The 57671-nt window shown below is 52.7% G+C and carries 50 protein-coding genes (2 of these 50 running past the window's edge); 11 read left to right on the plus strand and 39 right to left on the minus strand.

The annotated features are described in order from the left end of the window. The 4 genes from mmuM to BQ7382_RS05510 form a co-directional block, all read right to left on the minus strand. Nucleotides 1-37 carry the 5' end (the start) of a homocysteine S-methyltransferase gene (mmuM, locus tag BQ7382_RS05495; protein WP_077391101.1) on the minus strand. Its footprint begins 962 nt before the window's first position, so only the first 37 of its 999 coding nucleotides appear in the window; its start codon is at nt 35-37; the stop codon falls past the left edge of the window. 48 nt (nt 38-85) lie between these two features. Beyond that, complete coding sequence (locus tag BQ7382_RS05500; protein WP_077391102.1) at nt 86-1498, minus strand: alanine/glycine:cation symporter family protein; 1413 nt, start codon at nt 1496-1498, stop codon at nt 86-88. A 99-nt stretch (nt 1499-1597) separates the two neighbouring features. After that, nucleotides 1598-2626 (minus strand): branched-chain amino acid aminotransferase, encoded by a 1029-nt coding sequence (locus BQ7382_RS05505; RefSeq protein ID WP_077391103.1) that lies wholly within the window; start codon nt 2624-2626, stop codon nt 1598-1600. Nucleotides 2627-2861: 235 nt separating this feature from the next. Continuing rightward, entirely contained in the window at nt 2862-3269 is a 408-nt protein-coding gene (locus tag BQ7382_RS05510; protein ID WP_077391104.1) for an RrF2 family transcriptional regulator, read from the minus strand. A gap of 280 nt (nt 3270-3549) precedes the next feature. Between BQ7382_RS05510 and BQ7382_RS05515 the strand changes: the two genes are divergently transcribed. Further along, nucleotides 3550-4797, plus strand: coding sequence for an MFS transporter (locus BQ7382_RS05515; RefSeq protein WP_077391105.1), 1248 nt, complete (start codon nt 3550-3552; stop codon nt 4795-4797). Between the two features lie 229 nt (nt 4798-5026). Here the strand turns inward: BQ7382_RS05515 and tnpA (BQ7382_RS05520) are convergent, their stop codons facing one another. The 8 genes from tnpA (BQ7382_RS05520) to BQ7382_RS05555 form a co-directional block, all read right to left on the minus strand. Continuing rightward, nucleotides 5027-5512, minus strand: coding sequence for an IS200/IS605 family transposase (gene tnpA / locus BQ7382_RS05520; RefSeq protein ID WP_077390623.1), 486 nt, complete (start codon nt 5510-5512; stop codon nt 5027-5029). Between the two features lie 267 nt (nt 5513-5779). After that, nucleotides 5780-6265 carry an IS200/IS605 family transposase gene (gene tnpA, locus BQ7382_RS05525; protein WP_077390623.1) on the minus strand — a complete coding sequence of 162 codons (486 nt, stop codon included), beginning with the start codon at nt 6263-6265 and terminating at the stop codon, nt 5780-5782. A 217-nt stretch (nt 6266-6482) separates the two neighbouring features. Further along, nucleotides 6483-6836, minus strand: a complete 354-nt coding sequence (locus BQ7382_RS05530) for a hypothetical protein (RefSeq protein WP_077391106.1) — start codon at nt 6834-6836, stop codon at nt 6483-6485. Next, the gene (locus BQ7382_RS05535) at nt 6833-7243 is read right to left on the minus strand and encodes a hypothetical protein (RefSeq protein ID WP_077391107.1); all 411 of its coding nucleotides are present in this window, start codon (nt 7241-7243) and stop codon (nt 6833-6835) included. Before BQ7382_RS05535 ends, BQ7382_RS05530 begins: the two co-directional genes overlap by 4 nt. Nucleotides 7244-7298: 55 nt before the next feature. Continuing rightward, entirely contained in the window at nt 7299-7970 is a 672-nt protein-coding gene (gene hypB / locus BQ7382_RS05540) for a hydrogenase nickel incorporation protein HypB (protein ID WP_077391238.1), read from the minus strand. Nucleotides 7971-7988: 18 nt separating this feature from the next. Then, on the minus strand, nt 7989-8345 hold the full coding sequence (locus BQ7382_RS05545) for a hydrogenase maturation nickel metallochaperone HypA (RefSeq protein ID WP_077391108.1): 357 nt from the start codon (nt 8343-8345) through the stop codon (nt 7989-7991). A 20-nt stretch (nt 8346-8365) separates the two neighbouring features. Further along, nucleotides 8366-11170, minus strand: a complete 2805-nt coding sequence (locus BQ7382_RS05550; RefSeq protein ID WP_235847955.1) for an FAD-dependent oxidoreductase — start codon at nt 11168-11170, stop codon at nt 8366-8368. 252 nt (nt 11171-11422) lie between these two features. After that, nucleotides 11423-12151 (minus strand): FadR/GntR family transcriptional regulator, encoded by a 729-nt coding sequence (locus tag BQ7382_RS05555; protein WP_077391109.1) that lies wholly within the window; start codon nt 12149-12151, stop codon nt 11423-11425. A 217-nt stretch (nt 12152-12368) separates the two neighbouring features. On the opposite strand from BQ7382_RS05555, the gene BQ7382_RS05560 reads away from it, so the two are divergent. Then, entirely contained in the window at nt 12369-13226 is an 858-nt protein-coding gene (locus BQ7382_RS05560) for a hydrolase (RefSeq protein WP_328587313.1), read from the plus strand. Nucleotides 13227-13354: 128 nt separating this feature from the next. Here the strand turns inward: BQ7382_RS05560 and BQ7382_RS05565 are convergent, their stop codons facing one another. From BQ7382_RS05565 to BQ7382_RS05595, 7 genes are all read right to left on the minus strand, one after another. Beyond that, on the minus strand, nt 13355-16141 hold the full coding sequence (locus BQ7382_RS05565) for a M64 family metallopeptidase (RefSeq protein ID WP_077391110.1): 2787 nt from the start codon (nt 16139-16141) through the stop codon (nt 13355-13357). A 416-nt stretch (nt 16142-16557) separates the two neighbouring features. Continuing rightward, a complete protein-coding gene (locus tag BQ7382_RS05570; protein WP_077391111.1) occupies nt 16558-18018 on the minus strand; it encodes a sodium-dependent transporter in 1461 nt (486 codons plus the stop codon). Nucleotides 18019-18311: 293 nt separating this feature from the next. After that, complete coding sequence (gene sfsA, locus BQ7382_RS05575) at nt 18312-18983, minus strand: DNA/RNA nuclease SfsA (protein WP_077391112.1); 672 nt, start codon at nt 18981-18983, stop codon at nt 18312-18314. Nucleotides 18984-19009: 26 nt separating this feature from the next. Next, the gene (locus tag BQ7382_RS05580; protein WP_077391113.1) at nt 19010-19849 is read right to left on the minus strand and encodes a deoxyribonuclease IV; all 840 of its coding nucleotides are present in this window, start codon (nt 19847-19849) and stop codon (nt 19010-19012) included. After that, nucleotides 19846-20550: an A24 family peptidase gene (locus tag BQ7382_RS05585; RefSeq protein ID WP_077391114.1), complete on the minus strand. Its 705-nt coding sequence runs from the start codon at nt 20548-20550 to the stop codon at nt 19846-19848. Before BQ7382_RS05585 ends, BQ7382_RS05580 begins: the two co-directional genes overlap by 4 nt. An 11-nt stretch (nt 20551-20561) precedes the next feature. Beyond that, the gene (locus BQ7382_RS05590) at nt 20562-21890 is read right to left on the minus strand and encodes an acetyl-CoA hydrolase/transferase family protein (RefSeq protein ID WP_077391115.1); all 1329 of its coding nucleotides are present in this window, start codon (nt 21888-21890) and stop codon (nt 20562-20564) included. Nucleotides 21891-21955: 65 nt separating this feature from the next. Beyond that, the gene (locus tag BQ7382_RS05595; protein ID WP_077391116.1) at nt 21956-23089 is read right to left on the minus strand and encodes a THUMP domain-containing class I SAM-dependent RNA methyltransferase; all 1134 of its coding nucleotides are present in this window, start codon (nt 23087-23089) and stop codon (nt 21956-21958) included. Between the two features lie 306 nt (nt 23090-23395). Here BQ7382_RS05595 and BQ7382_RS05600 point away from each other — a divergent pair, with 306 nt between their 5' ends. Together BQ7382_RS05600 and BQ7382_RS05605 are read left to right on the plus strand one after the other, a co-directional pair. Beyond that, the gene (locus BQ7382_RS05600) at nt 23396-23938 is read left to right on the plus strand and encodes an NADH peroxidase (protein ID WP_077391117.1); all 543 of its coding nucleotides are present in this window, start codon (nt 23396-23398) and stop codon (nt 23936-23938) included. 146 nt (nt 23939-24084) lie between these two features. Then, the gene (locus BQ7382_RS05605) at nt 24085-24519 is read left to right on the plus strand and encodes a metal-dependent transcriptional regulator (protein WP_077391118.1); all 435 of its coding nucleotides are present in this window, start codon (nt 24085-24087) and stop codon (nt 24517-24519) included. A gap of 149 nt (nt 24520-24668) precedes the next feature. On the opposite strand, the gene BQ7382_RS05610 is transcribed toward BQ7382_RS05605, so the two are convergent. Beyond that, entirely contained in the window at nt 24669-25100 is a 432-nt protein-coding gene (locus BQ7382_RS05610) for an Hsp20/alpha crystallin family protein (RefSeq protein ID WP_077391119.1), read from the minus strand. 347 nt (nt 25101-25447) lie between these two features. Here BQ7382_RS05610 and BQ7382_RS05615 point away from each other — a divergent pair, with 347 nt between their 5' ends. Next, nucleotides 25448-26065 carry a helix-turn-helix domain-containing protein gene (locus tag BQ7382_RS05615; protein ID WP_077391120.1) on the plus strand — a complete coding sequence of 206 codons (618 nt, stop codon included), beginning with the start codon at nt 25448-25450 and terminating at the stop codon, nt 26063-26065. A 40-nt stretch (nt 26066-26105) separates the two neighbouring features. On the opposite strand, the gene BQ7382_RS05620 is transcribed toward BQ7382_RS05615, so the two are convergent. The 8 genes from BQ7382_RS05620 to BQ7382_RS05655 form a co-directional block, all read right to left on the minus strand. Further along, a complete protein-coding gene (locus tag BQ7382_RS05620; RefSeq protein WP_077391121.1) occupies nt 26106-27506 on the minus strand; it encodes an alanine/glycine:cation symporter family protein in 1401 nt (466 codons plus the stop codon). 368 nt (nt 27507-27874) lie between these two features. Beyond that, nucleotides 27875-28360 carry an IS200/IS605 family transposase gene (gene tnpA, locus BQ7382_RS05625; RefSeq protein ID WP_077390623.1) on the minus strand — a complete coding sequence of 162 codons (486 nt, stop codon included), beginning with the start codon at nt 28358-28360 and terminating at the stop codon, nt 27875-27877. 276 nt (nt 28361-28636) lie between these two features. Further along, a complete protein-coding gene (gene tnpA / locus BQ7382_RS05630; RefSeq protein WP_077390623.1) occupies nt 28637-29122 on the minus strand; it encodes an IS200/IS605 family transposase in 486 nt (161 codons plus the stop codon). A gap of 187 nt (nt 29123-29309) precedes the next feature. Further along, nucleotides 29310-31910, minus strand: coding sequence for a histidine kinase N-terminal 7TM domain-containing diguanylate cyclase/phosphohydrolase (locus BQ7382_RS05635; protein WP_077391122.1), 2601 nt, complete (start codon nt 31908-31910; stop codon nt 29310-29312). A 4-nt stretch (nt 31911-31914) separates the two neighbouring features. Further along, complete coding sequence (locus tag BQ7382_RS05640) at nt 31915-33555, minus strand: GH3 domain-containing protein (protein ID WP_235847956.1); 1641 nt, start codon at nt 33553-33555, stop codon at nt 31915-31917. After that, the gene (locus BQ7382_RS05645; protein WP_144082088.1) at nt 33555-34112 is read right to left on the minus strand and encodes a hypothetical protein; all 558 of its coding nucleotides are present in this window, start codon (nt 34110-34112) and stop codon (nt 33555-33557) included. The genes BQ7382_RS05640 and BQ7382_RS05645 overlap by 1 nt, the downstream gene beginning before the upstream one ends. A gap of 201 nt (nt 34113-34313) precedes the next feature. After that, complete coding sequence (locus BQ7382_RS05650; protein ID WP_077391124.1) at nt 34314-35627, minus strand: sodium-dependent transporter; 1314 nt, start codon at nt 35625-35627, stop codon at nt 34314-34316. A 46-nt stretch (nt 35628-35673) separates the two neighbouring features. Continuing rightward, nucleotides 35674-37005, minus strand: coding sequence for a Glu/Leu/Phe/Val dehydrogenase family protein (locus BQ7382_RS05655; RefSeq protein WP_077391125.1), 1332 nt, complete (start codon nt 37003-37005; stop codon nt 35674-35676). Nucleotides 37006-37224: 219 nt separating this feature from the next. On the opposite strand from BQ7382_RS05655, the gene BQ7382_RS05660 reads away from it, so the two are divergent. After that, nucleotides 37225-37899 (plus strand): GntR family transcriptional regulator, encoded by a 675-nt coding sequence (locus BQ7382_RS05660; protein WP_077391126.1) that lies wholly within the window; start codon nt 37225-37227, stop codon nt 37897-37899. Between the two features lie 39 nt (nt 37900-37938). Here the strand turns inward: BQ7382_RS05660 and BQ7382_RS05665 are convergent, their stop codons facing one another. Continuing rightward, nucleotides 37939-38409, minus strand: a complete 471-nt coding sequence (locus tag BQ7382_RS05665; protein ID WP_077391127.1) for a prolyl-tRNA synthetase associated domain-containing protein — start codon at nt 38407-38409, stop codon at nt 37939-37941. A 201-nt stretch (nt 38410-38610) separates the two neighbouring features. On the opposite strand from BQ7382_RS05665, the gene BQ7382_RS05670 reads away from it, so the two are divergent. The 3 genes from BQ7382_RS05670 to BQ7382_RS05680 all read left to right on the plus strand — a co-directional run bounded on the left by BQ7382_RS05670 (nt 38611) and on the right by BQ7382_RS05680 (nt 41741). Next, complete coding sequence (locus tag BQ7382_RS05670) at nt 38611-40986, plus strand: helix-hairpin-helix domain-containing protein (protein WP_077391128.1); 2376 nt, start codon at nt 38611-38613, stop codon at nt 40984-40986. Nucleotides 40987-41041: 55 nt separating this feature from the next. Beyond that, on the plus strand, nt 41042-41413 hold the full coding sequence (locus tag BQ7382_RS05675; RefSeq protein ID WP_077391129.1) for a DUF4180 domain-containing protein: 372 nt from the start codon (nt 41042-41044) through the stop codon (nt 41411-41413). 61 nt (nt 41414-41474) lie between these two features. After that, complete coding sequence (locus BQ7382_RS05680; protein ID WP_159437237.1) at nt 41475-41741, plus strand: AzlC family ABC transporter permease; 267 nt, start codon at nt 41475-41477, stop codon at nt 41739-41741. 32 nt (nt 41742-41773) lie between these two features. Here the strand turns inward: BQ7382_RS05680 and BQ7382_RS05685 are convergent, their stop codons facing one another. The 5 genes from BQ7382_RS05685 to mltG form a co-directional block, all read right to left on the minus strand. Then, nucleotides 41774-42484, minus strand: coding sequence for an MBL fold metallo-hydrolase (locus tag BQ7382_RS05685; RefSeq protein WP_077391131.1), 711 nt, complete (start codon nt 42482-42484; stop codon nt 41774-41776). Continuing rightward, nucleotides 42481-42864 carry a VOC family protein gene (locus BQ7382_RS05690; protein WP_077391132.1) on the minus strand — a complete coding sequence of 128 codons (384 nt, stop codon included), beginning with the start codon at nt 42862-42864 and terminating at the stop codon, nt 42481-42483. The genes BQ7382_RS05685 and BQ7382_RS05690 overlap by 4 nt, the downstream gene beginning before the upstream one ends. Before the next feature lie 2 nt (nt 42865-42866). Further along, the gene (locus tag BQ7382_RS05695) at nt 42867-43424 is read right to left on the minus strand and encodes a GNAT family N-acetyltransferase (RefSeq protein ID WP_077391133.1); all 558 of its coding nucleotides are present in this window, start codon (nt 43422-43424) and stop codon (nt 42867-42869) included. 140 nt (nt 43425-43564) lie between these two features. Then, a complete protein-coding gene (locus BQ7382_RS05700) occupies nt 43565-45877 on the minus strand; it encodes a peptidase U32 family protein (protein ID WP_077391134.1) in 2313 nt (770 codons plus the stop codon). A gap of 51 nt (nt 45878-45928) precedes the next feature. Then, the gene (gene mltG, locus BQ7382_RS05705) at nt 45929-46966 is read right to left on the minus strand and encodes an endolytic transglycosylase MltG (protein ID WP_077391135.1); all 1038 of its coding nucleotides are present in this window, start codon (nt 46964-46966) and stop codon (nt 45929-45931) included. A 297-nt stretch (nt 46967-47263) separates the two neighbouring features. Here mltG and buk point away from each other — a divergent pair, with 297 nt between their 5' ends. Beyond that, a complete protein-coding gene (gene buk, locus BQ7382_RS05710; RefSeq protein WP_077391136.1) occupies nt 47264-48322 on the plus strand; it encodes a butyrate kinase in 1059 nt (352 codons plus the stop codon). 191 nt (nt 48323-48513) lie between these two features. Here the strand turns inward: buk and BQ7382_RS05715 are convergent, their stop codons facing one another. The 5 genes from BQ7382_RS05715 to BQ7382_RS05735 all read right to left on the minus strand — a co-directional run bounded on the left by BQ7382_RS05715 (nt 48514) and on the right by BQ7382_RS05735 (nt 57102). Next, nucleotides 48514-49044, minus strand: a complete 531-nt coding sequence (locus BQ7382_RS05715; RefSeq protein WP_159437238.1) for a rhodanese-like domain-containing protein — start codon at nt 49042-49044, stop codon at nt 48514-48516. Between the two features lie 217 nt (nt 49045-49261). Beyond that, the gene (locus BQ7382_RS05720) at nt 49262-49552 is read right to left on the minus strand and encodes a hypothetical protein (RefSeq protein ID WP_077391138.1); all 291 of its coding nucleotides are present in this window, start codon (nt 49550-49552) and stop codon (nt 49262-49264) included. A gap of 163 nt (nt 49553-49715) precedes the next feature. Next, nucleotides 49716-53177 (minus strand): pyruvate carboxylase, encoded by a 3462-nt coding sequence (locus BQ7382_RS05725; protein ID WP_077391139.1) that lies wholly within the window; start codon nt 53175-53177, stop codon nt 49716-49718. A 114-nt stretch (nt 53178-53291) separates the two neighbouring features. Beyond that, a complete protein-coding gene (typA, locus tag BQ7382_RS05730; RefSeq protein WP_077391140.1) occupies nt 53292-55166 on the minus strand; it encodes a translational GTPase TypA in 1875 nt (624 codons plus the stop codon). A gap of 100 nt (nt 55167-55266) precedes the next feature. Then, a complete protein-coding gene (locus BQ7382_RS05735) occupies nt 55267-57102 on the minus strand; it encodes a DUF2207 family protein (RefSeq protein ID WP_159437239.1) in 1836 nt (611 codons plus the stop codon). A 310-nt stretch (nt 57103-57412) separates the two neighbouring features. Between BQ7382_RS05735 and BQ7382_RS05740 the strand changes: the two genes are divergently transcribed. Further along, nucleotides 57413-57671, plus strand: partial view of a deoxycytidylate deaminase gene (locus BQ7382_RS05740; protein WP_077391142.1) — the 5' portion only. The gene runs 224 nt beyond the window's last position; only the first 259 of its 483 coding nucleotides appear in the window; it begins with the start codon at nt 57413-57415; its stop codon lies beyond the right edge, outside the window.

A 57671-nucleotide genomic window follows, 5' to 3' on the forward strand; every position in this document is an offset into this window, starting at 1 on the left:
CTGTCTCACTGAGAAGATTCTGTATTTTTCCAGCCATTATGGTCACTCCTTTATTCTCTACATTCTCATCATTCTCTTAACGCCATCACTCTTCCACCGGATACACCACCGGCGCCACTTCCTCCCCGGCCTCCTTCGCCGGCAGGAACCTGTACCAGAAGTCTCTGAAAAGCCTCATGATCTCCTTCTGCTTCAGTGCGATGAACAGCACTGTTATTATCACGTAGCATCCGGTAAGGATATCGGTCATGGCCCAGAGCTGAGCTGCCTCGATGTTGTATAAGACCACACAAGGGATCATGTAGTATATCATGTAGATCTTCGTGGCCACCTTGTTGACACCGGTATCCCCGAAAACGTAGTTAACGGATTTTTCGCAGCTGTAGTACATGCCGATTATAGTCGTCCAGGCAAAAACGGTTATTGCGAGTGCCAGGAACCAGCCTCCGATCCTGCCGTAGCTCACGGTGAACGCCACGGTGGTCAGGGAAGCGGAATCCACGCCCGGATAGTCGGTGTAGACATTCGTGAGTATCAGTGACAGGGCCGTCACCGAGCAGACCACGATCGTGTCCAGAAAGACCTCTCCCCAGCCCCAGGACGACTGGCGCACGGGGTGATCGGTCTTCGCGCTGGCGTGGGCGATCATGCCGTATCCCGTCCCCGCATCGTTGGAATACAGGCCGCGGGCAACTCCGTATCTGATGGCGTCGCGCACCGTTGCACCCGCAAAGCCGCCGACCCCCGCCATCGGAGTGAAAGCGCTTTTTACGATGAGCCAGAAGACTTCCGGCACCTGGGTGATGTGTGTGAGCAGGATCCCGACACCGCCGAGGATGTAGAGCAGTGCCATGAAAGGTACCACCTTTTCCATGATCCCCGAGATCCGCTTGAGCCCGCCGAATATGGTTATGAAGCAGGTGACCCCCAGGACCGAGACGGCGATCTTCGGATCCAGATCAAAGGCCTGCTTCAGGGCGCCGGTGACGGACTCCGTCTGCACGCTGCAGGTCCACGGACCCAGGACGAAGCAGCAGATGGCGAGGATGAAAGCCCCTTTTTTCCAACCCAGGGCGTTCCGCATGACGAAGGACCTGTCGCACAGGAACTCGTCCATGGACTTCTTGTAGCGGACGCGATAGCGCTGACCAAGGATGATCTCGCAGGCTTTTATGGACATCCCGAAAAGTCCGGAGACCCACATCCAGAAGACCGCCCCCGGGCCTCCGGCTACTATGGCCGTAGCCACGCCCCCGATGTTGCCGACGCCGATGGTGTTCGCCATCGCTGTGCATGCCGCGGCGAAGCCCGACACGGTGCCGGCGCCCTCGCCCTTCCTGAACATCTTTCCATAAGTCTGCCGGAAGTGATACGGTATCCTGCGGAAGTTGTACATGAACCGGAACCTTATTGAAAGGAAGATACCGAGGCCCAGTATCAGCACCGTCATCCAGGTGCCCCACATGAAATTGGAAAAAGCTGTTAAAAAGTCTGTCATTTCGTCCTCTTAAGTCTCGAGTTTAAAAAAACGGCAGGAACCGCAAGGCTCCCACCGTGCAACTGTATTTTCTTTGAAAAGGGAATACGGATATGGCGTTTATTTATCCACGTCTACTACCCAGCCTTCAGGGCCTTCGATCTTGCCCATCTGGATGTCTACCAGGGTCTGTCTCAGCTTCATGAGGACAGGGCCGCCCTCTTCCATTCCGGTTGGAACTTCCAGGGTCTTGCCGTGGTCGTCGATCCTTCCCACAGGGGAGATGACTGCCGCGGTGCCGCACACGCCGACCTCGGCGAAATCAGGCAGCTCTTCCTTGTAGACCTCTCTCTGCTCCACTTCCATGCCCAGCATGTGCTCTGCGATGTACAGCAGGGATCTTCTGGTGATGGACGGAAGGATGGAATCCGACTTCGGAGTGACCAGCTTGCCGTCCTTCGTAACGAGAAGGATGTTAGCTCCGCCGGTCTCCTCCAGCTTGGTCCTTGTGCCCGGATCCAGGAAGAAGTTCTCGCTGTAGCCTTCCTTGTGCGCCTCCATAAGAGGATACATGGACATGGCGTAGTTCAGTCCGGCCTTGATGTGGCCTGTCCCTCTAGGAGCCGCTCTGTCGTAATCTGCGAATCTTACAACGATAGGCTTCACGCCGCCCTTGAAGTAGTTGCCTACAGGCATGGCGATGACTCTGAACATGAATTCAGATGCAGGCTCAACGGCGATCTCCGGGTTCATTCCGAACATGTATGGTCTCAGGTAGAGAGAACATCCCGTTCCGTACGGTCCGATCCAGTCCCTGTTCATCCTTGCAACGTCCTTGCACGCCTGAACAAAGCGATCCTTAGGGAAAGGAGCCATCATCATCCTCTCTGCGGAGTTGTACATTCTCTCGGCGTTCATGTCAGGGCGGAATACCACGGTCCTTCCGTCGACTGTCTCGTAGGCCTTAAGTCCCTCGAAGACCTGCTGGCAGTACTGGAGGACCTGAGCGCACTCGTTCAGAGTCACGTTAGGATCGGTGCTCATCTGGCCGCTGTCCCACTGTCCATCCTTATAACATGAAACAAATCTGTAGTCTGTCGGCTGGTATGCAAAAGGCATGTTGTCCCAGTCCAAGTTTTTCTTAGCCATATCCATATCTCCTTTTGTTATTATCAACAAAATTATTATTTGTTTTTATTGTCTAATCATAAACTCAATATTGCATTCCGTCAATAGCTATTAAGTTTCATAGCACAAAAAAACAGGACAAAATATAGAACAATCCACATTTCGTCCTGTTCGACATTATTCTACAGATCATCTTCGGACATTACTGCCCCGATCCGCCGCACCGGTCCGCGGACCGGATACTCTTTTTTCCAGATCAGTCCTCGTCATCGGCCAGAATGTCGGAGAGAGGTTTGCTCATCTCCTCCTTCAGGACAGCCTGGATCCTCCTCAGCTCCCTGTTGATCTTGCACTGCTTGTCCTTGGTGTTGTTAAGACATACGTGGTCTTCCTTGAGGCACATGTTCACGTACGGATCCTTCTCCATGACTACAAAAATGTCATACAGCGTTATATCGCTCAGACTCCGCGTCAGCATGTACCCGCCGGCATTGCCGCGCACGCTCTTGAGCAAGCCTCCCTGCTCAAGCTTTCTGGCCACCTTGTAGGCGATCGGCGCGGTGATGTGCTCGTCACCTACTATGCTGCTGATGCTGGTCGGTTTTTCTTCAGACATGTTCCTTATCAGCCTGAATGCATAATCAGTCTCTCTGTTAATAAGCATAAATCCTCGTTCACTCCTTCGTAAAAATAGGTATCGTTCAGCTTTCCGGAGGTTCGTTTCCTGAGGATCCCTGATCGAAACACGGGTAAGTCCACAGCTCAAACTGCTTCTCTATCTGTAAAAACTATACCCTAGCGATTGAGTAATATCAATTCCAATTCCACTAAAAACATAGAGTTTGAAAAAAAGCACATTTCCATGTTTTTGCACGAAAATTAATACTGTTTTTACATTTACTAATGTAGAATAGCAATATGGTATTTGAGGGGAGAAATTGAAAATGAAAAGAAAATTTACGAAGCTCGAGCGCAACTGGGTGCTCTACGACGTAGGTAATTCAGCCTTTACAATGATGGTGTCCACACTCATCCCGATCTACTTCGACGCCCTGGCTGGCGCAGGCGGCCTAAGTTCCGCAGACTATCTGGCCTACTGGGGATACGCGATCTCCATTTCCACACTTCTGGTGGTCTTCATCGGTCCGGTGTTCGGCACGATCTCAGACAATCGCGGCTTCAAAAAGCCCGTCTTCCTGACCTCCGTCATCTTCGGAGTGATCTGCTGCTTTTTCCTGGGCCTCCCGAAGAGCTGGCTGATGTTCCTGGTGCTCTTCGCCATCGCCCGGACGGCCTACAGCTCCAGCCTTGTTTTTTACGACTCTATGCTCATCGACGTCACCACCGAGGAACGCATGGACCGCATCTCCTCCAGCGGCTATGCCTGGGGCTACATCGGTAGCTGCATCCCGTTCATCGCATGTCTCGTGCTGGTGCTCAAGGCCGGCTCCCTGGGGCTTTCCTCTGAAAGGGCCATGGCCATCGCCTTCGTCATCACGGGCCTTTGGTGGCTCGTGTCAACCATCCCGCTGCTCAGGACATACGAGCAGAAGAACTACGTGGAAAAGGTGGAGCATCCTTTTTCCGAGAGTTTCCGGCGCATCGGCAGGACGATAATGAACGCCCGCAAAGAAAAGAAGGTCTTCATCTTCCTGCTTTCCTTCTTCTTCTACATCGACGGTGTCTACACGATCATCGACATGGCCACGGCATATGGCAAGGCCCTGGGGCTGAACAGCACCGGCCTTCTCCTGGCCCTGCTCCTCACCCAGTTCGTGGCTTTCCCGTGCGCCATCCTGTTCGGCGTTCTGTCCCAGAAACACAATGTAGAAAAGCTGATTCTCGTATGTATCCTCTCATACCTGGGCATCTCCATCTTCGCCTTCTTCCTGGCTCACCAGTGGCAGTTCTGGATGCTGGCGGTGTGGGTCGGAATGTTCCAGGGCGGCATTCAGGCGCTGTCCAGATCCTACTTCACTAAAATAGTCCCGAGCGACCAGACCGGGGAGTTCTTCGGGCTCTATGACATCTGCGGAAAAGGCGCCGCCATCCTCGGCACCACCATCGTCAGCGTCGTGTCCCAGTTCACCGGCAGCGTTAACAAGGGCGTCGGAATGATATCCATAATGTTCGTATTGGGTATTTTCCTGTTCATAAAGGCCTCGAAGACGCCGGGAAGAAACAGCAGATAATACAGTAGATCACGTATCCGATATCAAGGCCGACTTCCCATGCACGGGGATCCGGCCTTTTATATTGCTTCGCATCTCGTTGTCCCACACGACGAATCATAACCACCAGTTGAACTGGTGGTTTGTCCTTGCCCTAAAAGGGCCTGTTACTTGCAGGCGTCTTAAGACGCACCGAAATAGACTGCCAACCGCATCTCTATTTTCCGGCTGCGCCTAAGGGCGCTTTTTATTATGCCTTCGTATTCTTGCTACCCGTGAACGGGTCTATGTACTCCTTCAATGTTAATTGATCATTTGCGATATCTTCTTGCAGTTGGTTTCGTATGTATTCTGCGATTGCCTTTTTGTTTCTGCCAACTGTATCGACATAATAGCCACGGCACCAGAAATGCCTGTTCCCATACCGATATTTCATATTCGCATGTCTGTCGAATATCATCAGTGAGCTTTTTCCCTTCAGATATCCCATCACTTGCGATACGCTGTATTTTGGCGGAATTGATATCAGCATGTGTACATGATCAGGGCACAACTCCGCTTCTATTATTTCTATGCCTTTCTGATCACACAACTGCCTAAGTATCTTGCCAATATCCTCTTTTATTTTTCCGTAGATAATTTGTCTCCTGTACTTCGGCGCAAACACTACGTGATACTGACACCGCCACTTCGAATGTGTTAAACTATTGATGTCGGTTTTGGTAATATTACCCATCGATTTATTCCTCCTTTGTTACATGAGTGCGGTTGGAAGCCTCATTCATGATATCACAGGAGGTTTTTTCTTGAAGCTAAAGCTTCTTACTCCACCGGCTTAGCCGGTGGTTTTTTTACACTAAAGATCACAANTCATAACCACCAGTTGAACTGGTGGTTTGTCCTTGCCCTAAAAGGGCCTGTTACTTGCAGGCGTCTTAAGACGCACCGAAATAGACTGCCAACCGCATCTCTATTTTCCGGCTGCGCCTAAGGGCGCTTTTTATTATGCCTTCGTATTCTTGCTACCCGTGAACGGGTCTATGTACTCCTTCAATGTTAATTGATCATTTGCGATATCTTCTTGCAGTTGGTTTCGTATGTATTCTGCGATTGCCTTTTTGTTTCTGCCAACTGTATCGACATAATAGCCACGGCACCAGAAATGCCTGTTCCCATACCGATATTTCATATTCGCATGTCTGTCGAATATCATCAGTGAGCTTTTTCCCTTCAGATATCCCATCACTTGCGATACGCTGTATTTTGGCGGAATTGATATCAGCATGTGTACATGATCAGGGCACAACTCCGCTTCTATTATTTCTATGCCTTTCTGATCACACAACTGCCTAAGTATCTTGCCAATATCCTCTTTTATTTTTCCGTAGATAATTTGTCTCCTGTACTTCGGCGCAAACACTACGTGATACTGACACCGCCACTTCGAATGTGTTAAACTATTGATGTCGGTTTTGGTAATATTACCCATCGATTTATTCCTCCTTTGTTACATGAGTGCGGTTGGAAGCCTCATTCATGATATCACAGGAGGTTTTTTCTTGAAGCTAAAGCTTCTTACTCCACCGGCTTAGCCGGTGGTTTTTTTACACTAAAGATCACAAAAAACGACAACGGCCGGCGGATATCCGCCGGCCATCGTCTTCAAATCAATTCTTTCACTGTAATATCAGCCAGGTCACCGGACCTTAGCGGCCTTCGCCGTGTGCACGATCTCTGCGGCCGCGCGTGCTGTCCTTCGTCAGCATCCCGGCGATCACTCCCTTAGGATCGAGGATCAGCAGCCTCACCACCCAGATCACCAATCCGAGCGCGACCACCGAGAGCCCGAGGAACGCATCGTTGAGCATGTCGGCAGGCGCCGGCGTGAAGTAGGCGGATCTGAGCTCCATGTATTCCACCACAGCGTCCACGAGCCACATCAAGGATGCGCCCCAGTACATCCAGCAGAGGATGCCGGTCTTCATCTTGTCATCGGGCATCCCCCTGTACCATCCGGCGGTGCTTATCACCGCCGCGAAAACCGTGATCAGCAGAGTCATAATATCTCTTTCCCCTCTTCTAGCTTTTTAACGCTCCTGTCGGCCAGCTTGCACATCGCAGCCCACACAAGGGTGACGATCACCGCCATACCAATGCCTGTAGTCGCCATCTCCCTGAGCATGACGCTTGTGGTCTCAGGCGTTGCGGCAGCCGTCAGGAACGGGAACCACGGCTCCACCTCTCCGTGCCATACGTGCTCAAAGGCCAGGAGCACGGAACCTCCGATCAGCAGGCGTGTGAGCCAGCGGAGCTTTTTGGAAAAAGGAATTTTACACTCTGCGGACTCGTGCGACACGGCCGCATCCCCTGCACTATCAAGCTTCAGCTCCTTTTCCTTTTTGCTCTGTGCCTTCTCTATAACCTTTACCACAACGGCCTCTGCCGCAGGTACTACAAAACATGCCATATCTTTTCCTCCTCGATCGTCTGATCGCAATTACTTCTCGGGATAACTTCCGGTATCAGCGGCCATTCCACTGGTCGACCTGCTCTCTGAGCCAGGATTCCCAGGCTTCGAATCCCTCGCCGGTCTTGGCGGATACAGGGAAGATCTGGATCTCCGGGTTTCTTTCCCGGGCAAACTCTTCGACCTTCTTCATGTCGAAATCGAAGTAAGGCAGGACATCTATCTTGTTGATGATCATTGCCTGGCACACCTGGAACATCAGAGGATATTTCAGCGGCTTGTCATGGCCTTCAGGGACCGACAGGATCGCCACATTTTTAACAGCACCTGTGTCGAACTCCGCCGGGCACACGAGATTCCCAACATTTTCCAGAACCACCAGGTCAAGCTCAGAAGCCCCGATCTCATCCAGGCCCTGTCTGGTCATCCCCGCATCCAGGTGGCACATTCCTCCCGTGTGGAGCTGAATGCTGGACACTCCCGTGTCTGCAATTGTTCTTGCATCCACGTCTCCGTCGATGTCGGCCTCCATCACTCCGATGGAATAGGAATCTTTAAGGTCCTTGATGGTCCTGCACAATGTGGTCGTTTTGCCGCTTCCCGGGGAAGACATCAGGTTCATAAGAAACGTCCTGTCTTCCTTGAGCTGCCGTCTTACCTTTTCGGCCTCCTGGTCATTGCTTGCGAACACGCTTTCCTTCAGTTCTATAACTCTTACGTTTTTCATCACCATCTACCTCGATCATTAACTTTCGCTGTCTGAGATCTCGATCTCATCGATTATGAACTCATTGCCCTGAAGGAGCCATGTGTTGGAACTGCCGCACTTCGGGCAGGTCTTGCCATGGGGGATGGCGTCGTAATCCTCTCCGCAGTCATCACAATGGTTGATGGCATGAACCGTGAGGACTTTCAGCTCGGCATTTTTCATCATGCTTTCCTTCTTGACAGCCCATTTCCAGCAGTCTTTAAGGTAACTCGGAATGACCGTAGATACCTGTCCGATGAGAAGTGTTACAGAGTCGATCTGGTCTGCCTTATTCTCTATGGCCACTTCCCTGGCTCTGTCTATTACGTTGAAAACCACTCCCAGCTCATGCATACTTGTTACCCCCTCGGTCATTACCTGTGGAATTTCACCTTAATGGCCTGCTTCAGCCCGTTCTTGATAGCCAGCTTCTTGGAATCCTCACATTTTTCCATTCTGGAGCAGTTCGGATTCTCTCTGTACAGGTGGATGGCATCGAAGGCGCATCTGGTCGTGCAAACTCCGCAACCCAGGCATCTGTTGGTATCTACGATGGAAGCTCCGCAGCCGAGGCATCTCGCCGTTTCCTTCTTGATCTGCTCTTCTGTGAATCCCGTCCTGTCGTCTCTGAACGTTCTCCTGAGGGCGTCATTGTAGCCAGGTCTCTGGCGAGGTGTATTGTCGAAGGTATCCCCATCGACCTTGATGTCCTTCTTATCCAGCTCGATGAACTCTCTCCTGTCTCTTCCGATGGTCAGGGTCGTGTGAGGCCTTACGTATCTGTGGATAGATACAGCGCCTTCCTTGCCTGCGGCAATCGCGTCAATGACGAACTTCTGTCCGGTCACCGCATCTCCGCCGGCGAATACTCCGTCCTCAGCAGTCTCGCAGGTCAAAGGATCTACGATGACAGTTCCGTTCCTGTTGAACTCGGCCTTCGTTCCCTTCAGCATGTCCTTCCACTGGATCTTCTGACCGATGCAATACAGGACGACATCTGCGTCTGCCACGATCTCCTGGCTTTTGTCGAACTTAGGATCGAAGCGTCCTTCTTCGTTCTTTACAGAGAGGCATTTAACGAACTTGATGGCCTTGCACTTTCCGTCTTCCTTGACGATCTCGGTCTGGCCCCATCCTGCGTGGATGGTAACTCCGTCTCTCTCTGTCTCTCCTCTGTCTTCAGGACCGCAAGGCATATCTTCATAGGACTCGAGGCAGTACATGTCGACGCTATCTGCACCACACCTTACAGCTGCCCTGGCCACGTCACAGCCGATATTTCCTCCGCCGATGACGACTACTCTCCCCTTGAGCGTGCCTGTTCCGTCCAGATTCACCTTCCTGATGAAGTCGATGCCGGCCTGTACGCCTTCTGCATCGTCTCCAGGGATGCCCAGCTTTCCGCCGGACTGGAGGCCGATGGCAAGGTAAAACGCCTTGAATCCCTGTTCCTTCAGCTCAGGAATGGTCACGTCCGTTCCGACCTCGATGCCGCAGCGGAACTCCACTCCCAGCTCCTTGAGGATGTCTATCTCTGCCTGAACTACGTCCTTTTCAAGACGGAAGTTAGGGATGCCGTTCATCATCATTCCGCCGACTCTGGATTCCTTCTCGAATACCACCGGATGGTATCCAGTTACCGCCAGGTAGTAAGCACAGGAAAGTCCTGCAGGACCTCCGCCAATGATGGCGATCTTCTCGTCGAACTCGCCGTATACCTTCGGAACGATTTTTTCCGGGATGAACCTCGTCGCCGCATCCAGATCCTTCTGAGCGATGAAGCGCTTCACCTCGTCTATGGCAACCGCCTCGTCGATGGTGCCCCTGGTGCAGGCATCCTCGCATCTCCTGTTGCAGACTCTGCCGCATACAGCAGGGAAAGGGTTCTCTCTCTTGATCAGCTCGAGGGCCTCTGTATATTTTCCCTGGGCCGCCAGCTTCAGATATCCCTGTACGGCGATGTGGGCAGGACATGCGGTCTTGCACGGTGATGTGCCCGTGTCATAGCAGTTGATCCTGTTGGTGTTCCTGTAGTCGTAGTCCCATTTGTCCTTGCCCCACTTCTCCAGTGAAGGAAGGGATCTCATAGGATACTTCACTTCCGATCCGTCTTCTCTGCACAGCTTCTGTCCAAGTTTCACGGCTCCCGCCGGACATTTCTCCACGCATCGGCCGCAGGCAACGCATTTTTCTTTGTCTACTCTTGCTACATAGGCAGATCTGGAAAGGTTCGGCGTGTTGAACAGCTGAGATGATCTGAGTCCGTAGCAGACGTTGCTGTTGCAGTTGCAGATGGCGAAAATCTTTTCCTCGCCGTCGATATTTGTGATCTGATGGACGAAGCCGTTCTTCTCGGCCTTCTCGATTATGCGGAGAGCCTCCTCCTTTGTGACATAAGTGCCGCCCTTGTCCTGCTCTACCACGTAGTCGGCCAGGTCACCGAGAGCTATACACCAGTTTTCAGGATCGTCCCCGCAGTTGTCGTCATAAGTGCTCCTCGACATCCTGCACGAGCAAGGGCTGGCGGCATACTTTCCTTCGTATTTATCGAGCCAGTACGAAATGTGCTCCACGGACACCGACTCGTTCTCCATGTCGATGGCCTTTTCCACCGGGATCACGTGCATCCCGATGCCGCCGCCCCCTTCAGGTACCATGTGGGAGATAGGTCCCAGGGCCACCCTTGCCATCTGCTCGAAGAAACTGCCCATTTCAGGATGTTCCTGCATAAGAGCGTGGTTCATGTTCGTGAACTCGCCGACGCCCGGGATCAGCACAGGAAGGTTCCACCTCTTCTCGTGATCAGGATTCTTGCCATCGAGATTTTCCCAGTTGTACTCCAGAAGTCCCGTCCACGTCATGTGATCCAGCATCTTCTTCAGGTCTTCGTCGTTCTTTCCCGAAAGCTGTTTAAGCTGCTCGAAGGTCTTTGGGATCCTCACTCCCATCTTGCAGGCGAGTTCTGCTTCCTCATCTGTTGCTATCGCAGCCAGGCCCCAGTATTCATAGTCCTCCTTGGTGATCGGTGACAATCCCAGATGTTTCTTCACATCGTTGGTAAGCAGCTTTGCCAGCTTTGCTACAGGCTGCCTGATCGGTCCGTCATCGTTGACAAAATCAGGGACTTTTTTCATCATGCCCTCGTACTGCCGGTTTTTCTCTTCAGTTGCTCTGTCCATAGCACTCTCCATTTCAACAGATTTTTCAAATTACGTTAGAAAAATCACATTCATAAATACAGATGCACATCCGACTAGTCATATCTGAAGCATAATCGAGGCTAAAATTGTTTTCAATCGAACACACGAAAAATAAAGCCGTATTTTCCAGTTATTTCGTTGATTCTGATTTAATCAGAGAGTTGATAATAAAAAAACGAGCGGCATCACATTTCGCTATATGCCGCCCTCCTATACGAATAGCGCAAGGCGCTATTCACTTTTTTCATTTTCCATCTCCATGCCCTGCCGGAAAAGCTCTTCTCCTCTCCTGTATGCCTCCATGGCGCCATCAGTGTCACCGTCGTCTATGAGCCGGGTGAATTTCTTCAGCACATTGACAGCCCTGTCCATCCCGCAGAGCTTGATCCACTCGACCCACAGCGGTATGGATACATCATGAAAAGCGTTGTAGATCATCGGAAGTACTATGTCTCCGCTGAGGACCGCCACCTTCCTGTGATATCTGAAGAGCATCTCAGCGTATTCCTCTATCGTGCTGTCCCCCTCCACCATCCTCTTCAGGATGTCATCTGCGATCCTGTCCAGCACCGCGATATCCTCGTCGGTGTGGTTCTCCGCCAGCAGCTGTATGGATTTGCTCTCAATGGCCTCTCTGAAGATCAGGATAGACTTGATGATCTTTATGTCCAACTCGTTCCCCTGGGACCTGAGGATCGTGACCAGCGTATCCAGGTTTCCTGTCTCGTAATAATCCGCCACTTCGATCTTCTGCCGCGGGGTGATCTTGAGGAAGCCCTTCTTTTCCAGAGACTTCATACCCATGTTCACGGCGCTCTTGCTGATACCCGTATATTTCGCCAGCTCGCTCTCCGACGGCAGCCTCGTCCCCGGGCTGAGCTCCCCGGATAGTATCATCTCCAGGATCTGATCCTCAAACATCTGAGAGACCGTGACACTGCGAATAGACTGAAACTCCATTTCCGCCCTCCCATCCTCTCGGAAGTCCTAAAACTAACTCTTTCTGACCAATTGACAGTATTCTAACATATATGGATGTAAAGTTCCCGGTCATAATGCACTGTGATCTTTTTTTCATCTTCATAAATATTGACCATCGTTCATAAATGGTGTTAGAATCTGACCGCAAAAAAAGTAATTTCATTCATTTGGATCATGGTGATCCGGAGGACGTGTGATGGAAAAGGAAATCGAAATGGAAAAAGAGAGGGATACCCATGTCGCTGCTCCTTCGGGAGAGAGTCAGGGTATTGATCCCGCTCCAGTTGTAAACACAGTTGGCACGGCTTCGCCGATGCCCCAGGATCCGGCCGAAGAGGCGTCTGCCGCCGCCGGTCAGAATGGACAGGGTCCGAAGGCCGATGAGCTGTACGACCGGGAGATGGTCCCCGAATTCACCAGCAGGCTCCGGCACAACCTGGTGCGCATGCCCAAGGCCATCTATTCCGCCAGCGGCATCATCATAAACGGCCGGCGCATCAAGAGCCTGATCTTCACCACTGATATAGCCATAATTCGTAACTGCGATGCCGACGCGGTGCTGGCGGTATACCCTTTCACCCCTCAGCCTACGATAAGCGGTGCCATAATCCGCAGCTCCTACATCCCGGTCTTCTGCGGGGTCGGCGGCGGCACCACCAAGGGCCTCCGCACGGTTGGTCTCGCAAAGGACGTGGAATCCCAGGGAGCCATGGGAGTGGTCCTGAATGCGCCTATCTCGAATCTCAACCTGCGAAGCGTAGCGCTGTCAGTCGACATTCCTGTGATAGTAACGGTCACGAAGGCCTCGACGGACATCGATGCCCGCCTGAGGGCCGGGGCTTCTATCATCAACGTGGCAGGTGGTGCCAACACCATCGAGATAGTGAAGAAGATAAGGAAGGAAAACAAGAAGGTCCCTATCATAGCCACTGGCGGAAAGACGGAGGAATCAATAGCCGCTACCATCGCGGCGGGTGCAAACGCCATCAGCTTCACGCCGCCTTCCACTAAGGAGCTCTTCTCCGCCACCATGGAGAAATACAGAGAACCGTAAACATTCAAGTCAGATCACTTTTTTCCGCAAAAAAACTCCGGAAGACTGCCAACCGAGGCAGACTCCTCCGGAGTTTTATTGTGGTCACGGTGTTGCGTCAGTCCGCGACCGTCATCTCATTAAGTTCACTATCCGTTTCTGCGGATCCTGTTCCTCCTGCGGATCATCCCGGCGCAGGCCGCTGCCGCGCAGATCAGCACGGCGGCGTAGATCATCAGGCGTCCTTCGTCGCCGGTCCTCACGCCTTTTACGGTAACCGTCTTAGTGGTCTTCGTGGTCTTCACCGTGGTAGTACCGCTGCCGTTGCCGCCAGTGCTTTCAGCCGGCTGGATGGTGTATGTCGTCCATCCTCTTGCCGGAGGTATGTAATACGTAGTATTTGCGTCTACTACGACCTCAGAGTAATTCTGTCCGTCCGGCGGCAGGATCTCGGCTCTCACGTGATACGTGCCGGCTTCGGAAGGTGCCGAATCCAGCTTCTCTCCCACCTGGCCGTTGTTATCGCTGTAGTACGTGAGGATCAGCCTCACCTTGTCCTGAGGCACTTCCTTATCGCCCACATATACGTGGAAATAAGGAGCCAAGTCATAGGAGGTGCCGTTCTCCACGAATTTCTCATCGTAGGCCCTGCTGACGATGGTGGCGTAATGTCCGCCCCACCACTCCATATAGATGTTGTTCAGCAGTGCCAGGCGCTGTGCGGCCTTTTCCTCGTCTGTCGTGGCCTGGTAGTCGGCGGTCTTCCCGGTGAGCTTGTTCAGCAGGACTCTGGAAGCGTATTTCTTGCTGTTCTCGCCCTTGCCGACGTAGATCACTCTTCCGTCCTCCGCCCCCTCCTTCACGCTGTCGTCATTTACTATGACGATCACGTTCTTGTAGTAGGCGGTGACCACCTTTCCGCCGATGTACTTGGCCGCATCTGTCGCCTGGGTGTTCGGCACGACCTTGCTGAGGCTGTCCCTGGTGAGCTGGAAGTACGTATCCCTCGCTCCCACGCCTTCGAGGCCGATCCCCGACTCGTTAGATTCTGCTTCCACCGTGGTGAAATCGAAGTATACCTTCGCCTCCTTGTAAGGCTCCGTGCTCAGGATGTAGTCAGTGTATTCCTTCGCCAGCTCCTCGAATTCATCCTGCTGATCCGCGGTGAAACCCTCTCCCGTTATCACGATCTGCTTGTTGTTGTAGTAGGAAGCAGCGCCCCAATAGGTATTCGGATCGTCGTTGTTCATGAGCTGCGTAGTCTTGAAACTGATCTGGAAATCCCTGGCCTTCTCTCCTATGATGTCTCCTGTTTCCTTGTCATAGGCGGTCGCCGTTACCGTGTATTTGCCCGGCTTCGTCGGGGCCTGATCGCTGTCGTAGCTCTCTGTGGCGCTGTCGGTATACGGGATCTTTCCTGTAAAATGCAGCTTCGCTGTATATTCTTTGTCATAGTTTACGGCTATGCTCACGTCCTCAGGCTGCCCGTCGTACACCTTATCCTCAGCGGTGACTGTGACGATGTCTGCAGGCCCGATGGTGTAAGTTCCGGTCTGAGTCGCCGCGTCGTAAGTGTCGTTTCCGGAAAAAGCAGCCGTTACGGTATATGTGCCCTGCTTTGACGGGATGCCGTCGACGGTGTTGCCGTTGGAGTCCTTGTAGGTCAGCTTGAGGGCGCTCCCCAGCTTGTCCCCCGTGGTCTCGTTTTTCCCCTTTCGGATGATGAAGTACTGGCTCATATCCGTTCCGGCATCAGATTCGTGGAACTCATCTGCGTATGTCTGGAAAAACAGCTTCGTGACGTTGCTCTTCTGACTTATGCTCTTCCTCAGCTCTTCCTTGCACACCTCGCAGAATCCGTATTCTTTTCCGAGGTACTGCATCTTGCAGCTCTGGCTCGGGTGATACCAGCCGTCGCCTCCGTCGGTGTACTCGTACACACCTACACCGTTTTTCCCGACGAACCTGGACCACTTCACCTTGGCCGGATCCGACTCCTGAGTCATGTTCGGCTTGGTCTCATCGGCATAGCTTGCACCGGCCCAGTACTCGTCTGCCAGGCCTCCGACCGTGTGTCCCATCTCGTGCATCATGATCTCACGGGCTTTGCTGTTGAGGGATGCAACGCAGATGTCACCACCACTGCCGCCGTAAACGTCTGAGTTGACGATCATCATGCTGAAGTCGGCGTCAGGAAGGTACTTCTGCTGAAGGGTCTTCACCAGCTGTACTCCCTCGCTGTCGTCCTCGAGGCCCAGAAGCCTCTGCATCCCGTACAGCCAGTACCTGGTGCCAAAGAACGTGTCTGTGGTGTCGGCGTCAGCCTCTTCCTTTGTCTGCGCCTTTGCGCCCTTTGCTCCGCTGTCCTTTGATGCGGTCCCCAGAGCGTAGATCTTGATCTCATCCTTGAACTCGTCATATGGAGATGTCTCCATGATATAATCCGCCGTGTTCGTGGCTTCTTTGTAAAAGTCCGTCTGCTGGCTGCTGGTGAAGCCGTCTCCGAAAATGAGTAGCACAAATGCGTCATCATCTGGAAGTGAGGAGTTGCCGTACACCAGCTTCAGCTCTCCTATGTCGCTCTCATCGTAGTCCGCGGTCCCACCGTTCTTAGCAGCGGTGCCGGTATTGTCCTCAGTCCCGCTGCCAGAAACATCCTGACCTGTGGTCTCTTCGTCTGTTGTGCTCGCGGTCGTACCGCTCTTGTCGGAGCTTGAGCTGCCGGAAACGCCAGAGCCTGAAGTTGCAGCGGTGCCGGAGCTTCCAGATCCGCTCGATCCGGACTGATCAGTCCCGCTCTGTTCAGTCTGGCTCGAAGTCTGAGAGCTCTCGTCTGCAAAGGCACTGATCGTGCCCAGCGAAGGAAGGCTCAGGATCACCGCAAGGGCCACCGCCATGATGACTGCTATCGGCCTTCTGCCTCTTCTATTTCTCATCTCGGTCCCTCCTTCTTGTTCCTGTAAATCCATGCCTTATCCATCGTTTACCTCCTTTCGATGAATTTATTTATAGAAACAAAAAACGTGTCAGTTTTGATTCGCCATGATGATAAATATTCTGTTTTAATTGGATTTTATGCGGTGGATTTGGTGATGTCAATTGGAGATGTTTGATTTGTAGAGATTTTTTTATGACTCTGAGGCGTGATTATGGTGGTTATGTGTGTCGGTATGATTGTAAGTGACAACAATTTATTGACTTAATAAGGTGTATTTTGTGTATCGTATACGCACCGCTGTGAGCTGATATAATGATTTCCAGTAACACTGAAAGATGCCGCCACATTTTTATTCAAGTGCAGCGACATCTGTTCTGAACTGTGACATTTTTTGCGGCATAAAGATTCGCCTGACTATGCAAGGCCAAGGGCTACATCTACGCCGAAGGCGTGCGCCATGATGATGATGGCGATGATCGGGTCGATGATTCCCATGGTGACCTTGTCGAATGTGCTGATCGACTTACCTCCGCCCTTCATGAGTTCTTTTTCCAGGCTGTTGTAGCCCCATACCCTGGTGGCGAATACAGCCGTCAGGAATGTGCCAAGAGGAAGAAGCACATACCCGGTAAACGTGTCCACCCAGTTGTATATGTTGTAGTATACCAGGCCTTCACTGGCGTAAATCCAAGGTATCCTTATTCCGCTGAGCAGTCCGCTCCCCTGTGAAAGCGAGCAGAAGATCCCACCGATGTACAGGACTATCCCCACCGCGACGCAGGCCTTCGTGTGAGAGATATGGACTTTTTCCGAAAGGGTCCTGGCAGGTATCTCCACAAATGTAAAGGCAGACGAGAGGACCGCAAACAGTACGGCCAGGAAAAACATACCGCCTATAATATTGCCTCCCGGCAGCTTGGCAAAGATGGTGGTCATGGCCTCGAAGATCAGAGAAGGTCCGGATGTCATTTTAGATCCCGATCCAACGACCGCAGGGATTATTGCAAACCCCGCAAGGACTGCGACAAAAGTATCAAAGAAGGATATCTGAGCCGCATCTGCCCTTAGGTCATGGTCGTCTCCGACACTGGCACCGAGAGTGGTGAAAATAGCCCAGCCGATGCCTACAGAAAAGAGGACCTGCATGCATGCGTCAGCAAACGTCCCGAAGTTCAACTTGTCCATGGATGGAACAAAGTAAAACTTCAGACCCAGCAGCGGATCATCTGATGTCATGAAAGCCCAGACACCGCATACTGCCAGGAGGACCATCAGAGCCGGCATCATGAATTTGCAAAACGACTCCACCTTGCCCGTCAGCCCCTTTGTCAGAACGAAAACCGTAAATGTCAGTATGATAGCCCCGTAGATCAGCGGTTCCAGAGGCCGCGAGATGAAGTTGAAGTAATATGCCGCTTTGTCCGTTCCAAAGTCGGCGCCGGTGAAGAACGCTACCGTATATTTCAGGATGTATCCGCTTACTATCATGTAATAGAAGCATATCATGACCGTGCAGAGCACGTTGATGACTCCTACGAACTTCCATTTGGAGTTTATTTTTCCAAAGGCGTCCACAGGGTTAGACCTGCCGTGACGGCCTATAGCCGATTCAATGGCCACCTGAGGTCTCGCCAGCAGAACCGCGACGATCAGGTACATCACCAGGAACGTACCTCCACCGTCGCCGTATACCAGATACGGGAACTTCCATATGTTTCCCAGTCCTACAGCAGCACCAGCTGCGACCATGATATATCCTATCCTGGAATTGAACCTTGCGGATCCATCTGCAGTGGCACTTCCGGTATTTCCGTCACGAAGACTGAGTCCACTATCGTACACCTCTTCCATCTCTTCAGATAATATATCGTTCATGATCAGTCTCTCCCCTCTTTGTACCGGCAGTATCCCTCATTGCATGTTTCCATGCTCCCCTTTTCAACGCCGGAATGTGACAACATCTTTTTTTAATAGTGTAGTCACTTTGAGCAAAAAGTCAAGTGTTTTCATTTAATATACAATATCTTATCTAGCAATTTAGTTATTTTGACAATACAAATGGTTAGCAGGCGTTGATGCACACGCTGCGTGCATCTTTCCCGTTCCAGATCAAACGAAAAGCGGGGCTGCCGCATTTCAAAAAGCAAAATGCGGCAGCCCCACCATGATTACTCTATCGTGATCCCCGGATCCACCTCCAGGCTGTCTTCTGTCACTATACAAGGCAAGTCGATCTTCTTTACTCCCGCCCTGGCCGCTTCATCCAGGGCTTTCCCGAATTCCGGCTGGGTCTCCACGTTAGGCCTCACTTCGTACACACCTTCGGTCTGGATCACAAAGGCTATGTAACAGTGATGGCCCTGTTCTGCCAGCCGGATCAGCTCGTGGATGTGCTTTACTCCCCTGATCGTCGGCGCGTCCGGGAAGTACCCGATATCGCCCTTTATCAGAGTGCAGCCTTTTACCTCCATGAAAAACTCTTCGCCGTCTTTCACCATGTGAAAGTCGATGCGGGAGTCGTCCACCGAATATTCCGGAGTTATCTCGTCGAAATATCCAAGGCCTTCCAGCCACTCTCCCACAACCTTGTTGGGCGCCTGGCTGTCCATATTCAGGAGGCGGCCGTCTCTTCGGCACACTCCCACAAGATCGTATTCGGTCTTCCTTGTGCTCGATGGAACGTGATCCAGAAAAACCGTATTTCCCGGCTCCAGAAGCTCCCGGCAACGTCCGGTGTTCTTCACGTGGACCACGGTGTCCTCTCCGCCGATGTCCACGTGAGCGATGAAGCGGTTTGGCCTGCTTATAAAATTTCCTTTTACTACATGATCGTATCTCATACGGCTGGTCCGTCCTCGTTTACCTGCTACTGGACCATCCAGCTCTTTACCATGGCTATCTCCCGGCGGTATCCATCCATGTCGTTAGGCGTCTCGAGGATGAACGGTCTTCCCTGCAGCATCGGATGTGTGGCCACAGCCTTCAGGGCCTCCGCCCCGATCTCGCCCTCTCCCAGCCTGGCGTGCCTGTCTTTCCTGGCTCCCAGACCGTTGAGAGAGTCGTTCAGGTGAACGGCCTTTACTTTTTCGAGCCCGATAACATCGTCAAGCTCTCTGAGCACGCCGTCCAGATCTCCGATGATGTCGTAACCTCCGTCCCAGATGTGGCACGTGTCGAGACAGATGCCCAGCCTGTCCCTCAGATCCGGCTCCACCGCCTCTATGATCTGTTCCAGATCCTGGAAGTTCCGTCCTATCTCCGTGCCCTTTCCCGCCATGGTCTCAAGGAGCACCACGGTCTTCTGATCGGGCCTCATGTACCTGTTGAGCACCTCCGCGATCCTGGCGATGCATTCATCTTTGTCCTGCTTCAGGAAATTTCCGGGATGAAAGTTGAAATAATTCCCCGGCAGAAGCTCCATCTTCGCTAGGTCATCCCTGAAGCACTCCTCGGCGAACTCCCTGGTGCGGTCTTTATCGGAGCAGAGATTCATGGTATAGGGTGCGTGAGCCACGAGCCTGCCAAAAGAATTTTCCCCGAGGAACTCCATCAGACCTTCCATGTCCTCCACGTCCACCGCCTTGGCGCTGCCGCCCCTTGGATTCCTGGTGAAGAAGGCAAAGGTATCACCGCCCAGGTCCTCCATGGTCTTCCCCATGGCAAGGTACCCCGATGAAACAGAAAGATGGCATCCGATATTTATCATAATGAAAGCACCTCCAGATAGTCTTTCAGCAATACGAAATAAAAAGCCGTCCCCACGAACGCATACGGGAGCATCGGCTTGTGTTCCCTGAGGCTCACGCCGCGGAAAGCCACGAGATACAGGCCGTGTACTGCCCCCGCGAGAGTGGTGAGGACGAAGATCCACAGGATCCCGGAGCGTCCTGCCACAAGGCCCATGGCCGCCAGGAATTTCAGATCCGCCCCGCCTATGGCCTCTCTGTGAAAAACGAGGTACCCAAGCGCGAGGAGAGCGACGCCCAGGGCCAGCCCAGCGCCCGCCCCCGTGAGAGGCTCCCACCACTTTTCGTTCATCCCTATGAATCCAAGGGCCGACACCGCCAGCAGTATGTTCAGCTGGTCTGGCACCACCATGTACTTCCAGTCGGCGATGGCCATCTCGAGGACTATGAACAGTGCAAAAAGGACAGCCAGCTCGTACTGCAGGGTGTCCATCGCCGCCATGTACAGGCCGCACACTCCCAGGATCCCCGTGAAAACGAATTTCCACGGGCTCCCGGGCACCCTCTGTCTCTGCTGGATGTCCTCGGGAAGCTTTCCATCGTCCTTGAACCACTGAGCCGGCAGGTGGTTGAACACAACTACGCTGCCGCTCCCCATCAAAACGGCCAGGGCCACGGCGAGAATGAACCTGGCCCCGATTATGATATAGTAATACTCCATGTGTCTCCCGGTTACTTGTTGGATTTCCTCCAGAGCTTCAGCTCCTGAGCCCCGGCGATCAGCTCATCCCTGAAATCAGGATGGGCAATTGAGATCAGCGCCTCCGCCCTCTCCCACACTGAGAGGCCAGCCAGCTCCGCCATGCCGTACTCGGTGACGATGGTCATGGCCTGGCTCCTCGGATCAGTCACGATGTCTCCCGGCAGAGTTGGCACGATCCTGGAGTGGACCACGCCCTTCTTGTCGGTGAAGGTGGAGGTCATGCAGATGAAGCTCTGCGAGGTCGGGTTGTCGAAAGCCCCCGTCAGGAAGTCCAGCTGCCCGCCAGTCCCGCTTATCTGCCTGTGTCCGGCGCTCTCGGCGCTTATCTGTCCGTAGAGGTCGACCGAAATGCAGCTGTTGATGGAAACGAAATTATCGATATCAGCGATCACCTTCGGGTCGTTGACGTATGACATTGGCGCTGTGCACATGGACGGGTTGTCATCCATCCAGTCGTAGAGTTCCTTGTTTCCGTATCCGAGGCCGAACACCGACTTGCCCCTGAACACGGACTTCTTCGAGTTGTTCAGCTTGCCGGCCTTATACATATTGTAGAAAGAATTAACCAGCAGCTCTGAATGCGCTCCCAGGTCCTTCAGGTCCGATTCGGCGATCATCCCTCCGATTGCGTCAGGCATGGCGCCTACACCGAGCTGTATCGTGGAACCGTTCCTTATTTTCGGGACGATCATGGAAGCGATCTTCTTGTCCAGCTCGCCCGGCACGCTCGGCGGTATCTCGAGCAGCGGCTCGTGCTCTCCCTCCACCACCATGTCCACCTCGGAGATGTGTATGCAGTTGTCGAAGCCCTGGACCACCGGCAGGTGTTCGTTGACCTCAAGTATGATCACGTCGGCCACGTCCATCACCGCCCTTGCGCAGGCGTTGTTTATGGAAAAAGAGAAGTACCCGTGGCGATCCATCGGCGGCACTGCCATCATGGCGACGTTCACCGTAAGGTATCTCTCATAATATTCAGGCAGATTTCTGAACAGCATTGGAATAAAGCTGCAAAGTCCCCTGTCGCAGAGTTTTCTCTCGTAGCTCACCATATGCCACGCATTATACGTAAAGTGCTCTCTCTCGGGATCATCCTCCACGACGTGGATCGGTCCATTGCTCAGAAGCCCTCTTATCTTAACGTCCTCCAGCTCGTCCTTCCTCTTCGCCAGAGCCTGGTCCAGCAGCTGAGGGAATCCGTAGTTGGCGCTGTAGTCCACCCAGTCCCCGCTCCTGACCACCTTAACAGCCTCATCCGGGGTCCTGAGTTTTGATCTGTATTCGCTGATGTAGTCCATTGGACATCCTCCTTCCGCAGCCCATATACCTGTTTTTATTCAAATCACTTGAAAATTATACCACCTTATTCCGGCTTTCTGCCGTGGAACTGATAATACTGGGTCATGATCTGACCGTTGTACAGCTTGCGCCGGCGGTCCGCCTTCCTGTGAAAATACTTTTCCTCCACGTCCTTAGCCGCGGTTATCAGGAAAAGTGACCAGCTCGGATCCTCATCCAGTATCTCCGCCAGGTGACCGTAGATGCTGTCTAACTCCTCGTCGCCGCCTATCCTTCTGCCATAGGGCGGATTGGTGACGATGATGCCGTTGTTTTCCCTCGGGGCGAATTCCTTCATGTCCATCCTGTACAGGTGGATGTCCTCGTCCACCCCCGCCTCCTCCGCATTTGCCGCCGCGGCCTTCAGCGCCTGGCCGCTGATATCGAATCCCTGAAGGCGCAGCTCCTTATCGTAGTCGATGGCACTGTAAGCTCTTGCTTTTTCCTCCTTCCAGAGCTCCTCTGGGATCATGTCCCAGCTCTGAAAGGCGAACTCCCTGTTCAGCCCGGGAGCGATGTTCCTCGCCCAGAGCGCAGCCTCGATAAGTATCGTCCCTGAGCCGCAGCAGGTGTCGACCAGGAGCCTGTCATCTCCACGCCAGTAGCAGAGCTGGATCAGTGCTGCAGCCAGGGTCTCCTTCATGGGAGCCGCCACGTTCGCCACCCTGTACCCCCGCTTGTGCAGAGCCGGACCGCTGGTGTCCATGAGGACGGTAACGCGGTCCTTCAGGATGGAAAAGCGGATGCGGTACTGCGCTCCGTCCTCGGGCAGGCGGGCTCTGGCGTAAGTCAGTGAGAGCTTTTCCACCACTGCCTTCTTTATTATGCTCTGGCATGCGGGAACACTGTGGAGTACGGACTTGACCGAAGTCCCTTCCACCGGAAAGGCACCGTCCGGTGATATGTACTGTTCCCAGGGTATGGCCTTGATCTGCTGGAAGAGTTCCTCGAATGTCACCGCTCTGAATTCCCCGAGCTTGATGTATACACGGTCTCCAGACCTGAGCCACAGGTTGCTCCGGACTATCGCCCTTTCGTCTCCGAGGAAGGTGATCCGTCCGTCTTCTGTTTTTATGACCTTCAGGCCCATGCCTTCCAGTTCACGCCTGACCACCGCCTCCAGTCCGAAGGCAGCCGTCGCAGCCAGTTCCATCTTCATACAGCCGCCTCCCTATCTACTGCCGGCAAAACTTTTTTCCTCTTGATATAAAAAATAGCATCGCAGGGATGCCGCTGAAAAAATTATACATGCTTTCTATTTTCATGGCAAAAAAATTTCAAAAACAGGTTGTACTTATTCTACCATTATGGTACAGTTAGGTAAATCAATTGCACGCCACTAAATATAGGAAAATTAATACGGATTTGTGAAGCAATTGATGATATATTGGTCTATAATTCAATTAGCCGATAAAGGGCTATAGTATTTTAGCTCGACAGAGCAGAAAGATCAGAGGTGACAATTATGGCTAAATGGGTATGTTCAGTATGCGGTTACGTTCATGAGGGAGACGAGCCACCAAAGGAATGCCCGGTTTGCAAGGCTCCTGCTGAGAAGTTCACAAAGCAGGAAGGCGAGATGACATGGGCATCCGAGCACGTACTGGGAGTTGCACAGGGCTCCAGCGAGGACATCATGGAGGATCTGAGAGCAAACTTCAACGGTGAGTGCTCCGAGGTAGGTATGTACCTGGCAATGGCAAGAGTTGCCTTCAGAGAGGGATATCCTGAGATCGGTATGTACTATGAGAAGGCCGCTTACGAGGAGGCTGAGCACGCTTCCAAGTTCGCAGAGCTCCTGGGTGAGGTCCTCACAGACAGCACAAAGAAGAACCTGGAGATGAGGATCGATGCCGAGAACGGCGCCACAGCTGGCAAGACAGACCTGGCAAAGAGAGCCAAGGCTGCTAACCTGGACGCTATCCACGACACAGTACACGAGATGGCAAGAGACGAGGCTAGACACGGCAAGGCCTTCAAGGCACTGCACGACAGATATTTCAAGTAGTCAGCCATCCTTATAGGGTGTTTACAGATGAGGCGGGCCCTTCGGGGTCCGCTTTCATATTGTTGTAAAAATATCACCTCTGTGATATGGTGGCACTTGAAAAGACTTATCAACAATTCCATTACGAGAAGGGATCTGAATTATAAATGGAAATACGCAAATCATCTGAAGACTATCTGGAGACGATGCTCATACTGAAGGAAGAGCACGGATACATCCGCTCCATAGATATCGCTCATCACATGGGTGTCACCAAGCCGAGCGTGTCTTACGCCACCAAACGTCTGAGGGAAAACGGCTACATCGAGATGGGCTCTGACGGACTGATCACCCTCACGGATTCCGGCATGGAGATCGCCAGAAAAATATATGACAGACACAAGATGATCTCCAGGTTCCTCATCATGCTGGGTGTAACACCGGAGGTCGCTCAGGACGACGCCTGCAAGCTGGAGCACGACATCAGCAACGAAACCTACGATGCCCTATGCCATCATGTGAACGATTTTCTCTCGTCATGCCCGAAGATCCACGGAGGCAAGGATGGCGAGGCGATCGAGTGCTCAGAGCTGGAAAAGTGATCGACGGCGATGCGGGAAAGTGCGTCAAGCGTGCCAAAGTTTTCCAGTGAGAAACGTCCCCGTTGACGACAAAAGGGAGCAGGCGGTCATCGCCTGCTCCCTCTTTAAATCCACCGTTTCTGCTTCGGGGGATCGCTCCCCTGCTCCGACTAGCCTTCGATCTGTACCAGCTGCTTCTGTTCTCTCTCCGGCAGTTTGTCTTCCTTTGGAACTGTCAGCTGCAGCACGCCGTTGCTGAAGTTTGCCTTCACATCATCGGATGTCAGCTTGTCACCTACGTAATAACTCCTCTCGCACGAACCTGTGTAGCACTCCTTGCGGATGTACTTGCCGTCTTCCTTGTCCTCGGTGTTCTCTGTGTGGTTAGCTCTTACGGTCAGGTAACCGTTCTTGATCTCTACTTCAACGTCCTCTTTATTGTAGCCAGGAAGCTGAACATCCAGCTCGTAGGAATCGTCCAGTTCCTTGATGTCGGTGCGCATGCTGTTGCTTCCGTATGTTACACGCTTCATAGGTGCTGCAAAGAAATCGTTGAAAAAGTCATCTGCAAAATCATTACTGAATACACTTGGATACAACATAATATAGCCTCCTTGTAAATTTTATCTTTATTTCTACCGGACGGACCGGTTTTTTGCTCCCACCGGGAGTTGCTCCAACATCCTTCCTCAGGATCCCCTCTCTGGATCCCCTCCTTGCTTGCAAGTATGTTATAGTCCTTTTTGTTAGCACTGTCAAGCGCTGAGTGCTAATTTTTTAAAAAAATTTTTGTCCACGTTCCGTAGGTTGTGGTGATCCGGTACTGCCGGTAAAATAGCTTTGCCGTTGATGATCCAAGAGCAGGAAAAAGCGTGCGACACCGCCGTTCAACAACTGCGATCCACGCCGGTGATATTTTATATACAGATAACGGAAGGAATAGAGAAAAATGGATAAGTACGTTACAGGTGCCGTGATCAGACGGCTCAGGGAAGAAAGGCATATGACACAGGAGGAGCTGGCGGAAAAATTATTTGTCAGCAGTAAGGCTATAAGCAAGTGGGAGACGGGAAAAGGCTTCCCGGACGTCACCCTGCTGGAGCCGCTGGCCGCCGCACTTGGCATCTCTACCATCGAACTTTTTGCGGGAGAAGACGTCACAAACAAAAACAAGTCCTCAAACATGTTGAGGACGAAATTCTACGTCTGCCCTGTCTGCGGCAACATCGTCCACAGCTCCGGTGAGGCGGTGGTCAGCTGCTGCGGCATCACCCTGCCCCCTCTCGAAGCCGAGGCGCCAGACGACGGCCACGGCATCAGCGTTGAGAGCGACGGATACGAGCTTTATGTGACCTTGGATCACCCGATGACCAAAGACCACTATATATCTTTTATAGCCGCACTTTCCGACCATGGCGTGCAGCTCGTGAAACTCTACCCAGAGGGGACGGCAGAGGCCAGGTTCTCAGGGTCACGTGTAAAAAGAGTCTTCGCGTATTGCAACAGACACGGTCTTTTCGAAGCAAAGGTCTCCCGAAAAAGTTCCTCATCCGCCCCGCGCCAGTAGACGATCCGGTGCCGCGCCAGCAATTGGCCGGCACCGTTTTTTATGATCGTTCTTTTCCGTGTCTCTTGAAGTAGTCCTTCGTCTCCTGGAACACCACGCCGGAGAGCATGAACACGGCTATGAGGTTAGGGATGACCATGAGCCCGTTAAAGGTGTCGGAGATATCCCACAGCAGTCCGAGGTCAACGGTGGCACCCAGTATGGCTACCAGTGAATACACCACCATGAACGGCTTGATTATCTTCGTGCCGAAGAGGAACTCGGCGCAGCGCGAGCCGTAGAGCCCCCAGCCGATGGTCGTGGAAAAGGCGAAGCAGATCAGGGCCGCGGCCGTGAAGATGGATACCCACTTTCCGTAGGATGCGGTGAGACCCGCGATGGTCAGATCCGCGCCTGCCGCCTCTCCGTAAGGTACGGTGATCCCGCTGCACAGGATGATAAGAGCGGTGAGCGTGCAGATTATTATGGTGTCGGTGAACACCTCGAAGATCCCGAAGAGGCCCTGCTCCACCGGCTCCTTGGTGTCCGCCGTGGCGTGAGCGATGGACCCGGTACCGAGGCCGGCCTCGTTGGAGAAGATGCCCCTCGACACTCCCCTCCTCATGCTGATGAAGAGAGAGCCGATGACTCCGCCTGTCACTGCCTTTGGAGCGAATGCCCCCTCGAATATAGAGACGAACACTCCCGGCACGTTCTTCCCGTTTATGATGACAACGCCCAGCCCCAGCACTATGTACAGGAGAGCCATAAATGGCACCAGCTTTTCCGTGAACCTTCCTATCCTCTTTACTCCTCCCAGGAGCACCAGTGCGAGGCATATGGCGATCACGATCCCCATTATGAAGTTGAACGTCCCGAGGGATCCCTGACCGATCGCGTTGTAGTTTACGAGAGCCGCGTCGAGAGCCGTGACGATGGTGTTCACCTGGGTGGCGTTGCCCGTCCCGAACACCGCGATGCCTCCGAATACGGAAAAGAGAACGGCGAGGAAGTACCATTTCCTCGAGAGGCCGTTCTTGATGTAGTACATCGGGCCTCCGACCCAGTCGCCCTTGGAGTTCTTTTCCCTGAAGCGGACGGCCAGGGTGACCTCGGAAAACTTCGTGCACATGCCGAGCAGAGCCGACAGCCACATCCAGAAGACCGCTCCCGGGCCGCCTAGAGCGATGGCGCCCGCAACTCCGGCGATGTTCCCCGTTCCCACGGTCCCGGCAAGGGCCGTGCACATAGCCTGAAACGGCGTCATTGCGCCATCCTTCGCCTGAGTCTTCTCGAAGGCCCTTCCAACTATGTGCTTCATGGCGAATCCGAACTTCCGGAGCTGGATGAACCCCGTCCCGAAGCTCAGGTAAAGGCCCACCCCAATGATGCATATCATCGCGGGTATGCCCCATATGAATCCGTTTACATATGAATTGACAGTCTCGATACCCTGCAGCATTTCTACCTCCTTTTTGTCGCAACGGATTGTACTATACCAAATACAATGTATAGCTGTCAACGGTTTTTCGTGCATTTCTACAAAATTAACCAATTTTGTTAATTTTATGGCATAAAATTTGGTTGTTTTAATGCAAAAAAGAGTTTCATTATGCGCAGCGTCCCGAGGTCTCGGCCGGACTGCGTCCCCACATAAATAAACGCAGGCGGGCCCCGCCGGGCATCCTGGCGCACAATCATAACCACCAGTTGAACTGGTGGTTTGTCCTTGCCCTAAAAGGGCCTGTTACTTGCAGGCGTCTTAAGACGCACCGAAATAGACTGCCAACCGCATCTCTATTTTCCGGCTGCGCCTAAGGGCGCTTTTTATTATGCCTTCGTATTCTTGCTACCCGTGAACGGGTCTATGTACTCCTTCAATGTTAATTGATCATTTGCGATATCTTCTTGCAGTTGGTTTCGTATGTATTCTGCGATTGCCTTTTTGTTTCTGCCAACTGTATCGACATAATAGCCACGGCACCAGAAATGCCTGTTCCCATACCGATATTTCATATTCGCATGTCTGTCGAATATCATCAGTGAGCTTTTTCCCTTCAGATATCCCATCACTTGCGATACGCTGTATTTTGGCGGAATTGATATCAGCATGTGTACATGATCAGGGCACAACTCCGCTTCTATTATTTCTATGCCTTTCTGATCACACAACTGCCTAAGTATCTTGCCAATATCCTCTTTTATTTTTCCGTAGATAATTTGTCTCCTGTACTTCGGCGCAAACACTACGTGATACTGACACCGCCACTTCGAATGTGTTAAACTATTGATGTCGGTTTTGGTAATATTACCCATCGATTTATTCCTCCTTTGTTACATGAGTGCGGTTGGAAGCCTCATTCATGATATCACAGGAGGTTTTTTCTTGAAGCTAAAGCTTCTTACTCCACCGGCTTAGCCGGTGGTTTTTTTACACTAAAGATCACAAAAANNNCCAATCATAACCACCAGTTGAACTGGTGGTTTGTCCTTGCCCTAAAAGGGCCTGTTACTTGCAGGCGTCTTAAGACGCACCGAAATAGACTGCCAACCGCATCTCTATTTTCCGGCTGCGCCTAAGGGCGCTTTTTATTATGCCTTCGTATTCTTGCTACCCGTGAACGGGTCTATGTACTCCTTCAATGTTAATTGATCATTTGCGATATCTTCTTGCAGTTGGTTTCGTATGTATTCTGCGATTGCCTTTTTGTTTCTGCCAACTGTATCGACATAATAGCCACGGCACCAGAAATGCCTGTTCCCATACCGATATTTCATATTCGCATGTCTGTCGAATATCATCAGTGAGCTTTTTCCCTTCAGATATCCCATCACTTGCGATACGCTGTATTTTGGCGGAATTGATATCAGCATGTGTACATGATCAGGGCACAACTCCGCTTCTATTATTTCTATGCCTTTCTGATCACACAACTGCCTAAGTATCTTGCCAATATCCTCTTTTATTTTTCCGTAGATAATTTGTCTCCTGTACTTCGGCGCAAACACTACGTGATACTGACACCGCCACTTCGAATGTGTTAAACTATTGATGTCGGTTTTGGTAATATTACCCATCGATTTATTCCTCCTTTGTTACATGAGTGCGGTTGGAAGCCTCATTCATGATATCACAGGAGGTTTTTTCTTGAAGCTAAAGCTTCTTACTCCACCGGCTTAGCCGGTGGTTTTTTTACACTAAAGATCACAAAAAAACGGCCGCAGGGCCGTCGCCGGCTGCCGCCGAATAAGATCTTCTTTTTTTCTAGACGAGGTCTTCCATGTCTCTGTGCACCACGCCCTCGTTGATCAGCTCCACGAATGTCCTGGCGAGATCAGGGTCGAACTGGGAACCGGCATTCCTGAGGATCTCCTGAGCCGCATACTCGATCGGAAGAGGATCCTTGTAGGACCGCCTGGAGATCATGGCGTCGAAGGCGTCCGCGATCGCCAGGCATCTGGCACCGACCGAGATGTCCGTTCCCGCGAGACCGTTAGGATACCCTCTGCCATCCCATCTCTCATGGTGGCCGACTACCGCAGGGATCAGGTAATCCAGGTTCGGCAGGTGGCGGATGATCTCTATGGAGTGGTTCACGTGGGTCTTCATCACGGCGTACTCGTCATCTGTGAGCTTGCCCGGCTTGGTGAGTATACGCTCCGGGATGGCAATTTTCCCTATGTCATGGAGGAGGCCCGCCTCGTAGATCAGCTCCTGATGTTCCCTGGAAACGCCCAGGCGCCTCGCCAGCAGCGTGGCGCAGATCGCCACGTTCCTGCTGTGGCTGAAGGTGAAGTGGTCCTTTGCGTCGATAGCAGCAGTAAGGGCGTAGATAGTAGGAGCTACCTCCTCGTACTCCCTGGTGTAGCCGATCTTGTCGGTCACGGGAGCATCTGCCGCGGTCTCTCTCTCCTCTCCGGTGCTTGCGCTCTTCCTGAGGCTGATCTCCTGGGAAGGATCTATGTCGCCGGTGTGGTAGGTCATTATGCGGTTTTTCCCGAGGCGCTTTCCGTGGTGGATCTCCATGCTCACGTTGGTCTGGAGTTCCTTCATTGTGGTTGCGCCGTACGGCATTGAGCAGATGCCAGCCGTGAACGTCACGTTCTTCCGCTTGATGCCGTCGTCATCGAGGCTTGTCCTGTCCATCTGGCTCCTGATGTTCTCAGCCAGGCGCAAGGCCTCCATCTGACTGCGGTGTGGCATGCAGATGCCGAATTCCTTGTCGGATACCCTGCCGCAGAATACGCCGCGGGGAATGGTGTTTTTAATAATGCCGGCCAGCCTCGCAAGGACCCTGTCCCCCTCGGCCGTGCCGTATAGTTCGTTGTACAGGCGAAGATCGTCCACATCGATCACAAGATATGAAAGCTGGTCACCGCCGGAATTCCTGATCTCCTCTTCCATTTTTCTCAGGAAGGCCGCCCTGTTGAACATGTCAAGCTGAGGATCCAGATCTGCGCGCCGCTCAGCCTCTCCGTATAGAATGGCGTTGTTAAGGGCGATGCTTGCAACAGACTGAACGGAACCGATCATGACCATGTCATCGTAAGAGTAGGCACCGCCGCCGGTCTTTTTTCCTATGAGGAGGATGCCGATGAGCTCATCGTTGTTCCGAAGCGCCGTGATGCACTCTACGCCCAGGGACTCAAGCATGGTCTTCTCCTCTGACCACATGGACCTGTAGGCCACCGAGCGCTTGAAATCGCTGAACATCAGGCATGTGTCGCCCTTTGCGATGTAGTCGATGTATGGAGCGTCCCCCTCTATGCAGAGGTCTCTTTTATCCAGTGGATTGGAGGCGTAGTCCAGCACGTATCTGCCGGAGTCCCTGTCCAGGATGAAGAATGAGACCTGAGAGGCCTTTATGGTATCACGCAGGATCCCGTATGTCTGGTCCATTATCTTCTGGACATCCAGGCTCCTGGAAATGTCCTGGCTGAATTCTCTGAAACGGTCGTTGCTTGCCTGCTCCTTCCGCAAGGTGATGCGTCTTATGGCGCAGTATGCCGCCAGCGAGACGAGGAATACGATGATCGTGAACACGATGCCAGTGACCGCCAGCGATATCCTGTCATCGGGTATGAAATGATCCATCTCGTCCTTGATCGAGCCTACGACGATGGACATTATGACCGTGGACAGGCAGACAGTGCCGAACATGATCACGGTGGATGAATACAGTGTGGTGAGCCTGAAGGCTCTCCGCTTGGCCAGGGCTGCAAACAGCAGTACTGCATTCACTATCCCGGCCAGGGTGTCGAACGGGAAAATGTTCCCCGGCATCACCGAAAGGACGTTGCCCAGCACCATCACGACGCAACCTGACAAGATCAGTATTATCTCCGAGGTGTAGTAATCCCTCTTGTGCCGTTTGCGCTGCTCTCGGAGTGATCTCAGGAGCAGCAGCGTCACATACCCGAGTATCAGCACCGTGACCAACACCGGGATCGCTATCCGCCAGTCGGCTTCGTAGTGGAAGATCGTGCGGCCGCCCGGGGTCACCATCTTTTCCGGCACCGCCAGGAATACCTGCCTGAAAGCCAGGATGAGGTAGACCACCATGGCACCGTAAATGTATTTTCCGGTCCTGTCCAGTCTTGCACCCAGGTAGTGCGTGACGAAGTCGTAGACGGACCATGGAAGGGCCAGGAGCGTGAGAAACGAGATCTGGTACCAGAACACATAGCCCGGCCAGAAGCTCAGACGCATGAGAGTCGAGCCTCCGGTCCACATGATGAGAACTATGAGGTACCGCATGAACGCGCGGATCATGGAGTTCTTTTTTGCAGAACAGAAGGCTATCAGCAGATAGAGGTAAAACAGTACTGCTATGCCGGGGATCCAAATATAAGGAACTGCGGTCATTTAATTATCTCCTCTGGATCGTTCCGTAGGACATCAGCTTGTTGATAACGTATTTTCCCGGGTTTATCGCCGGTATGTCCTCGCCCAGCTCCTCCCGGCAGTGCTGGAACGAACCGCACTTCAGCACGGTGATCCTCAGCGGATCTATCCCCAGCATCTTCTCGAGATCGTCATAGTCTGTATCCATGAATTTGAAGTAGACCTTCAGGTGTTCCCTGAGGACCTGTACGCTCACGGCAGCCGAATCCACCGACTCCGGGTCTATCTCGAGGTACAGGTGGAGATACGGCCTTCTCCCCTTTTCCCATTCCTTGGCCGCAGTGCAGCTGGTTATCGGGAGCCTTGAGAGGCGGATCGCATCGTTTATGGAATTTTCCGTTATCCTCGTGAATCCGGCTATATCGATGACATTGTTTATCCTGTCCACATATTGCACCAGAGGGAGCCCGGTGGTGCTGTCCCCGTTGAGATGGACGCACCTGAACATGTCCCCCACTCTGTATCTGGCGAAGGCTCCACCCTTCAGGCTGGTTATCACCAGCTCGTAGTCGTGTCCGTCCTGAAGCTCGCTGAGGAGCAGTGTCCTGGGCTGATACGACGGATCTCTCTGCGAACGCAGGGACTCCTCCTCAGGGATGAATTCAGGGAAGCAGCTGTCCGGGAAAAAAACCATCCCGTCATGCGAATTTGTCTCGGTGCAGAGCAGTGACATCTCGGTGCCCGCGAAGATCTCGTGGGGCGTTATCCCCCAGGCCTCGCCGAGGAAATCCTTGTAGCATCTCGTATCGGTACCGGCGCAAACCAGCGTCTTCAGGCTGAACACGTCCCCCGGCACCATATGGCGCCCCTCTTTTTCACAGGTCCTCTTCGCCTTGAGAAATCTGAGAGCCATGCGCGGAGATACCCTGCGCATCTTACCGGAGCTCGTGCCTTTCTTCTCTCCGGACGCCGAGTTTATGAACTGCTCCGTCATGTACGCGATGACGCTGGTCATCCCGAAGAATCCGTCGATGCCAGTCTCAAGCCCCATCTTGAATCCCTCCTTATTTCTCTGTCCGAAGCTCATTGCATTAGCCTGGCGGACGGGCGGAAGGAACCTGAAGTCTATCTCCTTTTCCAGCACGTGGGGAAAAAGCCCCGTGACGTACGGCAGCGGGGCCAGACCGAAAAGCATTCTGTCCCCGTTCCGCAGCAGGGACTCATTCGGTTCGCTGGATGATGCCAGTGTCACTATGGCCAGCATGTTATTATTGAGCGCCTCGATCATATCCTGGGTGTACGGCGCGGTCTTCACCGGATGGCGGCCGCCTTCCCATGTGGTCTCCAGCCAGATCACCGGCGGAGCCGGAAGCATGTCCACGCGCCTGTTGAGCAGAACATCCGCATAGTCTTCATATCTGGTGAGTGGGACCATCTCCCGGAATTCCCGGATGCTGCGTGGCTTCTTGCCCTTGAGTATCCTCTGCCCCAGGCCGCTCTCAGACCAGACTCTGATCTGCTCCTCCATGAGGCGTTCCTGTATCCTGTTGAATTTCTCGGGACTCAGGCTGAGGAATCCGCAGTACTCCCCCCACAGATCCAGCTCGTGCTGGTGCTCCAGCTTGTCCGCGTATCTCATGCGTGAAGATCCAGTTCCCCTCTTCATCACTTTCTCCGTATCTTGTCCCGTCCCTTCTTCCCTGCCGGGATCAGGAAGCGGACAGAGTTCCTGTAATCCGAATAATCATCGAAGACCTTTGGAAAAATATATTCATCCTGGAACCAGGAGTATCCGATATTGCACAGGGTGAATATCGTTCCGCCGGTCATGAGGTGCCGGGATCCGAGGAAGAGTGCCAGGAAAAAATATACTCCCGCAAATCCCCATACTCCGGGGTGGCGGCATGCACCGTAGACTCCTGTGGTACAAAGCTTCTGGGCCGACCCCTCCACGTATGCTTCGTGGGCGGGAATGGCGAAGAACAGCGAATATATCAGCAGCCACGCCGAGGCGGCCGCCCCTGCCAGCCACGCTGCCGATGCCGCATGCGGGCCCGGAAAAGCCGCGTCCGAAGCGGCTGTTTTTACCGAGGAAAGAGCGAGGAGCAAGATCCCCGCCGGGAAAAGAAGCCTCAGCGCCCTGCGGTTATTCCTTGTCTGATTGATGTCATAAGCCACGAACATCAGGAAGGAAACGCATCCCAGAAAGATCCACCTAATCACCAGTCACCTCATTTAAATGCACGACAATGTATATATTTTAACTTAAATCGCACCCGATGTATAGGATTATAACTTTGCCTGTGTAAACAAATGGTACGAGCTACACAAAAAACGACGGGGCAAAGTTCATGACTTCGAACCCGTCGTCTGACCATAATCACCATTTATCAATTTTGCCGCAGTTGTTGTTGAAGCACTAGTTTACAGCAGTCCGAAGAGCGATAGTGAAAATACTACTATGATCAACGGTGCGACAAATTTTATGATAAATCCAAGCGTTTTGACCATTCCAGATCCTTTGCTGATTCCAATCGTATCCGCAAAATTATCTATCCCCCATATCCATCCGACAAAGATCGACATAAAGAATGCGCCTGCTGTCAGAAAAATATTATTCGTGATCATGTCGAAAAAATTGAACAAAGTATCTGAAAGCGTAGCTGGTATTCCAATCACAAGGACGAGCAGGAATGTTGTGAACATCGCTTTCATTCTTCCAAATCCAAACTGATCCATCAGGAATCCTATTATCGCCTGCCATCCTGCAATACCCGAGGAGAAAGCAGCTATAAAGAAGGCGATATAGAACAGAGTCCCCCAGAAGAGACCTCCTGGCAACGCATTGAACACATTCGGCATCACGATAAACGTCAGTCCAGGCCCGGCCTGTACATCCAGACCAAACGCCGATGTCAATGGGAAGATCATCATTCCCGCAAGGATCGCCACAAAGATCACTGCACAGGAAACTATAGTAGAATTCTTGAGCGCATTCAGGTCTCCCTCTTTTTGATAACTTCCGAATGTTAAAGCAACAGCCATGGCAATTCCCAGAGAAAAGAATGTCTGTCCGAGTGCAGATAGAATCGACTCACCGCTGAAATTTGCTGCATCCAGGCTGAACAGGAACTTTAAACCATCCGATGCTCCAGGCAGCCTCAGGCCCATGATCACTATAGCAACCATGATGACCACGAGGGAAGGCAGCAATACTTTTCCAATTTTCTCAATTCCATCCTGCAGATTATTTTTCACAACAAGCATCGTCAGAACACAGTTCACAAGAATAAGTGCTATGACAAGCGTGTGATTGCTGCTGAACGTGCCGAAATACTCAGCGATCTGTCCTGAGTTCATTCCCTTGAATACACCCATCGGCGTAGCGTAAATGTAATGAATGACCCATCCGTAGACCGGCACGGTATACCCTGCTACCATCACGATGCAGAGCATGTTAAACAGTCCTACGATCCCCCACGGCTTTTTTCCCGAAAGCTTCTGATATGCTTTTACAGGAGTCTGTCTTGATGCCATTCCCAGCGAAACTTCGGCCGTGAAGAGTGGAATTCCTATGACGATCATGAATAGAGCATATGTCAGAAGGTACAAACCTCCTCCATATGTTCCGCATACATACGGAAATCTCCACAGTGTCCCTACTCCTACTGAAAACCCTATGGTTGAAACGATAAATCCCAACCTTGACCCAAAACTGTCTCGCGATTTATCCTCCATAGCGCTACCTCCTTTCTCCTGGAATCACCTTCAAAGGGATGCATCACTATTCTCCATATATTTTCGCTTCAACAGACCTGTATGCATTTTCCGTAGGTGTGATACCCAGCTCACTGGCTTCCTTCAGGTTTACACGAGTCATTTCAGCGCACTTTACAGCTACCTTATCCATCAGAGCCTGCTTATCTGCTTTGTCTTCGTGCATATGCATCTCTGCTCCGGACATCACTCCGCCAATGTTGTGTACCCAGCACTCTTCGTACAGTATCCCCCTTGCAGCCAGTTTCTTTGACAGCGCGATCTCCTCCTCTATCGTTTTAGCTGCAAGCTGGTTGTTTGCTGCTCCAAACACCATCTTGACCTTGAGGCCGTTGATCACATCTTCAGTTAAAAAGCCTCCTATAGCACATGGGCAGAGGATATCGGCTTCAGTGTTGAGAATGTCGTCTGTGAATTCAATATTCGCATCAGGATGCGCTGCCTTTAACTTCTCATACCGTTCCGGATCGAGATCATTTACGATCAGATCCGCGCCATCCTCCAGAAGGTATTCTGCCTGCGGATAACCTACGGCACCAAGTCCCATTACGGCCACTTTTAACCCCCTCAGGTCCGTCTGACCGAATTTCACCTTTACTGCCTCTCTTAATGCATGCTCTACACCCCACGCCGTTGGCACACCAGATGCACCAAGCGGATTGTTTTTAAGTCCACCATTAATATATCTCGTGTATTCATGAAGGGCATCTGCAAGCTCCACTGGGTAATTCATATCCGGACCAGTGAAAAATCTCACTCTGTTAAGGGCAAATGCTATGAATCCCAGCTCATCTTTGTTATTCAGATCGATTTGTTCAGCATGAACCGCAATTTTTCCGCCGCCGTAATGCAATCCTGCTGCAATGTGCTTATGAGTCTCTGCTCTGGCGAGATTAAGTCCGTCTATCAGCACATCGATCTCAGCATCCTCTTTAGGATGTCTCCTGATCCCGCCGGTGTAAATGCACTGTTCAAAGTTTTCCATTCCCATAATATATGTGTGAATGTTTGCAATAAATCTCCAGTCCTTTTGAGAATTGTACAGACAATCAAGGCCGAAATACCTTCCATTTCTCAGGAGATCCAGCACTTCCTCGAGGTAATCAGAAAGGCCATATTCTGCAAAAAGCTCCCTGGTTTCCTTATCATTCAGGCGAATGTCATCATCAGTCAGCAGGCTTTCCTGATAAAACTTCCTGTTGTAGTCACTCCATTTGATATCCGGGTCCCATTCTTTTGCCGCCCACATATAATCCTTTCCCGTTCTCCAGTCATAACGGATCTTGAGGGTGGTCAGGCCTTCTTCCTTAAGAGGTGTGAATAAGCTTCTATCGTCCATAATATTCCTCCTGAAATACATCTTCATCTTTCAGATTTGGCCAACTACGCATTTCATGCATCACGTATTACATGTAATATGTTTTGTCGAGTGGATATTACCACATATCACATATTACATGCAATACGTATTGTTGATTTATTTTTTTTTCTCTGTTATCATCTCTAAACAATAGATATGTGAATAATCCGTTAATCAGAGATAGCGAGGAGATACTATATGCCCTCTGGCAGAACAAAAGTTGTAAGGAATTCACTGGTAGATCAGATATATGATCTTATAATAGGAAAAATACAGAATGGGGAGCTGTCTCCTGGAGACCGATTAAACATCGAAGCCCTTTCTGAAGAGTTTGGAGTAAGCCGAACTCCTATGAGAGAAACTATAAACAGACTTGCTCAAAGCGGCTATGTAGAAATGAAATACAACGCTGGCCCGCGCGTTTCCGTTCTGGACCCATCAAAAGTCCGCGAGATCGCAACAGCCAATACTGTGCTCCTAGAAGGAATGATGGATCTCTTCCTCTCTTCTGAAGACTCTGATGTCGATGCACTTTGTACGGATCTCGACGAAATAATATCCGATCAGATAGCGACAGTTTCTGAAGAGGATCATACCAGGTTTTCCCATCTGTCTGTGGAATTTCATAACCGCCTTATTCAGGCCTGTCCAAATGTCACACTACAGAAGTTTGCAGCAAACACTCAGGTCCAGCTCGATATGTTCGTATCAGCATACCAGAAGGACATCACCTTCAGGCAGAAATCAATATCCGACCACAAGGAACTTGTCAGCTGCCTCAGGAACAGGAATGCTTGTGAATTCAAGGCAGCTCTAAGGGAACACAACACCAGCCCGATCGCTTACTTCGAGAATATGGCACGATCCGAATAACTTTATTAGACGATTTTCATTTGAAGACGCTATCACACCTTAAACGAATATTATCTTTACACCAATATATCTAGCGACCCGCAGTATATCGTCCATGGTGATCGACATCGTTTTTGTGTTGATATTTGGATGTACAAGGACTATTTCCCCATCAAGTTCTCTATCGATAAGGAGAACTATGTCGCGTTCTGTGTTGTTGATCAGCCCCAAAGGCGTAACAGATCCGGGCGTCAGCCCCATTTTTTCATAGAGGTCTCCTTCACTTGCAAAAGTGAGAGCGCCGCTTCCGATCTTACTACGCAGGCCCTTAAGGTCTGCCCTTTTGTGTGCGGGAAGACAGTACAGATAATATTTCCCCTTGCCCTTCTTATCCCTGAGGAACAGGTTTTTCACTTCCGTTCCTGGAAGACCTATGTGGAGTTGCTCCGCCTCGCTTATGGTATAGACAGCTGGATGGACAACTTCCTTATATGAAATATTTAATTCGTCTAACAACTTATATAAGCCCAATGGAATCTCCTTCTCGTCTTTTCAAAAAACTATTTTACGACCATCTTCGGCCGCCAAGTTCATGAAATTATTATACAATATTGCCATTTGCAAGATACCACGTGAGCATATAAAATAAATGTCACCCGTGTCATCACGGGTCTCATTTTATCCAATAATGCAAGCGGATCTTCCGCGTGATAACAACGATAACGAGGTCATATGAACAACGATCTGATCAGAGAAATAGCGGCGGAACTCAAGGTTCCCGGGTCATCAGTTGAGAACACACTAGCTCTCCTGGAAGAGGGCAACACTGTTCCCTTCATCGCAAGATACCGGAAGGAGGCGACTAAGGGCATGGACGAGGAGCAGATCCTCTTCGTGGAAAAGCAGTACAAGTACGGCATCAGCCTCCAGGAGCGCAAGGATGCGGTGATAGAGATCATCAGCCAGCAGGGAAAGCTCACTCCGGAGATCGAGGCTGATATCAGGGCATGCACGAAGCTGTCTCAGGTCGAGGATCTGTACAGACCATATAAGGAAAAGAAGAAGACAAGGGCCGGCATGGACATCAAGAAGGGTCTCCAGCCACTGGCACAGTGGCTCCTGGATCTGTCTGAGAGCAGAGATGGAGATGTCAGGACCAAGGCTGAGGAGTTCATAAGCGACGAGGTCGGGAGCTGGCAGGAAGCTCTCCAGGGAGCCGAGGACATCATCGCCGAACAGGTATCCGACGACGCCAGGCTTCGATGGAGCTTCAAGGAGCACATCAACAGACATGGCTCCCTGGTCACAGCGAAGAAAAAGGATGCCGAAGACCCTAAGAAAACATACGAGATGTACTACGACCGCACGGAGCCTGTGAGATCCCTTGCGGACCACAGGATCATGGCCATCAACAGGGCTGAAAAGGAAAAGGTCATCACCGCCTCCTTCTCATATGACAGGGATGCCCTGGCGCTGAAGGCATGCGAATCACTTCTCGGAAAGTACACACCTGACGCCCTGGAGCTCCCTGCCTTCCCGGGAGATGCTGATACCATCTCTTCCGTTGTGGAAATCTCCCGGGCCGCGGCAGACGGCTGCAAGAGATTGCTTTTTCCGAGCATAGAGAACGAGATCAGAAGAGACCTTACGGACAGGGCATGCGCCAGCTCCATCGAGGTGTTCTCCTCCAATCTCGAGAGCCTCCTGTCCCAGCCGCCGATCAAGGGGCGCGTGGTCCTGGCCTTCGACCCGGGATATGCGAACGGATGCAAACTGGCGGTGCTGGACGAGACCGGCAAGATGCTCACCGTCGACAAGATTTTCCCGTTCAAGGGCAAGGGCGGCCTGGAGGCAAGCAAGGAAAGGCTGCTCCAGCTCATCAAGAAATATGATGTGAAGATCGTGGCCATCGGAAACGGCACCGCCTCCCGGGAGAGCGAGAGCCTGGTAGCTGGTCTGATCAGAGAAAACGACCTCGACCTGAGCTATGCCATCGTCTCCGAGGCTGGTGCTTCCGTGTGGAGTGCTCAGGAGGACGCCAGAAAAGAGTTTCCTGACATGCCTGTGGAAGAGAGGTCTGCCGTGAGCATCGGGCGACGCCTCCTGGACCCGCTGCCTGAACTGATCAAGATCGATCCAAGATCTATAGGCGTCGGACAGTACCAGCACGACCTTCCTGAGAAAGCCCTGACGGAAAGGCTCGATGAGGCCACCATGAAGGTGGTCAACAGGGTCGGCGCTGATCTGAACACAGCTTCTCCTGCCCTCCTGAAGCATATCTCCGGACTGAACGCCGGGATCGCCCAGGAGATAGTGAACTACAGAAACGAAAACGGAGCATTTACCAACAGGAAGCAGCTCCTCAAGGTAAAGAAGCTGGGCCCGAAGGCATTTACCCAGTGTGCCGGCTTCCTCCGTATCACCGGCGGCGATGAGCCGCTGGATCAGACTTCAATCCACCCGGAGAGCTACGACGACGCCCGCAAAGTCATGAAGGTCTGCGGTATCGATAGCCTGGGTCAGGAGGACGCGGTCTTCCCGGAGGACGCAGTGAGCGGACTCGGCATCGACAGCTACACCCTCAAGGACATCGAGGACGCCATCCGCACGCCTCTCAGGGACTACAGAGACCAGTTCGACGGTGCACTTCTCAAGAGCGACGTCCTGGAGATCGACGATCTCCAGATCGGTGACGAGCTTTACGGTACCGTGAGGAACGTGGTGGCCTTCGGCGCCTTCGTGGACATCGGTCTCCATTCTGATGGTCTCGTTCACATCACCCGCATGAGCCGCCAGAGGGTCGATGATCCATCGACGATACTGTCCGTGGGGGACGTGATCAAGGTGTGGGTCGTTGAGATCGACAAGGAGAAGGAGCGCGTCGGCCTCAGCCTGCTCTCCCCGGACGAGCTCACTCAGCGCGACGCCGAGAGGAAAAACAGGTCCAGAGGACAGGGCAGCGGCCAGAACAGGGGCTCCGGAAAAAGGAACAGCGGCGGTCGCGGCAACGGCGGCAACAGCCGTAGAAATGGAAGATCCGACGAGGGGTCGGCCACCCTTGCCGACGCCAACGCCAAGCTGCTGGCAAAATTCGGAAAGAAACACTAGATGATATATCTGTACGATCTGGGAATGATAGTATCGGGGACAGAGATAAAATATTATGAACATCGAAACGATCGAGAAAAACGGTAAAACTGCAGCCGTCATCCGCGGCGGCAGCGATGAGAGGATGATAACTGATGTCCGGTCGGCGCTGGATCTCATGGTCAGCGTCGACTACCAGTATTCCACAAACCTGGTGGCCATCGCTAAGGAGCTGATCTGCGATGACTTTTTCGTGCTCAGCACCGGTCTGGCGGGAGAGATACTTCAGAAGCTTATAAACTACGGTTTCAAAATAGCCGTATACGGTGATTTTTCAAGATACACCAGCAAGCCTCTCCACGACTTTATTTACGAATCCAACAACGGCCATGACCACTTTTTCGTAAAAGACGAAGAAGAGGCCGTATGTCGGCTGACGGCAGAGTGACATGCCGATGAACACACGAAGCAATGCACTAAAACATGCTTTTCCACTCACGATACCCGTTATGGCAGGATATGTCTTCCTGGGCATCACCTACGGAGTCCTGATGGTCTCCAAGGGTATGCCCTCGTTTTTACCTGTTCTAACGGCGGCTGTGGTCTACACCGGCTCCATGGAGTTCCTTCTGACGGGAATACTCATTTCGTCCTTCAACCCCGCTGCGGCCTTTATCACGGCCATTGCCGTAGGATCACGCCACCTGTTCTACGGGCTGTCCATGGCCCTGGGAACGGCCCTCTACATGTTCCTGGTCCAGGCGGTGTTCGTCTGAATCTAATATGGTATAACAAAAAAGGGAGCCTCTCACAGCTCCCACTGCTGCCCTGGATGTTCCACATCCAGCAGCTTTTTTTTATTCTCTTCATTTCCTTTACGTTCCATGCGGCTCCTCAGCCTGGCGGGCATCGAGTGGTCCCCGAAGCCGTGTATCGGCACCAGCACATCTCCGCTGCAGTGGTCAAGAAAGTCCTCCATTCCCTTCCACCATCCGGTTATCCTCGGATCCACCGGAACGAAGGCGACATCGAAGTTCTCTCCATCTATCCGCTGCAGCTCGGCCCTGTATCTGGCCTCCAGATCCCTGTCCTCGGGCGTGCCGTCGTCCCACCACCAGTTGTTGAGATCACCTGCGTGGTAGATCTTCTTTCCCTCGGTCTCGACGATAAAGGCAACGCCCTCGTCGTTGGACTCGAGTGTGCGGATTCTCATGTCTACCCCCGGGATCTCCGGCCTCACGTCCTCGTGGGGCCCGACGAAGAAACACCGTTCTCTCAAGGCCGGCGGCACCTGGCTTTTGCTGATGTCGTCCGACAGGACGTAATACACGCGGCTGTAGTCATCGGCAAGCTTGAATATCTTCCTTGAAAAGTGGTCCGGGTGGCGGTGGCTCGCGAATACCACCAGCGGGCGTTCGCGGTCGCGATCCGGGAGCTCGCCCTGGTAGTAGTCAAACAAGAGATCAACTCTCTCCATCTCCAGGAAAAAGCCGCTATGGTAAATATACGTCAGCTTCATTTCGTGTGCTCCGCCATGTACTCACCGTCAGGGACTATCTCGATCCAGTACCCGTCCGGGTCCTCGATGAAATAGATGCCCATATCCGGATTCTCGAAGCAGATGCAGCCCATCTTCTCGTGAAGATCGTGAGCGGCTTCCATGTCATCTGCTGTAAAGGCCAGGTGGTACTCCACCTCTCCGAGGTCATACGCCTCGGTCCTGTCCTTGAGATACGTGAGCTCCAGGCGGAAGCCGGTCTTTCCATCACCCAGGAACGTCAGTGTGAAGTCGTCGTTGTCCTTCACCTTCACGGGCTTCAGCCCCAGGGCCTTATCGTAGAATTCCAGGCTCTTGTCCAGATCTTTCACATTAAAGTTAAAGTGGTTGAATGCAAACATGTCTAGTCCTCCTGCTGTGCCTTTTCCGGATGGAGCGCCTCCCACTCCTCCTTCAGGATGGCCATGAGCTGCAGGTCGTGGTACTCTCCGTTCTGCTTGCCCGCCTTGACCATGATGCCTTCCTTCCTGAACCCCAGTTTCGAGTACAGGTGCTCGCCGAGGCTGTCGTCCAGGAAATAATTGAGCGATACACGGTGCATCCCGAACCTGGTGAACGCCAGCTCCAGCACCGCCTGAATGGCCTCGCTGCCAAGGCCTTTGCCCCTCATTGATTCGTCAGCTATATATATTATGGTGAGATCCATGGAATCGTTGAGCTCATCGATGTCGGTGATCCCTACTCTCCCGATGGCCTGCCTGGTGTTCTTGTCCAGGATGGTCAGCCACATTCTGGTCTTGTCGTGGGTGACCTGATGGAACTGGTCTATCACGGTGTCCAGGTCCCGCTTGCCGTCGATGCAGAAATGCTCGATGACGTTCTCACGGGATTCCCATCTCGCAAAATCATCGCAGTCCGCAAAGGATGCCTTTCTTATCTTAAGGTGTTCAGTGGTGATCATTTGATCCTCCGTTTTTTGTATAAAAATATATAAAATGCCTATGCCTATTTATGTAATTCTACAGATGCTTCCGTGGTTTTTCAATTGAAAAAAAACAAACACCCTTCAGTGTTACTTCTGCGGCCTCCGTCAGGGATGCCCTATCTCAGCGGCGGAACGTATATCCTTGCCACGTCACATCCGCGTACCTGCAGCTCCTCGAGTTCCGGGAAACCGAGCTCGTCCAGATCCGGGATCATGAGCGTCTGATCGCTGCAGCTCCTGGAGAATATCCTCAACCTCTCCCCGCCGTGGCCTCCCTTTTCCATAAAGATCCCGTCAGGCCTGTGTTCGAGGGTCATCAGAGGATATGCACCCCAGCTTTTTTCCGCGGACTCGAGGCCAGGGGCGATGTCCTCCATGCCGAGTTCTTTAAGCGCTCTGACCGCAGATGAGTTGTATGCGTTCAGGCCGTAGTCCCCATACACGGTCACACCTGTGTCTCTAAACACCTGCAGCCAGCCGATGGAACCGATGCACACCCCTGTTTTTCCGCAGAGCTCCAGGATGCCGTCCAGGTGCTCCTCGATGTACTCGTTTTCCCGACCCCTGGAAACATTGGAAATATACGGGATCACCGTGATGTCTCCGGCAGTTTCACCGTGATTTCTGTAAAATTCCACAAGGGGTACCAGGCAGCGGACGGGGATCCCGTATTTATTTCCCGATGCTGTCACATGTTCTCTGCCGTCGCGGGAAAATGTCTCCCAGTCCAGGTAATAAAGTTCCAGCACCCGAGGAGTGCTTTCGTCACAGGAGAGTTCAGGCTCCCTGAGACCTGTATCCATCATCGCCGGCCTGTCCTGAATGAATGTTTCGTCCAGCCTCTCCAGTACCTCTCTTCTGAGAGCGTTGAGCCGAGACATGGGGATATCGTAGTTTTCACCGGCCAGCCAGTGGATCTTTCTGATGTTGTATGGGGTGCCTCCGGTCTTGGAAAAGGCCTTTTCACCCCTTGCCCGCAGATCCGGACCGCCTTTGCGGGAGTTTTCAAAGGGCCCGGCCTCAGCCTCCGCCTGGTTTCCCCTCTGATGCACAGCCGTCAGCTTCAGCATACCGCACTTCTCCGTCACGAACAGTTCGACGTCTGCCTTCCGCTGGAATTTTCCTTCCTCCAGAGTCTTTCCGCGGAAGCTCTCCTCAAGCTCCCTCATCTGGAGGACTGAGGATGTCCTGTACACAGGATCTCCGATCCGGATACTGTTCCTCTTGTCCTTTATATCTCCTATGCGCACCAGGTCTCCCGCCAGACGGCAGTAGCTTATGATGCCACCCGGAACGGCTCCGTTATCCACGTCTTTATTTTCTCCGTCATGAGAACTGCGAATCTCCACACCGTCTCCCGTCGTAAGAGGCCACGTCACCCGTCTGCCGCTACTGCGGCTCCCATTCTGTGCGACCACGTCCATCTCTTTTTTCAGGGAAATATCTACGAGATCTCCCTTCCCCCTGCCGGCCACATTTCCGATGAGGATTCCCTGGTTCTTGGGGATCGTGCCGGACATGAGGTCCTTTCCCGAGTCACCCCTGAGATAGGCGTCTGTGAACCTGCCCCTGTTGAAGATCTGCGACAGATCCATGCGGTCCCGCGAAGAGACCATCCCGTCCCCTCCTGCCAGCACCTGGTCGATGTACTTTCTGTACACCCTCACCACCTGAGCCACGTACTCAGGAGATTTCATGCGGCCCTCGATCTTGAAGGATGTGACGCCGGCATCGATCAGCTCCGCCATGTGGTCCACCAGGCACATATCCCTGGGGCTCAGGGGATGGCCCGGCGCGCGATCATCTCTTGTTCCATCCTCAGAAAAAGTCCGGTACCACAGTCTGCACGGCTGGGCGCAGGTCCCGCGATTGCCGCTCCTGGTGCCGAAGTATCTGCTGAGCTGGCACTGCCCCGAGTAACAGATGCACAGGGCACCGTGGACGAACACCTCTATCTCCACGTCCTGCCTGCACATCTCACGGATCTCATCAAGGGAAAGCTCCCTGGCCAGCACCACCCTGGAAAAGCCCATGTCCCCGGCAGCCCTCACGGTCCTCACGTCGGAGGCCGTGCACTGGGTGGACATGTGAAGTGTCATTCCCGGCAGGTGTTTCCTGAGGAGCCTCACCAGCCCCATGTCCTGGACGATAAGGGCGTCCACGCCCGCCTCGTACAGTTTCCCCGCATATTTCAGTGCAGGAAGAAGCTCCTCGTCCTTCAGCAAGGTGTTCATGGTCACGTGTATGTCCACATCCCTCTTGTGGGCGAAGACCGCTGCCCTCCTGATCTCGTCTATGCTGAAGTTGGACGCGTTCATCCTGGCGTTGAAAAGATCTCCTCCCAGGTACACCGCATCCGCCCCGTTCTCCACCGCGGCGATCAGCTGGGGAATGCCCCCGGCCGGTGCAAGAAGTTCCGGTTTTTTCATGAAAATTTCTCTCCTGTTATCGTGCGATCTTCCTTAAAACCGACATCTCATCTAAATGGTTTTCGCTTCCCCGGTCTTCCAGTTGGCCTGGAGCTTTTTCTGTATTGCGAGGTGTTCCTCATACGTAGAAGCGAAGTGCAGCTTTCCGTACTTGTCAGACTGGAAATAATAGTAGTCCGTGTCCTTGTGATCCAGCACCGCGTTGATGCTGTCCATGCCCGGGCAGCAGATCGGCCCGTAGGGCAGGCCCGGGTTCAGGTAGGTGTTGTACGGGGAATCGTACTGTGTGTCCTCGTATGAGATGATGGTTTTCTTGACTCCCATGGCGTACTCAACGGTGACGCAGCTCCCGAGATGTGTCCCCGGTTCTTTCAGCCGGTTCATGAAAACAGATGCTACCTTTTTCCTGTCAGAAGTCGTTGTGGCTTCGCTCTCCACCATCGATGCAAGGATCACCATCTGATCGAGGGTGAGGCCGCGGGCCTTTGCCTTCTTCCGGATCTTCGCTGTGTTCACCTTCTGGTCGAAGCGGCTCAGCATGGCGCTGATCACCACATCCGGGTCGGTGTTCTTCGGGAAGTAGTAGGTGTCCGGAAAAAGATAGCCTTCCAGGCCGCTTATCCGCGAGCTTATCGGCAGTCCCTTCAGGAACGAATAGTCGAAAGTGTGGTTCACACAGGCGTCCAGGAATGCCTCCCTGGTGCATATGCCCTTTTTCTCGAGGAGCGAGCCTATCTGCTTCGCCTGGTAGCCTTCCGGTATGGTCACCTTGACGCCCTGTGGCTCCGCCGTGGTGAGCTTTTTCACCAGGGAAAAGTAACCGGATCTGTCGATGGTGTACGTCCCGTACTTCCAGTCGCCGCCGGCGCCCGCTACCGTCGCAAAGGCCTTGAAGCACGTCTCGCTCCTTATTATCCCCTGCTCCTTCAGGCCGTGAGCCACCGCAACGGTGCCCCATCCCTTTTCCACAGTGAAATTCTCCTTCCTGATCCTCGTTCCCGCGAGCACCAGTGCCAATATGAGCACTGCGGCAACAATGATCACCACTAGTATCTTTTTGTTTAATTTCTTTCTTTCTGCTGCCTTCATTTGTGTTTCTTATACTTCCTGTTTTATCGTTTTCTGCTGTACATTGTATCACGTGAAGGGATGTTTTTTCCCGCCATATGTTGTGGTTCTCCGATGCACATCGTGCATTTCCTGTATTTCGTGCATTTTGTCTTTAGCGTGTATTTTGGTTCCTTTTTAACGATTCGGGGTGCTATAATGAGTGACGTGTGAATCAGTCCGCGGATATTTCCCCAGGCCCGGGCACCTTAAAGAGCCCGCCTGAACCTGCGCCGCGGCGACTGAATTTTTTTCCAAGTGAAAGGAGAAATTCTAAGTATGAGATATCTTATCATCAATCCGGGAGCTACTTCCACGAAGATAGCGGTATACGAGGACGACAAGGAAGTATTCCGCACAGGCATCGACCACGACGCCGCAGAGATGGACAAGTACGAGCGTATCCCTGACCAGATGCCTTTCCGCCGCGACGTCATCATGAAGACGCTAGAGGAGAACGGCTACAAGCTGGAGGACTTCGACGCCACATGCGGAAGAGGAGGAATGCTGAAGCACATCCCTTCCGGAACATATAAGGTAACTGATGCAGTTATCTACGACATCCACCACCCTGTTTTCGGGGAGCACGCCGCGAACCTGGGTTCCTACCTGGCAAAGGAGCTGGGAGACAAGGTCGGCATCCCTGCATTCTTCGTTGACCCTGTAAGCGTTGACGAGCTGGACGACGTTGCACGCTACTCCGGACTGAAGGGAATGGAGAGACAGAGCTTCTTCCACGCCCTGAACCAGAAGGCCGTTGCCCGCAAGGCGGCTCACGACATCGGCAAGCCTTACGAGGAGCTCAACCTCATCGTAGTTCACCTTGGCGGCGGAGTTTCCGTTGCGGCCCACAAGAAGGGCAAGGTCGTTGACGTGAACAACGTAAAGGACGACGGTGCGATGGGAATGGACAGAGGCGGAAGCCTGCCAGCAAACGCCCTTGTAAACATGTGCTTCTCCGGAAAGTCCAAGGAGGAAGTGAAGAGGATCATCGGTCACGAGGCCGGAGTGTTCTCCTACACAGGAACTAAGGACTTCCGTACCGTTGAGCAGAAGGCATTCGACGAGGGAGACAAGGAGTGCCTGGGCGCGTTCAGAGCCATCGCTTACCAGCTGGCTAAGGACATCGGCGCAATGGCTGCAGTTCTCCACTACGATGTAGATGCCATCGCTTACACAGGCGGAATGGCTTACAGCGAGAGATTCTGCGACGAGATCAGCTCCTATGTGAGCAAGATCGCTCCTATCATGAGATACCCTGGCGAGGAGGAGATGGCTGCACTGGCTGCAGGCGTTGACAGAGCCATGAAGAACGGAGACTACAAGATCTACGAATAAGAAGATCGCTGAGTTCGATGGGGAGACGGCAGATGCCGTCTCCTTTTTTCTTTCCCTTAAAGCACTCGCCACGACAAAAATACCGGCAGACATCTCCGATCGAAAATGTCTGCCGGTCTTCTTCATAGTTCACAGTTCAGAGGACAGCCGGTGATGCCGGTCTCTCTTCATCACTGTATTGTCTATGTTCTCTATGCTGCAGGGGATGCCTCTGTCTCGTATCCAGCATCCATCCATGCGCCGATACCGCCTGCCTGACGGTAAACCTTCTTGTATCCCTTCTTTACCAGATACTTTGCTGCATAGTGGGAACGCGGGCACTCAACGAATCCGCAGTAAACCACGATCTTCTTGTTCTTGTTCTTGCCAACTGCCTTGATCAGGTCCTTCTGCATGTCCTTGGTAACTTCCTTCTGTGTCATAGGGAATGTTACGTTGATGGCACCAGGCTCGTGCTGGCCGGCATAGAAGTCTGCAGGCATGGTGTCGATGATCACCATCTTGTCGCCGTTGTCGACCCACTTCTTCACGGTAGGTGTGGAAACAGTCTTGTACTTTCCTTCCTTGGCCTGATTCATGTAGTCGATGGTGGCCTTCTCTACCTGCAGCTCGTTTCCATCCTGGGATGACCTTGGTGCTGTGGCAGCGAATACACTGCTGAACATGCCCAGCGTGAATAGGATCGCTACAACCAGTGCGAGAATTGATGTCTTTCTCTTCATGATCGTTCTCCTTCTACTCATCAAAAGAAATCGGTAGTATTTTTGACAAGTTGATTGTAGCAACTGGCCGCTCCAACCTTCAACAGGATAGAGCAAGATCGGGAATTGCAATATTTTACTTTGCGGAATTGTATTATTGAAAGTACAAATATCTCATTTTTTCTCTTGCCAGCAGCAAGTTTATACTGCCTGCCAGGATCCGCCGAAGTGTCGGATGTTACTGTTCATCATCACTAACTTCATCATCATTGATATCCCTGTACAGCTCATTGATAGAGGCCTGGGCGTGCTCTGTGACGTGCTTGTCGACCAGGCGGTCTCTGAGATCCGCGATCGCCAGCATCTCATCGGCCACGTCCTCCAGCCGGTGCTTTTCGCCGAATACGTAGCTCATCATCCTGTCCGCCGTGAAGTCGGTGTTCATCTCGGAGCAGATCAACCTTGAGAAGTCCTCAGGATATCCCCGTTCCAGCATCAGCTCGTAAAGCTCATCGGTCCTGCTTTTCATATAGTTCCTCTTTCCGATAAAAGTCTCGCCCGGCGCATCGTCGCAAGTGTCCGCACACAAAAGGGGCGGCTCCCCGGCGGCGCCTTTCCGCCGCCGGACAGCCTGCCCCTCGACTTTTCCAGTTTACACAGCTCCTCAGGCTATGCCTGCCGGATCCTCCGGACTACTCGTCCTCGTTTTTCAGTATGGCGACCAGCTGACCGGCCTTCACCTGCTCACCGGCCTTGATATAGACCTTCTCGATCTCTCCGTCCTTAGGGGAGATCACGTTGGTCTCCATCTTCATGGCCTCGATGATCGCCACAGGCTGGCCCTTCTTCACCTTATCTCCTGCCTCTACCAGCACCTTCAGGATGTTGCCAGGGATGTTGGCTCCGATCTCGTTAGGATCGTCGTCGCTGGCAAAGTGGATGGTGGACCCGGACATCACGGACTTCACCAGGGCCTGCTTGTCCTTCACGCTTATGACTCTTCTGTTGCCGTTCACGCTGAAGGTCAGGTCTCTGTTTCCTGCCTCGTCAGGCTCGCTGATGTCGACGAGGGATACCACAGTGGTCTTTCCAGGCTTCAGGGTGATCTCGGCGGTCTGTCCTACGGAGATGCCGTGGAAGAACACGTCGCTGCCCATTCTTCTGAAGTTGCCCTTCTCTCTGATGCCCTTTACGTAATCCTCGAACACCTTCGGGTAGATGGCGTAGCTGACCTGCTCCTGCTCTGTGCCCTCCAGGCCCAGCTCTTCAACGAGGTACTTCTTGATGGCGTCATAGTCGTCAGGCGGCACGATCTCTCCAGGTCTGCAGGTGATAGGCTTCTTGCCCTTCAGCACCACCTTCTGGAGGTCCTTCGGGAACCCACCTTCAGGCTGTCCGATCATTCCCTCGAAGTATGAAACTGTGGAATCCGGGAAGTCGAAGTCCTTTCCCTTTTCCACGATGTTCTCCGGAGTCAGCCCGTTCTGTACCATGAATATCGCCAGGTCTCCGACCACCTTTGATGAAGGAGTCACCTTGATGATGTCGCCCAGCATCTGGTTGACCTTGACGTACATCTCCTTGACCTCGTCGAACTTGTGTCCGATGCCGAAGCTCTCCACCTGAGGCTTCAGGTTGGAGTACTGTCCGCCAGGGATCTCCAGCTTGTAGATCTCCGCGGATGTGGACTTCAGGTCCGACTCGAACTGGCTGTAAACAGGGCGTACGTCCGTCCAGTAGTCGGATATCTTCTGAAGTCCGTCCTCGTCCATGCCGGTATCTCTGTCGCTGTTTTTGAGAGCAGCCACGATGGAGTTGAGGGCAGGCTGGGATGTGAGTCCGGACATGCTGTTGAATGCGGCATCCGCAATGTCCACGCCCGCCTGTGCGGCCATGAGCACCGTCGCCACACCGTTTCCGGACGTGTCGTGGGTGTGGAGATGGATAGGAACTGCGACCTCGTTCTTCAGTGCCTTAATCAGCTTGTACGCCGCCATAGGCTTCAGAAGGCCTGACATGTCCTTGATGCCAATGATGTGAGTTCCCTCTCTCTCCAGCTCCTTGGCCATCTTCACGTAGTAGTTCAGATTGTATTTCTCCCTGGTCTCATCCAGGATATCGCCGGTGTAGCACATGCAGGCCTCGGCGATCATTCCCTGGTTCAGGGTCTCGTCAAGAGCGATCTCCATGCCCTTCACCCAGTTCAGGGAATCGAAGATCCTGAACACGTCAACGCCGGCCTTCGCGGACTCCTTCACGAACTTTCTGATGGTGTTGTCCGGGTAGTTCTTGTAACCGACGGCATTGGCTCCCCTTATGAGCATCTGGAACAGGACATTCGGGATCTTTTCTCTCAAAGTCTCGAGCCTCTCCCAAGGATCCTCTCCCAGGAACCTGTAGGCTACGTCGAAGGTAGCGCCTCCCCACATCTCGAAGGAGAAAAAGTCGTTTCCATAGTAGGCCATGGCCGGAGCGATCTTCTCCATGTCCTTCGTCCTGACTCTGGTAGCCAGGAGAGACTGGTGGGCATCACGGAGAGATGTGTCTGTGAGCAGCAGTTTTTTCTGGCTCAGCGCCCAGTCAGCGACCGCCTTCGGGCCCTTTTCGTCGAAAAGCTGCTTTGTTCCTCTCATGGTGCCGATGGCGGACTCGTCTATCTTTGGAACGACAGGGACGTTGAAGTCTTTTATCTCTCCCTTCGTTTCGTTTACTATCTTGTTGCCCAGGAAGTCCAGCAGCTGCAGCTCTCTGTTTGCCACCTTCCTGATGTTCAGCAGGTCAGGGTTGTCTGCGATGAATCCGGTGTTGCACTGTCCTACCCTGAAAAGCGGGTGGTTCAGCACATTGAGGAGGAAGCCGATGTTTGTCTTCACGCCTTCGACCTTCATCTCTCTCAGCGCCCTCATCGCCTTGTTGATGGTGTCATCAAAGGTACGGGCGTATGCGCACACCTTCACCAGCAGACTGTCGTAGTACGGTGAGATAACTGATCCCGTGAACCCGTTTCCGCCGTCCAGCCTGATGCCGAATCCACCGGCACTCCTGTACATGGAGATCGTACCGGTGTCAGGAGCGAAGTTGTTCGCCGGGTCCTCGGTCGTGACACGACACTGTATGGCATATCCGTTCAGTGTGATGTCGCTCTGCTTCTTTATGCCGATCTTGTCGGAATCGAGAGCATAGCCCTCTGCGATCAGGATGGTGTCCTGAACTATATCGATACCCGTCACCAGCTCCGTAACAGTATGTTCCACCTGAACACGGGTGTTCATCTCGATGAAGTAGTGGTTTCCTTCCTTGTCCAGCAGGAACTCTACCGTACCGGCGCTCCTGTAGTTCACCGCTCTGGCTATCTTGAGGGCATCCTGGCAGATGGCCTCTCTCTGCTCGTCAGTGATGCAGAGGGCAGGTGTGAACTCGATGACCTTCTGGTGTCTCCTCTGAACGGAACAGTCCCTGTCAAAGAGATGTACAACGTTGCCGTACTTGTCTCCCAGCACCTGGACCTCTATGTGCTTAGGCTCCTCCAGGTACTTCTCTATGAAGATGGAGTCGTTGCCGAAAGCCTTGGCTGCCTCGCTCCTGGCGCTCCTGAACTGTGGAAGCAGCTCATCCTCGCTTCTGACGATGCGCATGCCCCTTCCGCCGCCGCCGGCCGCAGCCTTCAGCATCACAGGATATCCCGCTTTTCTGGCGAACTCAACGGCCTCGTCCTCCGTGCGAATAGGAGCGTCGACACCTGGAATGGTAGGAACTCCCACGCTCTCTGCCACCAGCTTGGACTGTATCTTGTCGCCCAGGCTGTTCATCATCTGGTGTGTAGGCCCGATGAACTCTATCCCCGCATTCTCGCAGGCTTCCGCAAAAGCAGGGTTCTCAGACAGGAAACCGTATCCCGGGTGTATGGCGTCGGCACCCTTTGCCTTGGCCAGCTCTATTATCCCCGGAATGTCCAGGTACGCATCTATCGGGTTCTTGCCCTTCCCGATCTCGTAGGCCTCGTTGGCCTTCGTGCGGAAAAGAGCATTTTTGTCTTCCTCGGAGTAGATGGCGATAGTGCGTATCCCCAGCTCCCTGCAGGCTCTGATGATCCTGATGGCGATCTCGCCCCTGTTTGCTATCAGAACCTTTTTAAAAGTTTTGATTCTTCCCATTAGTTTCACCCCATAACCAAAAATTTTTGCTGTTCTATTATTTCACAATTCTTGTTCTTAGTAAACAAAGAATCGCCTGGGATTTAAATGTTATCTCCAATTTACGAACAATGTCTATCTGCCGGCCCTGCGCCTCTCCAGCTCGTGGAGGAGCTTTTTCCTGAGCCTGATGTCGTCTGGTGTGACCTCCACCAGCTCATCGTCGTTGATGAACTCAAGGGCCTCCTCAAGGGAGAACACCCTCGGCGGCGTGAGCTTGATGGTATCGTCGCTTCCTGCGGCTCTCATATTACTGACTCTCTTCGCCTTGCACGGATTGACCACCATGTCGTCTCCCCTGGAGTTCATTCCCACGATCATACCTTCGTAGACCTTCGTTCCAGGCTCCACGAACATCTGGACCCTCTCCTGGATGTTGAAGATGGCATATGGGGTACATACACCCTCCTCCTGGGCGATGGCAACTCCGTTGGTCCTCTGCGGGATCTCACCCTTCCACTCCTCGAATCCTTCGAAGCGGCGAACCATTGTGCCCTCACCGTGGGTGTCGTTGATGAACTCCGTCCTGTAGCCCATCAGGCCTCTGGTAGGAGCGATGTATTCGATCCTGGTATATCCGTTACTCTCGCTCATCATCTGGCGCATCATGCCCTTCCTCATGTTGAGCTTGGAGATGACCGAACCTGAGTACTCGTCCGGAACGCTGATAACGACCTCTTCCACAGGCTCCAGCTTCTTTCCGTTCTCGTCTCTCTTTATGACCACCTCAGGCTTGGACACGGCCAGCTCGTAGCCTTCACGCCTCATGTTCTCGATGAGGATGGAAAGGTGCAGCTCTCCTCTTCCGCTGACCTTGAAGCAGTCGGTGGAGTCGGTAGGCTCTACGATGAGTCCCACGTTGACCTCCAGCTCCTTCTCCAGACGCTCCTTGATATGGCGGCTGGTCACGTATTTCCCGACTCTCCCTGCGAACGGGGAACCGTTTACCATGAAGTTCATGGAAAGAGTAGGCTCTTCGATGTGGATCTCACCCAGGGACTCCGGGTGGTCAGGCGCACAGATGGTCTCACCTATTGAGATGTCCGGGATGCCGGATACCACGACGATATCTCCGCACTCGGCCTCGCTCACAGGCATCCTCTGGAGTCCTCTGTAGACGAAGACCTGGTTGATCTTGTTCTTCGAAATGGATCCGTCGGCCTTGCAAACGGAGACCTGCTGAGCCTCCTTGATGGTTCCTCTGGTGACCCTTCCTATGCCCAGCCTTCCGATATAGTCATCATACGCCAGGGAGCAGATCTGGAGCTGCAAAGGTTCATCTCTCAGGTCAGGATACGGGTCGCAGTGTTCTACTATGGTCTCGAGGAGCGGCTCTATGTTCAGATCCCCGTAACCCTTCGGGCTCTTCTTGATCTTCTTTTCACCGGAATCCACGATGACATCGGCGGCCTCTTCAGGCTCTCTCACAGCGATGCCCTGACGAGCGATTCCGTAAAGGATAGGGAAGTCGAGCTGTTCGTCGTTGGCCTCCAGGTCCATGAAGAGCTCGTACACCTCGTCTACGACCTCGTCTATGCGGGCATCCTTCTTGTCGATCTTGTTTATGAAAAGGATCGGATTCAGGCCCTGCTCCAGAGACTTGTTCAGCACGAAGCGTGTCTGAGGCATCGGACCCTCGCTGGAATCCACCAGCAGGATGACCGTGTCCACGGTCTTCATGATGCGCTCCACCTCGGAGCTGAAATCCGCGTGGCCAGGGGTGTCCACGATGTTGATCTTGTAGTCCTTGTACATGATGGAGCAGTTCTTGGAATAAATCGTGATCCCGCGCTCCCTCTCTATGGCGTCGCTGTCCATCACGCAGTCCACCACCTGCTCGTTCTCCCTGAACACATGGGACTGTGCCAGGAGAGCGTCCACCAGCGTGGATTTTCCCGCGTCGACGTGGGCGATCACCGCAATGTTGATTATCTTCTGCTTTTCGCTCATCAAACCTCTTCCTCTCTGTCTGTTCTTCTGACTTTTGTCTTGTGTCTTTTCCTCTGCTGTCTCCAGCTGTTTTATATGTTTACCGCCAGATGGCGGATCGCTATCTGAACCGTATCCGTCTTTCCCTGTTCACCATGCCGTCGTACTCGCTGACTATGGTCCTGGCAAAGGAGATGAGGGAAAAGGCGAATGATACCGTGCCCTTGTTCATCATCTTGTCCGTCTGGGCGTGGCCCGAAAGATCGAAGCTGTACCAGCTTGGCGGTTTGATGTCCATGTACTGGAACTTCTTCGCCCACTTCTCCATCATGGAAAACTGGAACGCATAAGGCAGTATCTTGTAGTAGTAATACGGATCCTCCCTCAGGATGTGTGATATCTCCTTCTCGCTGGCGGTGTTTATAAACCTCCTCAGGCCGTCGACCTTGCTGTTCATCGCCGCATTGCCCCTGGCCCTTGCAGACATCAGCACGGTGAGCCACAGGCAGACGAATGACATGGCCATAATTAGCAGCGGGATGAGCGGAGAGTTCAGGTCCTGCCACAGCATATACGCACTGTAGGCAGCGACTCCTGCAAAGCACGCCACGGATACGCCCATCCTTATCCTGTACCACAGGGTCTCCAGTTCTTTCCTGTTGTCGTAAGAATTGCAGACCATGTAGATCGCAGCAATCGACAAAATCGCTACCACGAGAGGAGCGACGAAACGATTATCAGTGTACGCATAGAGAGTCGACAGGATGACGACGGAACCCGAGCCCAGTCCCAGCATGATCATGGAAATGATCCTGAATACTCTTGAGAGCGTTGTCCGGGACTTCATGTCCTTGCTGGTGTACCCGCTTTCTATATCGATGCGGATCTCACTGAAAGCCGCGCTGAGCCGCGATCCAAGGTCTTCCATCTCGACTGCCCTGCCCTCGTACACGTCTCTGAAGATGATGTCGAAGGCGCTTCGAACGTACTTTTCCTCGTGTACCGAAGGCTCCTTGAGCTTGTATATCCTGTACTGCTTAGGGGCGTATTCCTGTATCCTGATGTACCCTCGTATCCCCATGTATATAAGCAGTGTCACCACGTCTCTGGTCTTGAACCTGCCGTTGTCCAGATAGTTCACTTCCATAGGCATCATGCCCTTAGGCGGATATGCGTATCTGCTCTTCTTCATCCTCGGGTCTCTGCCTCCAATGAGCCACAGCAGCAATGTCATGAGCAGGATGACCGCAAACACCAGGGCCGAAAGGTTTGCCACCCATCCGTAGTCCAGCGCTCCCTTCCAGTATCCGTTCGGCAGCTGGGCCTTCAGCGTTATGCCGAAGTTCGCCGGCACCTTCTGTGCCGTGATGGTCACGGTGTGATCCTGGACCTGGAAGCTGGCCTTGTTGGTGGTGTCCTGCGTGCCGAACTGTCCGGCGAACATCTGCAGATCCTTTTCAGGGAAGTCAGACGGCAGGTTTACCCTGATGTTCACCTGGGAGATAGGGACCTTCCAGGCAGACGACAGGGCATCGAAGTACAGCCGGTCGTAGCTGCTGTTGTAATCCTTGAAATAAGCCACCTTGTACCTGAGGTCTATCACGTAGTCCTTACCGGCGGCCGACTTCGGGATGGTGACCCTCACCGCAAAGTCGTTGTCCTCGGACGTGACTGTGGACTCGCTTCCCTTTACGCGGATATCCGTCACCCTGTAGCTTCCCTTTGCAACATACACTGTTATCGCGGTGGTGTCCTCCGGGACATTTACGGTCAGCTTCTGGGTCACGTCCAGGCTGTGATCCTTGTGCACATCCGCAGTATAATCGTAGTTCTTGAGCTCATAGCCCTGCTGCGCTCCGAATGCCCCCGCCGTGCCCAGGCACAGGAAAAGAGCCAGAAGCACTGCAGTGAGCAGGACCGACCTGCCCGTCCTTCTGTTTGTCGAATCTGATGTCATTTTTCCAAAAAAAACCGAACTTCGCATATAAGCTAGTCCCCCAAAGTAAAGCATCTTATTGATTATACATCAACAGCGATCTAAAAATAAAGCAGGCGGCGTTTCTGTTTTCTGTACAGGCGTCCACGCGACCTCACATGTCCTTTTTCCCCGGGCCTCTCCGCAGACATCCGTCCGCTTTTCCAAGCCCTTCAAATACAGCCTGTCCGCCTTGAAAAAGGCTACTCTGTATTATAGAATAAATCCAGTTTACATATGTGTGACATTTGCGAAAAGACAACTGATCAAAGGTATCAATAGGGGAAAAGCTATGAAAAGAATGGATTATATTTCCTGGGACGAATACTTCATGGGCGTTGCTCTTCTGGCTGCAAAGAGGAGCAAGGATCCGAGCACCCAGGTCGGCGCATGCATAGTTGACGACCACAACGTCATCCTGTCCACCGGATACAACGGATTTCCAGTGGGCTGCTCCGATGACGAGTTTTCCTGGTCCAGGATCGGCGAGGACACGAAGTACGCCTACGTGGTCCACGCTGAGCTGAACGCCATTCTGAACTCCGGCGGAA

This window comes from Mobilibacterium timonense, assembly GCF_900155555.1.
Classification (GTDB): Bacteria; Bacillota; Clostridia; order Peptostreptococcales; family Anaerovoracaceae; genus Allobaileyella; species Allobaileyella timonense.

Bases quoted from the DNA above. Each gene is read 5' to 3' on its own strand.
- BQ7382_RS05560 (WP_328587313.1), top strand. From the start codon at position 12,369: ATGGAAAAGGAAATCGAAATGGAAAAAGAGAGGGATACCCATGTCGCT.
- BQ7382_RS05660 (WP_077391126.1), top strand. From the start codon at position 37,225: ATGCCCTCTGGCAGAACAAAAGTTGTAAGGAATTCACTGGTAGATCAG.
- BQ7382_RS05600 (WP_077391117.1), top strand. From the start codon at position 23,396: ATGGCTAAATGGGTATGTTCAGTATGCGGTTACGTTCATGAGGGAGAC.
- BQ7382_RS05715 (WP_159437238.1), bottom strand. From the start codon at position 49,044: ATGAAGAGAAAGACATCAATTCTCGCACTGGTTGTAGCGATCCTATTC.
- BQ7382_RS05720 (WP_077391138.1), bottom strand. From the start codon at position 49,552: ATGAAAAGCAGGACCGATGAGCTTTACGAGCTGATGCTGGAACGGGGA.
- BQ7382_RS05595 (WP_077391116.1), bottom strand. From the start codon at position 23,089: ATGAAGATGGAACTGGCTGCGACGGCTGCCTTCGGACTGGAGGCGGTG.
- BQ7382_RS05510 (WP_077391104.1), bottom strand. From the start codon at position 3,269: ATGCTTATTAACAGAGAGACTGATTATGCATTCAGGCTGATAAGGAAC.
- BQ7382_RS05700 (WP_077391134.1), bottom strand. From the start codon at position 45,877: ATGAAAAAACCGGAACTTCTTGCACCGGCCGGGGGCATTCCCCAGCTG.
- BQ7382_RS05585 (WP_077391114.1), bottom strand. From the start codon at position 20,550: ATGGAGTATTACTATATCATAATCGGGGCCAGGTTCATTCTCGCCGTG.
- BQ7382_RS05500 (WP_077391102.1), bottom strand. From the start codon at position 1,498: ATGACAGACTTTTTAACAGCTTTTTCCAATTTCATGTGGGGCACCTGG.
- mltG (WP_077391135.1), bottom strand. From the start codon at position 46,966: ATGAAGGCAGCAGAAAGAAAGAAATTAAACAAAAAGATACTAGTGGTG.
- BQ7382_RS05555 (WP_077391109.1), bottom strand. From the start codon at position 12,151: ATGGAGTTTCAGTCTATTCGCAGTGTCACGGTCTCTCAGATGTTTGAG.
- hypB (WP_077391238.1), bottom strand. From the start codon at position 7,970: ATGAAAAACGTAAGAGTTATAGAACTGAAGGAAAGCGTGTTCGCAAGC.
- BQ7382_RS05535 (WP_077391107.1), bottom strand. From the start codon at position 7,243: ATGGCATGTTTTGTAGTACCTGCGGCAGAGGCCGTTGTGGTAAAGGTT.
- BQ7382_RS05655 (WP_077391125.1), bottom strand. From the start codon at position 37,005: ATGGACGATAGAAGCTTATTCACACCTCTTAAGGAAGAAGGCCTGACC.
- BQ7382_RS05570 (WP_077391111.1), bottom strand. From the start codon at position 18,018: ATGAACGATATATTATCTGAAGAGATGGAAGAGGTGTACGATAGTGGA.
- BQ7382_RS05545 (WP_077391108.1), bottom strand. From the start codon at position 8,345: ATGCATGAGCTGGGAGTGGTTTTCAACGTAATAGACAGAGCCAGGGAA.
- BQ7382_RS05725 (WP_077391139.1), bottom strand. From the start codon at position 53,177: ATGGGAAGAATCAAAACTTTTAAAAAGGTTCTGATAGCAAACAGGGGC.
- BQ7382_RS05515 (WP_077391105.1), top strand. From the start codon at position 3,550: ATGAAAAGAAAATTTACGAAGCTCGAGCGCAACTGGGTGCTCTACGAC.
- BQ7382_RS05635 (WP_077391122.1), bottom strand. From the start codon at position 31,910: ATGACCGCAGTTCCTTATATTTGGATCCCCGGCATAGCAGTACTGTTT.
- sfsA (WP_077391112.1), bottom strand. From the start codon at position 18,983: ATGAGATACGATCATGTAGTAAAAGGAAATTTTATAAGCAGGCCAAAC.
- buk (WP_077391136.1), top strand. From the start codon at position 47,264: ATGAGATATCTTATCATCAATCCGGGAGCTACTTCCACGAAGATAGCG.
- tnpA (WP_077390623.1), bottom strand. From the start codon at position 29,122: ATGGGTAATATTACCAAAACCGACATCAATAGTTTAACACATTCGAAG.
- BQ7382_RS05505 (WP_077391103.1), bottom strand. From the start codon at position 2,626: ATGGCTAAGAAAAACTTGGACTGGGACAACATGCCTTTTGCATACCAG.
- tnpA (WP_077390623.1), bottom strand. From the start codon at position 6,265: ATGGGTAATATTACCAAAACCGACATCAATAGTTTAACACATTCGAAG.
- BQ7382_RS05605 (WP_077391118.1), top strand. From the start codon at position 24,085: ATGGAAATACGCAAATCATCTGAAGACTATCTGGAGACGATGCTCATA.
- BQ7382_RS05565 (WP_077391110.1), bottom strand. From the start codon at position 16,141: ATGAGAAATAGAAGAGGCAGAAGGCCGATAGCAGTCATCATGGCGGTG.
- typA (WP_077391140.1), bottom strand. From the start codon at position 55,166: ATGAGCGAAAAGCAGAAGATAATCAACATTGCGGTGATCGCCCACGTC.
- BQ7382_RS05670 (WP_077391128.1), top strand. From the start codon at position 38,611: ATGAACAACGATCTGATCAGAGAAATAGCGGCGGAACTCAAGGTTCCC.
- BQ7382_RS05620 (WP_077391121.1), bottom strand. From the start codon at position 27,506: ATGCTGCAGGGTATCGAGACTGTCAATTCATATGTAAACGGATTCATA.
- BQ7382_RS05680 (WP_159437237.1), top strand. From the start codon at position 41,475: ATGGCAGGATATGTCTTCCTGGGCATCACCTACGGAGTCCTGATGGTC.
- BQ7382_RS05550 (WP_235847955.1), bottom strand. From the start codon at position 11,170: ATGGACAGAGCAACTGAAGAGAAAAACCGGCAGTACGAGGGCATGATG.
- BQ7382_RS05610 (WP_077391119.1), bottom strand. From the start codon at position 25,100: ATGTTGTATCCAAGTGTATTCAGTAATGATTTTGCAGATGACTTTTTC.
- BQ7382_RS05695 (WP_077391133.1), bottom strand. From the start codon at position 43,424: ATGATCACCACTGAACACCTTAAGATAAGAAAGGCATCCTTTGCGGAC.
- BQ7382_RS05685 (WP_077391131.1), bottom strand. From the start codon at position 42,484: ATGAAGCTGACGTATATTTACCATAGCGGCTTTTTCCTGGAGATGGAG.
- BQ7382_RS05735 (WP_159437239.1), bottom strand. From the start codon at position 57,102: ATGACATCAGATTCGACAAACAGAAGGACGGGCAGGTCGGTCCTGCTC.
- BQ7382_RS05640 (WP_235847956.1), bottom strand. From the start codon at position 33,555: ATGAAGAGGGGAACTGGATCTTCACGCATGAGATACGCGGACAAGCTG.
- tnpA (WP_077390623.1), bottom strand. From the start codon at position 28,360: ATGGGTAATATTACCAAAACCGACATCAATAGTTTAACACATTCGAAG.
- BQ7382_RS05615 (WP_077391120.1), top strand. From the start codon at position 25,448: ATGGATAAGTACGTTACAGGTGCCGTGATCAGACGGCTCAGGGAAGAA.
- BQ7382_RS05675 (WP_077391129.1), top strand. From the start codon at position 41,042: ATGAACATCGAAACGATCGAGAAAAACGGTAAAACTGCAGCCGTCATC.
- BQ7382_RS05590 (WP_077391115.1), bottom strand. From the start codon at position 21,890: ATGGACTACATCAGCGAATACAGATCAAAACTCAGGACCCCGGATGAG.
- BQ7382_RS05690 (WP_077391132.1), bottom strand. From the start codon at position 42,864: ATGTTTGCATTCAACCACTTTAACTTTAATGTGAAAGATCTGGACAAG.
- tnpA (WP_077390623.1), bottom strand. From the start codon at position 5,512: ATGGGTAATATTACCAAAACCGACATCAATAGTTTAACACATTCGAAG.
- BQ7382_RS05650 (WP_077391124.1), bottom strand. From the start codon at position 35,627: ATGGAGGATAAATCGCGAGACAGTTTTGGGTCAAGGTTGGGATTTATC.
- BQ7382_RS05580 (WP_077391113.1), bottom strand. From the start codon at position 19,849: ATGATAAATATCGGATGCCATCTTTCTGTTTCATCGGGGTACCTTGCC.
- BQ7382_RS05530 (WP_077391106.1), bottom strand. From the start codon at position 6,836: ATGACTCTGCTGATCACGGTTTTCGCGGCGGTGATAAGCACCGCCGGA.